The sequence below is a fragment of the Acinetobacter sp. ABJ-A23_2 genome (genome assembly GCF_044538765.1).
GTDB lineage: Bacteria > Pseudomonadota > Gammaproteobacteria > Pseudomonadales > Moraxellaceae > Acinetobacter > Acinetobacter nosocomialis_A.
On record NZ_JBIUCP010000015.1, the window covers coordinates 1 to 57671 of the forward strand.

58 protein-coding genes, 1 other RNA gene, 1 pseudogene and 1 riboswitch (1 of these 61 running past the window's edge) are annotated in these 57671 nt (G+C 38.1%); of the genes and pseudogenes, 23 read left to right on the forward strand and 37 right to left on the reverse strand.

Annotated elements, in window-relative coordinates; translation table 11 throughout:
- Window positions 1-464: 464 nt before the first annotated feature.
- Genes ACH63V_RS07130 through kynU form a run of 3 tightly spaced genes read right to left on the reverse strand, consistent with a single transcriptional unit; the run spans window position 465 to window position 3919 of the window.
- Window positions 465-1214: an alpha/beta hydrolase gene (locus tag ACH63V_RS07130; RefSeq protein ID WP_396463109.1), complete on the reverse strand. Its 750-nt coding sequence runs from the start codon at window positions 1212-1214 to the stop codon at window positions 465-467.
- A gap of 7 nt (window positions 1215-1221) precedes the next feature.
- The gene (locus ACH63V_RS07135) at window positions 1222-2628 is read right to left on the reverse strand and encodes an amino acid permease (protein WP_396463110.1); all 1407 of its coding nucleotides are present in this window, start codon (window positions 2626-2628) and stop codon (window positions 1222-1224) included.
- A gap of 40 nt (window positions 2629-2668) precedes the next feature.
- Window positions 2669-3919: a kynureninase gene (gene kynU, locus ACH63V_RS07140; RefSeq protein ID WP_396463111.1), complete on the reverse strand. Its 1251-nt coding sequence runs from the start codon at window positions 3917-3919 to the stop codon at window positions 2669-2671.
- A gap of 146 nt (window positions 3920-4065) precedes the next feature.
- Here kynU and gigD point away from each other — a divergent pair, with 146 nt between their 5' ends.
- Both gigD and ACH63V_RS07150 read left to right on the forward strand, forming a co-directional pair.
- Window positions 4066-4515, forward strand: a complete 450-nt coding sequence (gigD, locus tag ACH63V_RS07145; protein WP_057066152.1) for an Lrp/AsnC family transcriptional regulator GigD — start codon at window positions 4066-4068, stop codon at window positions 4513-4515.
- A gap of 43 nt (window positions 4516-4558) precedes the next feature.
- On the forward strand, window positions 4559-5095 hold the full coding sequence (locus tag ACH63V_RS07150; protein ID WP_396463112.1) for a GNAT family N-acetyltransferase: 537 nt from the start codon (window positions 4559-4561) through the stop codon (window positions 5093-5095).
- Window positions 5096-5147: 52 nt separating this feature from the next.
- On the opposite strand, the gene ACH63V_RS07155 is transcribed toward ACH63V_RS07150, so the two are convergent.
- Both ACH63V_RS07155 and ACH63V_RS07160 read right to left on the reverse strand, forming a co-directional pair.
- Window positions 5148-5441 (reverse strand): hypothetical protein, encoded by a 294-nt coding sequence (locus tag ACH63V_RS07155; RefSeq protein WP_004708422.1) that lies wholly within the window; start codon window positions 5439-5441, stop codon window positions 5148-5150.
- Window positions 5442-5555: 114 nt separating this feature from the next.
- Entirely contained in the window at window positions 5556-5792 is a 237-nt protein-coding gene (locus tag ACH63V_RS07160; protein WP_057066151.1) for a hypothetical protein, read from the reverse strand.
- Window positions 5793-6246: 454 nt separating this feature from the next.
- Between ACH63V_RS07160 and ACH63V_RS07165 the strand changes: the two genes are divergently transcribed.
- The 4 genes from ACH63V_RS07165 to ACH63V_RS07180 all read left to right on the forward strand — a co-directional run bounded on the left by ACH63V_RS07165 (window position 6247) and on the right by ACH63V_RS07180 (window position 9091).
- Window positions 6247-6933 (forward strand): HAD-IA family hydrolase, encoded by a 687-nt coding sequence (locus ACH63V_RS07165; protein ID WP_263613885.1) that lies wholly within the window; start codon window positions 6247-6249, stop codon window positions 6931-6933.
- On the forward strand, window positions 6917-7357 hold the full coding sequence (locus ACH63V_RS07170; RefSeq protein WP_263614985.1) for an RNA-binding S4 domain-containing protein: 441 nt from the start codon (window positions 6917-6919) through the stop codon (window positions 7355-7357). The genes ACH63V_RS07165 and ACH63V_RS07170 overlap by 17 nt, the downstream gene beginning before the upstream one ends.
- A gap of 145 nt (window positions 7358-7502) precedes the next feature.
- The gene (recA, locus tag ACH63V_RS07175) at window positions 7503-8555 is read left to right on the forward strand and encodes a recombinase RecA (RefSeq protein ID WP_263613886.1); all 1053 of its coding nucleotides are present in this window, start codon (window positions 7503-7505) and stop codon (window positions 8553-8555) included.
- A gap of 53 nt (window positions 8556-8608) precedes the next feature.
- Complete coding sequence (locus tag ACH63V_RS07180; protein WP_311087458.1) at window positions 8609-9091, forward strand: regulatory protein RecX; 483 nt, start codon at window positions 8609-8611, stop codon at window positions 9089-9091.
- Between the two features lie 14 nt (window positions 9092-9105).
- On the opposite strand, the gene ffs is transcribed toward ACH63V_RS07180, so the two are convergent.
- Window positions 9106-9202: signal recognition particle sRNA small type (gene ffs / locus ACH63V_RS07185), an RNA gene on the reverse strand.
- Between the two features lie 316 nt (window positions 9203-9518).
- Here ffs and ACH63V_RS07190 point away from each other — a divergent pair.
- A complete protein-coding gene (locus tag ACH63V_RS07190) occupies window positions 9519-10409 on the forward strand; it encodes a YbgF trimerization domain-containing protein (protein WP_311087457.1) in 891 nt (296 codons plus the stop codon).
- Between the two features lie 59 nt (window positions 10410-10468).
- Here the strand turns inward: ACH63V_RS07190 and lpxA are convergent, their stop codons facing one another.
- The 12 genes from lpxA to rimO form a co-directional block, all read right to left on the reverse strand.
- The gene (lpxA, locus tag ACH63V_RS07195) at window positions 10469-11257 is read right to left on the reverse strand and encodes an acyl-ACP--UDP-N-acetylglucosamine O-acyltransferase (protein ID WP_263613889.1); all 789 of its coding nucleotides are present in this window, start codon (window positions 11255-11257) and stop codon (window positions 10469-10471) included.
- Window positions 11254-11739: a 3-hydroxyacyl-ACP dehydratase FabZ gene (gene fabZ, locus ACH63V_RS07200; protein WP_000140523.1), complete on the reverse strand. Its 486-nt coding sequence runs from the start codon at window positions 11737-11739 to the stop codon at window positions 11254-11256. The genes lpxA and fabZ overlap by 4 nt, the downstream gene beginning before the upstream one ends.
- 6 nt (window positions 11740-11745) lie before the next feature.
- Window positions 11746-12816: a UDP-3-O-(3-hydroxymyristoyl)glucosamine N-acyltransferase gene (gene lpxD / locus ACH63V_RS07205; protein WP_311070722.1), complete on the reverse strand. Its 1071-nt coding sequence runs from the start codon at window positions 12814-12816 to the stop codon at window positions 11746-11748.
- A gap of 4 nt (window positions 12817-12820) precedes the next feature.
- Window positions 12821-13324 carry an OmpH family outer membrane protein gene (locus ACH63V_RS07210; protein WP_311070720.1) on the reverse strand — a complete coding sequence of 168 codons (504 nt, stop codon included), beginning with the start codon at window positions 13322-13324 and terminating at the stop codon, window positions 12821-12823.
- Window positions 13325-13365: 41 nt separating this feature from the next.
- Entirely contained in the window at window positions 13366-15888 is a 2523-nt protein-coding gene (gene bamA / locus ACH63V_RS07215; RefSeq protein ID WP_396463113.1) for an outer membrane protein assembly factor BamA, read from the reverse strand.
- 37 nt (window positions 15889-15925) lie between these two features.
- Window positions 15926-17281 (reverse strand): RIP metalloprotease RseP, encoded by a 1356-nt coding sequence (gene rseP, locus ACH63V_RS07220; protein ID WP_396463114.1) that lies wholly within the window; start codon window positions 17279-17281, stop codon window positions 15926-15928.
- 1 nt (window position 17282) lies between these two features.
- Window positions 17283-18479 carry a 1-deoxy-D-xylulose-5-phosphate reductoisomerase gene (gene ispC / locus ACH63V_RS07225; protein ID WP_396463115.1) on the reverse strand — a complete coding sequence of 399 codons (1197 nt, stop codon included), beginning with the start codon at window positions 18477-18479 and terminating at the stop codon, window positions 17283-17285.
- Window positions 18480-19304 (reverse strand): phosphatidate cytidylyltransferase, encoded by an 825-nt coding sequence (locus ACH63V_RS07230; protein WP_304400411.1) that lies wholly within the window; start codon window positions 19302-19304, stop codon window positions 18480-18482.
- A complete protein-coding gene (uppS, locus tag ACH63V_RS07235) occupies window positions 19304-20056 on the reverse strand; it encodes a polyprenyl diphosphate synthase (RefSeq protein WP_304400410.1) in 753 nt (250 codons plus the stop codon). Before uppS ends, ACH63V_RS07230 begins: the two co-directional genes overlap by 1 nt.
- 4 nt (window positions 20057-20060) lie before the next feature.
- Window positions 20061-20615 carry a ribosome recycling factor gene (gene frr, locus ACH63V_RS07240; protein WP_002049637.1) on the reverse strand — a complete coding sequence of 185 codons (555 nt, stop codon included), beginning with the start codon at window positions 20613-20615 and terminating at the stop codon, window positions 20061-20063.
- 85 nt (window positions 20616-20700) lie between these two features.
- Window positions 20701-21429, reverse strand: a complete 729-nt coding sequence (pyrH, locus tag ACH63V_RS07245; RefSeq protein WP_000852257.1) for a UMP kinase — start codon at window positions 21427-21429, stop codon at window positions 20701-20703.
- 51 nt (window positions 21430-21480) lie between these two features.
- The gene (gene rimO, locus ACH63V_RS07250) at window positions 21481-22824 is read right to left on the reverse strand and encodes a 30S ribosomal protein S12 methylthiotransferase RimO (protein ID WP_000856678.1); all 1344 of its coding nucleotides are present in this window, start codon (window positions 22822-22824) and stop codon (window positions 21481-21483) included.
- A 341-nt stretch (window positions 22825-23165) separates the two neighbouring features.
- Here rimO and glnL point away from each other — a divergent pair, with 341 nt between their 5' ends.
- The 5 genes from glnL (at window position 23166) to ACH63V_RS07275 (ending at window position 28435) form a co-directional block, all read left to right on the forward strand.
- Window positions 23166-24275, forward strand: a complete 1110-nt coding sequence (gene glnL / locus ACH63V_RS07255; protein ID WP_304400409.1) for a nitrogen regulation protein NR(II) — start codon at window positions 23166-23168, stop codon at window positions 24273-24275.
- Entirely contained in the window at window positions 24262-25755 is a 1494-nt protein-coding gene (gene glnG / locus ACH63V_RS07260; RefSeq protein WP_311070706.1) for a nitrogen regulation protein NR(I), read from the forward strand. The genes glnL and glnG overlap by 14 nt, the downstream gene beginning before the upstream one ends.
- Window positions 25756-26032: 277 nt before the next feature.
- Complete coding sequence (locus ACH63V_RS07265; RefSeq protein WP_174735374.1) at window positions 26033-26686, forward strand: TetR/AcrR family transcriptional regulator; 654 nt, start codon at window positions 26033-26035, stop codon at window positions 26684-26686.
- A gap of 113 nt (window positions 26687-26799) precedes the next feature.
- Window positions 26800-27720: an ornithine carbamoyltransferase gene (gene argF / locus ACH63V_RS07270; RefSeq protein WP_396463116.1), complete on the forward strand. Its 921-nt coding sequence runs from the start codon at window positions 26800-26802 to the stop codon at window positions 27718-27720.
- A 190-nt stretch (window positions 27721-27910) separates the two neighbouring features.
- Window positions 27911-28435: a protein tyrosine phosphatase family protein gene (locus ACH63V_RS07275; protein ID WP_396463117.1), complete on the forward strand. Its 525-nt coding sequence runs from the start codon at window positions 27911-27913 to the stop codon at window positions 28433-28435.
- Here ACH63V_RS07275 and ispF read toward each other — a convergent pair.
- On the reverse strand, window positions 28432-28914 hold the full coding sequence (gene ispF, locus ACH63V_RS07280; protein ID WP_004701182.1) for a 2-C-methyl-D-erythritol 2,4-cyclodiphosphate synthase: 483 nt from the start codon (window positions 28912-28914) through the stop codon (window positions 28432-28434). The genes ACH63V_RS07275 and ispF overlap by 4 nt on opposite strands.
- A 100-nt stretch (window positions 28915-29014) precedes the next feature.
- Between ispF and ACH63V_RS07285 the strand changes: the two genes are divergently transcribed.
- The gene (locus tag ACH63V_RS07285) at window positions 29015-29659 is read left to right on the forward strand and encodes a hypothetical protein (protein ID WP_396463118.1); all 645 of its coding nucleotides are present in this window, start codon (window positions 29015-29017) and stop codon (window positions 29657-29659) included.
- A 48-nt stretch (window positions 29660-29707) separates the two neighbouring features.
- On the opposite strand, the gene ACH63V_RS07290 is transcribed toward ACH63V_RS07285, so the two are convergent.
- Complete coding sequence (locus tag ACH63V_RS07290) at window positions 29708-30952, reverse strand: D-amino acid dehydrogenase (RefSeq protein ID WP_396463119.1); 1245 nt, start codon at window positions 30950-30952, stop codon at window positions 29708-29710.
- A gap of 176 nt (window positions 30953-31128) precedes the next feature.
- Window positions 31129-31217: riboswitch (glycine riboswitch) on the reverse strand.
- 146 nt (window positions 31218-31363) lie between these two features.
- The gene (locus ACH63V_RS07295; RefSeq protein WP_263613905.1) at window positions 31364-31855 is read right to left on the reverse strand and encodes a hypothetical protein; all 492 of its coding nucleotides are present in this window, start codon (window positions 31853-31855) and stop codon (window positions 31364-31366) included.
- Window positions 31856-32167: 312 nt separating this feature from the next.
- Here ACH63V_RS07295 and ACH63V_RS07300 point away from each other — a divergent pair, with 312 nt between their 5' ends.
- A complete protein-coding gene (locus ACH63V_RS07300; protein ID WP_396463120.1) occupies window positions 32168-32629 on the forward strand; it encodes a hypothetical protein in 462 nt (153 codons plus the stop codon).
- 180 nt (window positions 32630-32809) lie between these two features.
- Window positions 32810-33106, forward strand: a complete 297-nt coding sequence (locus tag ACH63V_RS07305) for a hypothetical protein (protein ID WP_396463121.1) — start codon at window positions 32810-32812, stop codon at window positions 33104-33106.
- A gap of 127 nt (window positions 33107-33233) precedes the next feature.
- Here ACH63V_RS07305 and fumC read toward each other — a convergent pair whose 3' ends face one another.
- Window positions 33234-34628: a class II fumarate hydratase gene (gene fumC / locus ACH63V_RS07310; protein WP_396463122.1), complete on the reverse strand. Its 1395-nt coding sequence runs from the start codon at window positions 34626-34628 to the stop codon at window positions 33234-33236.
- Between the two features lie 114 nt (window positions 34629-34742).
- Complete coding sequence (gene galE, locus ACH63V_RS07315) at window positions 34743-35750, reverse strand: UDP-glucose 4-epimerase GalE (RefSeq protein ID WP_396463123.1); 1008 nt, start codon at window positions 35748-35750, stop codon at window positions 34743-34745.
- A gap of 65 nt (window positions 35751-35815) precedes the next feature.
- On the opposite strand from galE, the gene tusD reads away from it, so the two are divergent.
- Genes tusD through ACH63V_RS07335 form a run of 4 tightly spaced genes read left to right on the forward strand, consistent with a single transcriptional unit; the run spans window position 35816 to window position 37212 of the window.
- A complete protein-coding gene (tusD, locus tag ACH63V_RS07320; protein WP_000105718.1) occupies window positions 35816-36184 on the forward strand; it encodes a sulfurtransferase complex subunit TusD in 369 nt (122 codons plus the stop codon).
- A 44-nt stretch (window positions 36185-36228) separates the two neighbouring features.
- Window positions 36229-36579, forward strand: coding sequence for a hypothetical protein (locus ACH63V_RS07325; RefSeq protein ID WP_032048183.1), 351 nt, complete (start codon window positions 36229-36231; stop codon window positions 36577-36579).
- 17 nt (window positions 36580-36596) lie between these two features.
- Window positions 36597-36881, forward strand: a complete 285-nt coding sequence (locus ACH63V_RS07330; protein ID WP_174744930.1) for a DsrH like protein — start codon at window positions 36597-36599, stop codon at window positions 36879-36881.
- Window positions 36882-36900: 19 nt separating this feature from the next.
- Window positions 36901-37212, forward strand: a complete 312-nt coding sequence (locus ACH63V_RS07335; protein WP_001047539.1) for a TusE/DsrC/DsvC family sulfur relay protein — start codon at window positions 36901-36903, stop codon at window positions 37210-37212.
- Between the two features lie 4 nt (window positions 37213-37216).
- Here ACH63V_RS07335 and ACH63V_RS07340 read toward each other — a convergent pair whose 3' ends face one another.
- Window positions 37217-38080: a DMT family transporter gene (locus ACH63V_RS07340; protein ID WP_348888121.1), complete on the reverse strand. Its 864-nt coding sequence runs from the start codon at window positions 38078-38080 to the stop codon at window positions 37217-37219.
- Between the two features lie 122 nt (window positions 38081-38202).
- On the opposite strand from ACH63V_RS07340, the gene ACH63V_RS07345 reads away from it, so the two are divergent.
- Window positions 38203-39606 (forward strand): PLP-dependent aminotransferase family protein, encoded by a 1404-nt coding sequence (locus ACH63V_RS07345; RefSeq protein ID WP_396463124.1) that lies wholly within the window; start codon window positions 38203-38205, stop codon window positions 39604-39606.
- Here ACH63V_RS07345 and ACH63V_RS07350 read toward each other — a convergent pair.
- The 12 genes from ACH63V_RS07350 to ACH63V_RS07405 all read right to left on the reverse strand — a co-directional run bounded on the left by ACH63V_RS07350 (window position 39603) and on the right by ACH63V_RS07405 (window position 54801).
- Window positions 39603-40085, reverse strand: a complete 483-nt coding sequence (locus ACH63V_RS07350; protein ID WP_000870671.1) for a helix-turn-helix domain-containing protein — start codon at window positions 40083-40085, stop codon at window positions 39603-39605. The two genes, ACH63V_RS07345 and ACH63V_RS07350, sit on opposite strands and share 4 nt — an antisense overlap.
- Before the next feature lie 208 nt (window positions 40086-40293).
- A complete protein-coding gene (locus ACH63V_RS07355) occupies window positions 40294-41529 on the reverse strand; it encodes a molybdopterin molybdotransferase MoeA (RefSeq protein ID WP_140951339.1) in 1236 nt (411 codons plus the stop codon).
- Window positions 41529-42452 carry a bifunctional molybdenum cofactor biosynthesis protein MoaC/MoaB gene (moaCB, locus tag ACH63V_RS07360; protein WP_000799981.1) on the reverse strand — a complete coding sequence of 308 codons (924 nt, stop codon included), beginning with the start codon at window positions 42450-42452 and terminating at the stop codon, window positions 41529-41531. The genes ACH63V_RS07355 and moaCB overlap by 1 nt, the downstream gene beginning before the upstream one ends.
- Before the next feature lie 23 nt (window positions 42453-42475).
- A complete protein-coding gene (locus ACH63V_RS07365; protein WP_396463125.1) occupies window positions 42476-42964 on the reverse strand; it encodes a molybdenum cofactor biosynthesis protein MoaE in 489 nt (162 codons plus the stop codon).
- Window positions 42965-42967: 3 nt separating this feature from the next.
- Window positions 42968-43222 carry a MoaD/ThiS family protein gene (locus tag ACH63V_RS07370; RefSeq protein WP_001187658.1) on the reverse strand — a complete coding sequence of 85 codons (255 nt, stop codon included), beginning with the start codon at window positions 43220-43222 and terminating at the stop codon, window positions 42968-42970.
- A complete protein-coding gene (moaA, locus tag ACH63V_RS07375; protein ID WP_085941333.1) occupies window positions 43223-44263 on the reverse strand; it encodes a GTP 3',8-cyclase MoaA in 1041 nt (346 codons plus the stop codon). It lies immediately after the preceding gene.
- A 226-nt stretch (window positions 44264-44489) separates the two neighbouring features.
- Window positions 44490-46763: a molybdopterin-dependent oxidoreductase gene (locus ACH63V_RS07380; RefSeq protein WP_396463126.1), complete on the reverse strand. Its 2274-nt coding sequence runs from the start codon at window positions 46761-46763 to the stop codon at window positions 44490-44492.
- A 150-nt stretch (window positions 46764-46913) separates the two neighbouring features.
- Window positions 46914-47543, reverse strand: a complete 630-nt coding sequence (locus tag ACH63V_RS07385) for a molybdenum cofactor guanylyltransferase (protein WP_001032653.1) — start codon at window positions 47541-47543, stop codon at window positions 46914-46916.
- On the reverse strand, window positions 47540-50320 hold the full coding sequence (locus ACH63V_RS07390; RefSeq protein WP_396463127.1) for a molybdopterin-dependent oxidoreductase: 2781 nt from the start codon (window positions 50318-50320) through the stop codon (window positions 47540-47542). The genes ACH63V_RS07385 and ACH63V_RS07390 overlap by 4 nt, the downstream gene beginning before the upstream one ends.
- A gap of 18 nt (window positions 50321-50338) precedes the next feature.
- Window positions 50339-51961: a nitrite reductase small subunit NirD gene (gene nirD / locus ACH63V_RS07395; protein ID WP_396463128.1), complete on the reverse strand. Its 1623-nt coding sequence runs from the start codon at window positions 51959-51961 to the stop codon at window positions 50339-50341.
- A 12-nt stretch (window positions 51962-51973) separates the two neighbouring features.
- A complete protein-coding gene (gene nirB / locus ACH63V_RS07400; protein ID WP_396463129.1) occupies window positions 51974-54520 on the reverse strand; it encodes a nitrite reductase large subunit NirB in 2547 nt (848 codons plus the stop codon).
- 11 nt (window positions 54521-54531) lie between these two features.
- A complete protein-coding gene (locus ACH63V_RS07405) occupies window positions 54532-54801 on the reverse strand; it encodes a hypothetical protein (protein ID WP_396463130.1) in 270 nt (89 codons plus the stop codon).
- 455 nt (window positions 54802-55256) lie between these two features.
- Between ACH63V_RS07405 and ACH63V_RS07410 the strand changes: the two genes are divergently transcribed.
- The gene (locus ACH63V_RS07410) at window positions 55257-55847 is read left to right on the forward strand and encodes an ANTAR domain-containing response regulator (protein WP_263613921.1); all 591 of its coding nucleotides are present in this window, start codon (window positions 55257-55259) and stop codon (window positions 55845-55847) included.
- Window positions 55848-56867 carry an ABC transporter substrate-binding protein gene (locus tag ACH63V_RS07415; RefSeq protein ID WP_396463131.1) on the forward strand — a complete coding sequence of 340 codons (1020 nt, stop codon included), beginning with the start codon at window positions 55848-55850 and terminating at the stop codon, window positions 56865-56867.
- 4 nt (window positions 56868-56871) lie between these two features.
- Here the strand turns inward: ACH63V_RS07415 and ACH63V_RS07420 are convergent.
- Window positions 56872-56972, reverse strand: a pseudogene (locus ACH63V_RS07420) (hypothetical protein).
- 218 nt (window positions 56973-57190) lie between these two features.
- Here ACH63V_RS07420 and ACH63V_RS07425 point away from each other — a divergent pair.
- Window positions 57191-57671: the start of a Y-family DNA polymerase gene (locus ACH63V_RS07425; protein WP_263613923.1), read on the forward strand. The gene runs 848 nt beyond the window's last position; only the first 481 of its 1329 coding nucleotides appear in the window; its start codon is at window positions 57191-57193; its stop codon lies off the right edge, out of view.

Here is a 57671-nt window from a genome sequence, read left to right on the forward strand (position 1 = left end):
CGCAGTATGTGCATGAATAAATATATACTTTTAAAGATATATTTACAATACCTCTTTCATATTTTCATTTAACTCGTTGTGATCAACTTCATCAATTGCTGCTTTAGTACACTAAATATTTATGATCAAGAGACGATACAAAATAAAAAAGTCCGTATCTTGGGAAGCTACGGACTATAAAACTCATCTAAGCAACAGCTAAACAGTTTGTCGATTAGAGAGAAAACACTATCCTTTTAATCTAATTGAGTTATTAATTTAGGTCAACTTGAAATCCAACGTAGTGATAAAAAGCTACTTAAATGTGATACATTTTACATTTCCACTCAAACACAACCTAAAATGAATATATTGTATTAAATTTAATAAAAACATATATCATTCGGCATATCATCATCGAATAAACTTCAAGTTATTGATTCAAAATATTAAAACCAATCACCCACCTTTAAAAGTCGGATTCTCTAGTTCTCAAACCTACATTTAAAATAGTGCTCTAAAATAGAATAATGATTAATCCCAGAAATAGTCTCTAAAGAGAATAACTCCTGATCTTGATCGCCTTTATGCTCAAAATAATTTTGGCTTTGCCATCTCAATTCACTTACCTCCAACTCTCCACACAAAACCATACAAGGAATATCAACACTCTCTTTGTGATAAATAGGGCTATATTTCAAAATATCGTCTTGTGATAAGTTTAATGCATGATTTAAATGAGTCTCTCGTATAGGTGCTAAATCATAGATACCACTTAATAAAACTGCTTCAGATAATAAAGGATGGCTTAAACATAATGCCCCGAGATGCGCACCTGCTGAATGGCCCACTAATAAAACTTCATCCGTTTTCCAATTCTGCTGTGCAATAAAATCTAGAGCTTTTTGAGTTTGAGCCACCATTTGTGAAATATGACTTTGAGGAGCCAAGTCATATTCTAAAAGTATACATTGCGCCCCTTTTGCCAAAATATACGGCGCTATAAAGGCAAAGTCCGATTTATCACACCACTGCCAATAACCTCCATGTATAAAAATCACGGTTTTATTGGCATGTTCTAAAGGGAAAAAATCCATCGTTGATCGGTTCTGTGAACCATACTTTATATCTTTTATATGATGATAGGCTTGATAACTCAGCAAGCTTCTATATTGAAAGCTTGCTAGTATTTCACCTTCATTTGCTACCGTTGTAGCATTATCATATTGTCTCATATGCCGATCACTTCAATGTTTCTTCACTAGAGTTGAGATTTAACTTTACGGTGGAACGTTTTAAGTAGAAGCAAAATATCAGAACAAGCACTAAGGGTACGCCAAACTGCAAAGTAGACTTAAACTCATTGGTAAACCAAGTGGTTACTGTAATACTCAAAATCGCAATAAAACCGAATAGTGAGATGAATCGACTGGCTGGAATTTTAAATTTTAGCTGTATGTTTTGCTGAGCCATATGCTTTCTAAAAAACATATGTGTCACAAAGATACTACCCCAAGTGAACAGTGCACCAAACATTGATAGTGCAATCATGATTGGGAATGCAGAAGCCGGATTAATTGTATAAACAATACTAGCAATACCAATCCCTACCGCGGAAAGTAACAGTGCATTTACTGGTACACCGTTACTACTGATTCGGCCAAAAACTTTTGGTGCATCGCCTGCACGTGACAAGCTAAACAGCATACGAGTTGAAATATAAAGCATGCTATTCATTGCAGATAAGGCAGCTACAATTACAATAAAGTTTAAAATGTTATCGGCATATGGAATACCAACAATCCTCATGACCATAACAAAAGGGCTTGTTGCATCTGCTCCAATCAAAACCGTCCATGGCACCAAAGTAACGATTAGAAATAAGGACAATAAATAAAACAAAATGAGTCGGAGTGCTGTGCTTTTAAATGCCTTTTTTACTGCTTTTTCAGGGTCTTTTGCTTCACCAGCTGCGACGGCGATCATTTCTATACTTAAATAACTAAATATTGAAATAATGACACCAATCCATACCCCACTAAAGCCATTGGGGAAAAAGCCTCCATGCCCTGACAAATTAGTCACAACTTGCTTTGCGCCCTCCTTGCTTTGAGTCAAGATACCAATAGCCAAAAGAATAAACACGATAATGGCAAAAACTTTGATTGTGGAAAACCAGTACTCCACCAAACCAAAGGCTTTAACACTATAGGCATTTACAACAAGTAAGGTCAGTGAAAAAAATCCAATCCAGACCCAAGAGCCTACATTTGGAAACCAAAGCTTCATATAATCAGCTACAGCGGTAATCTCAGTGCCTACAGCCAACACAATACAAGCCCAATAACAGTAACGAACTAAGAAGCCAGCAAGTGGACTCATATAATGTTCTGCATATGCACCAAATGAGCCCGAGGTAGGATGCTGAACCGTCATTTCAGCCAAGCAAGCCATAAGTGCAAATGCAATTAAACCACCAATCGCATAGCTGACGATGACTGCAGGACCAGCAAAGCTAATTGCAAATTTGCTTCCCATAAACAATCCGGTTCCAATTGCTCCACCAATGGCAATCATCCCCATCTGTTTTGCAGATAACTTTTTATGCAGCCCAGCTTCTCTATTTTGTATTTCATCAAAACTACTCATAGGCCCTCCTAGCCATTTGTTTTATTTTGATTCCTTAAAATCAGGTCACTTCACCGCGAACTAAATACTGCTTGTTTTTCCATTCACTATTCAGCATGGTTTCTTTTAAGTGCTGTACTGCATTCCAAATATCTTCAAAGCCCAGATACAAAGGTGTAATACCAAATCGCAACACCGCAGGTTCCCGATAATCACCAATCACACCACGTGCAATAAGCGCCTGAATAATTTCATAACCGAATTCATGGCGATAACTAACATGACTACCACGATATTTATGATCTAAAGGCGTAATTAACTCAAAACCGAATTCAGAGCATTCTTGCTGTACCAGTTGAATAAATAAGTCAGTTAATTTCAGCGATTTTTCACGGATTTTTTGCATATCAGCATGTAAGAAAATATCGACACCGCATTCAATAAGACTCATAGAAATAACCGGCTGAGTCCCACATAAATAACGGCGGATACTATTCGCTGGCTCATAATGCTGTGCCATATCAAATGGTTTTTTGTGACTCCACCAGCCAGATAAAGGTTGCCAAAACTGATCACGGTGCTTTTCATTGACCCAGAGCAATGCTGGTGAACCAGGCCCCCCATTTAAATATTTATAGGTACAACCAATCGCAAAATCACTACCGCTTTGATTCAGGTCCATTGGAACAGCACCAACGGAGTGAGATAAATCCCAAATCACCAAAGCGTCTTTAGAGTGAATCTGCTCATTAATAGATGACATATCGTAGAAATACCCAGTACGGTAATTCACGTGAGAAAGAACTACCACAGCAACATCTTTCTCTAAAGCTCGAGCTAAGTCTTCTAAACCATCAATTAATTCAACTTGATAGCCCTTTTGAATTAAATCAATGAAACCTTCAATAATATAAATATCTGTTGGGAAAGCATCCTTTTCCGCTACGATGATTTTACGTTCAGGATTTTTTTCGGCCTGAATTTTTACCGCTGCTGATAAAACCTTAAATAAGTTCAGCGTGGTTGAATCTGAAATAATAACTTCGCCCTGTTCGGCACCAATCAGTTTAGCGACTTTGTCACCCAGTCTTGTTGGTAACCCCCACCAATCAGCCTTATTCCAGCTATTGATCAAATCTTCTCCCCATTCTTGGGAAATAATATGCTGAGCGACAGCCAAAGATTTCTTTGGTCTAGCACCTAAAGAGTTGCCATCTAAATAAATAACACCTTCTGGCAATGCAAATTCATCTTTAAATTTTTTGAGTTCATCTTCCTGATCCCAATACAAACACTGTTCACGAGTAATCATTTCGTATTGCACCTATTTCAACATTTCCTTTGTATTTGAATTTTATCATGTCAATTCTTTCGATTTGTTCGATAATATTTGATTAAAAACGGCTATTTTCGTATAAAATTCCAATTAAAATTAAAAAACATGGATGGAATTCGAAAATGAATGTAGATGCAATCGATCTAAAAATTTTGAAGTATTTACAAGAGAATGCACGTTTAAGTAACCAAGAACTTGCTGATCTTGTCAATCTCTCAGCATCTGCTTGTCACAGACGCGTCAAGATTTTAGAAGCCAACGGAATCATTGAAAAATATCAAGCGAAAGTTAATTATGAAAAATTAGGTATAAAAATTGAGGCGATAGTTGAAATAAAACTTGCTCAACTCACCGAAAATGACCACAACTTTTTCTTAAGCCAAATCAAGAATTTTGATGAAGTCATTAATGCTTATATCATTACAGGCGAATGTAACTATGTACTGCATGTGGCCACTAAAGATCTAAATTCTTTTTCTCATTTTGTTATTAATACACTCAATAAAATTAAAGGAGTGGTAAGCATTAATTCTAAGATTATCTTACAGAAAATTATACAAAAGCCACTGTAGACTATATGGTTAAATTAAAAATTATATTTAAAGAACTTTTACTATGATCGAAACCGAACGTTTGATCCTAAGACAATGGAAAGAAACTGATGCTGCCCCCTTTATCGAAATGGGATTGGATAAAGATGTTATGCGTTTTTTTCCAAAGCTTTTATCTGCTACTGAAAGTATAAATTTAATTCAAAGAGCATCAGCCCTTATTGATGAAAAAGGTTGGGGATTTTGGGCTGTAGAATTAAAAGAAAGCCATGACTTTATTGGTTTTATTGGCCTACACGACCAACCAGAACAATTTGATTTTTCCCCTTGCATTGAAATTGGCTGGAGAATTGCGACAAAATTTTGGAAAAAAGGTTATGCCACAGAAGGAGCAAAAGCAGCATTAGACTATGCCTTCAATGTGCTTAATAAAGATAAAGTAGTTTCTTTTACAGCAACAGTGAATAAACCATCTCAAGCAGTGATGGAAAGACTAGGAATGCACAAAGTTAAATACTTCAACCATCCCAAGCTTCCAGACGAACATGCCCTACAAGAACATGTTCTTTATGAAATAAATAATCCTAAGTTTAAGTTATGAGTAAATCAAATATTGATATATTTCAAGCATTCCAATGAATTAAAAAATAAGATTATTCATCGAAGTCATAACCGACAGAAGTGGAATGTTCCCAATATTCATTAATTTTATCTGCAATAGCTTCCTTATCCATTGTAGTTAAAACATAGAAAAGTTTTGCTTCTTTGTTTTTTCTCAAAATTAATAGATTGTAATAGTCATATTCAGGGCCATTTAGCCCTAATGATGGCTGTTCTTCACAGTGCTTCTCAGCCTTGTAATGCCATTCAAGTTTATAAGTATCAATACCATTGGCGGCATTGATCACTATGCCGTCATTGGCTCCTCCAATAAATCCAATTTTCATTGCCTGCTCTAAATTGTTATTCGGATAATTTTTAATATAACTTTAAACAAGTACGGTTCAATTTATAAAATGTTTGCCAATACGTATCCTATGTAAATCAAAATAACGAGTTTATTACTTCATGGCACGTAAATATTCATAAGCCTCTTTTTCATTGCTCTCCAGATGAACTCTTGCTTCCGTCTCATCATTTAAAGTTTCATTTATTATTTTGGTACCTTCATAAGAGATTTGATGACCTATTTGAAAATCTGCTCCTAATGCATCAATTACGATAAACTTTCCAGCAGCGTTTGAAGCTATAAAAAAACTGTTGTTACGATAACCATATCTAATTGTATATAAGCCCACTTTTATTCCAACTTTTAATAATATTTAAATAATAATTCCATAGAGTTCATAGAAAAGCAAAAATACTTATCAAAAAATGAACCGAAAAATAAATATAAATCTATATTTCTAAAAGACTTTATTAGTCATTTTCCTCCTATTTTACTTCTATGAATATTTTCAAAAATTTTGTTCAAGCCCTACTATTAAGTAGTTTTATCATAAAGTACACCTTCAAAAAAGTAAGAGCAGATATATAGAAATTACCTTATGAAAAACATTATTTTACTTTTCTCTCAATATTGAGTAGTCCAAGCTTTAGGGGCACTATTGTTATCTACTCGTTTATTCACTACAGACCATTAGAATTTTAAAATGATGAAATAACAACAAATCAGTCCGTTTTCCCGACTTTAATGATTATAATCTTAAGCTGCTTTTCTTCCATGTATATTTTAGTTGGAGCTCTCAAAACATGAATAAAATAGTGCTTTTTGACATGGACGGAACTTTGTTAGATTTGGCTTTTGATGATTTTATATGGAACGAATGCCTACCTGAAAGACATTCTCAAACACATCAAATCTCTTTAACAGAAAGCCAAGAAATATTAAGTCAGTTTTATCGTAGTAATAAGCATACTCTTGCCTGGTATTCTTCAAAGTATTGGACAAAAACTACAGGCGTAGATGTTTTAAAACTTCAGCAAGAATTTCAACATAAAATTAAAACACGCTCAGGATGCATAGAGCTACTCAGTGGTCTAAAAGAACAAGGTTATCAATGCTGGTTAGTCACTAATGCAGACTGTGCAAGTTTACAATTAAAACTTGATAACATTCCTATTCAAGATTTTTTTGATGTGATTGTGTCTAGCGAACAAATTGGTCATGCAAAAGAAGACCTTCAATTTTGGCAAGAGTTACAACGTTTATATTATTTTGTACCAGAAACGACTATTTTTTTAGATGACACTCTTCCAGTTTTAAAAACTGCTGAAAAATTTGGTATAAGACACTTGTTTACTATCTTACAGCCCTCAACTCTTAAGAGTAAAAGGCAGTCACAAGATTTAGAGTATAAAGCTCTAGATCAGCTTACAGAGCTACTGTCTATTTTGAATCAAACTGATAGAAAGGATAATGATGTCAAAATTGCGTGAAAACGATGCTGTAGAAACCATGCGCGTTGACAAATGGTTATGGGCGGCACGTTTTTTTAAAACTCGTTCTATTGCTAAAGCAGCAATTGAAGGGGGAAAAGTACATCACAATAATGAGCGTGTAAAAGTTTCTAAAGAAATTCGTGTTGGGATGGAACTGGTTGTTCAGCAAGGTTTCGATAAAAAGACGATTGTTGTTAAAGCACTTTCCAACGCTAGAGGACCCGCTCCAGTTGCACAACAACTTTATGAAGAAACCGAAGTAAGTATTGCAAGACGGGAGTTGATTGCTTCCCAGCGAAAATTGCATAATCTAGCTCGACCTGACCATAGACCAAGCAAGAAAGATCGGCGACAAATCAATCGGTTTAAACAGGATAATGATCAACATTATGAAGACCATTGGTCTTATGATGATGAATAAAAACGTCGAGTTGTGTCGCACTCACATATACAATATATAGAAGCTAGAGAAAAAATCTGTCACTATTAGCCCTGTGAAACAAGTTGAGATTCAATGCATCCACTTGGGTTAAACGTGATGAACATAGAGTATTGAGGTTTTTGAGATGGATGAGAATAAAAGCAAAGCATTACAAGCCGCTTTGAGCCAAATTGAAAAGCAATTTGGTAAAAACACGGTTATGCGTCTCGGTGACAACACTGTTCAAGCAGTTGAAGCCGTATCTACAGGTTCTTTAACTTTAGACATCGCATTGGGGATTGGTGGTTTACCAAAAGGCCGTATTATCGAAATTTATGGTCCAGAATCTTCTGGTAAAACTACAATGACATTACAAGCAATTGCTCAATGTCAAAAGTCTGGTGGTACATGTGCCTTTATCGATGCCGAACATGCCCTAGATCCTCAGTATGCACGTAAGCTTGGTGTAGATATTGATAACCTACTTGTTTCACAACCCGACAACGGTGAGCAAGCACTTGAAATCGCTGATATGCTTGTTCGTTCAGGTGCGATTGATTTAATCGTTGTGGACTCGGTAGCTGCTCTTACACCTAAGGCAGAGATCGAAGGTGAGATGGGAGACTCTCACATGGGTCTACAAGCACGTCTTATGAGCCAAGCACTTCGTAAAATTACGGGTAACGCTAAACGTTCAAACTGTATGGTTATTTTCATTAACCAAATCCGCATGAAGATTGGTGTTATGTTTGGTAGCCCAGAAACTACGACTGGTGGTAACGCACTTAAATTCTATGCTTCAGTTCGTTTAGATATTCGTCGTATCGGTCAGGTAAAAGAAGGCGACGAAATTGTTGGTTCAGAAACCAAAGTTAAAGTTGTTAAGAACAAAATGGCTCCTCCATTTAGAGAAGCTATTTTCCAAATTCTATATGGTAAAGGTACTAACCAATTAGGTGAACTTGTAGATTTAGCAGTTCAGCAAGATATCGTTCAAAAAGCTGGTGCATGGTATTCATACCAAGGTAATAAAATTGGCCAAGGTAAGAATAACGTAATTCGTTATTTTGAAGAAAATAAGCAAATAGCTGAAGAGATTGAGCGCAATATCCGTGAGCAATTGTTGACTACAGGTACAAATGGCGCAGTGCAAATTGAAGATGATGAAGAAGAACCAGATCTTTTATTAGAGTCTTAATTATACATAAGTCATAAAACGCCCTTCGGGGCGTTTTTTACAAGGAAATTTATATGTTCAAAAGAAACGATGAGCAATCTCAACAGCGCCCTCCTCTTACTGGCCAGCGCTTACGCTCATATGCTTTTGCTTTACTTACTCGTCGAGACTACTCTAAAGCAGAATTGATTGAGAAATTAGCTCGTTATGCACAAAATATAGAAGAAGTGAAACAACTTGTTGAAGAGTTATCTGAACAAAATTACCAAAGTGACCAGCGTGTTGCGGAATTAACATTGGCTAGCCAGATTCGTAAAGGCAAAGGTCCAAAACGCATTCAACAAGCTTTAAAAACAAAACAGATAGAAAATGATTTAATCGCCGATGAAATTCAAGAAATTGATTGGGTAGAACAGGCGTATCAACTTAAAGTTAAAAAGTTTGGAGAAGCCGTAGAGAAAGATCCAAAACTTAAAGCAAAACAGATCAGATTTCTACAATATAGAGGATTTGATTTAGATGTAATTTTAAAAGCGATCCAAAGAAAATTGGATTAAAAGAAAGGTGGCAGCCCCACTAGCAAAACTTCGGCACATCATAGATCTGCTACCGTTGCTACCTTCCGGTCCTGGCGGGGTTCACAGAGTACAATTGCGAAGCCACCAGCGGGGCTACCATTGCAAAACAAAGTATAGAGATTTTTAAAAGAGTTGCAACCCTTCTCTGTCTTTTTCAGCAAGTTTTTGTTTCGATTGATTAATTCATCAGCAAAAACAGCTTAAAACCCTAAAAATGTAATTTTCTGAACTTATGCTCTTTTCGTATTTTGCATAAAATATGCTTGAAGATTGTAAACTATCCTTGCATTTAAACTGTTAACTGCTTTAATTGCATTGATTAATGAAAAACCTTAGATATTTAGAGAATTGTTTTTTATATTCCTGTATCAAGGTGGCTTTTATATAAAATTATGGATTTATACACATGCAAATGAAGAAGCATTCTTTATTATTTATTGCCTTAATGAGTACCACTTCTCTATACGCAAACATTCCTATCGAGTCTCGTGGTTTAAGTCAAAATGATGGTAGTGCATCTAATACTTCTTCAAGCAATATTTCAGTTCCTACAAATTTAAACTGGGAATTGATGCAAAAAAACCAACAATTAGAAAATGATGTCCGTACTTTAAGAGGTCAGTTAGAAGAACAAGCGAATGATATTGAGCAATTAAAGAAAGACCTTGCGAACCGCTATACTGATTTAGATCAACGTCTAGAATTGTTACATCAAAAAGTTGACCCTGACAGTGCTACACAAGAAGATAGCTCAAATACGACTGCTGATAGCACCACTTCTACTAATACATCAGCACCTCAATCTCAGCCTACAGATGGCAACAAAGTAGTTGCAGCTCCACCTACTCCAACCACCTCTGAACAACAACCTAGTGCACCCGTAACAAACGCTCAACCAGTCACCGCGGCCCAAAATCAATCAAATCCACTTGAGCTAGAAAAAGCCGCTTATACAGTAGCTTTAGATGCTTACAAACAAGGTGGAGCAAAAAAAGCAATTGCTCCGATGCAAAACTTTATTAAAAACCATCCTAATAGTATTTATACAGGTAATGCCTATTTCTGGTTAGCAGAGTTTCATTTAGCTACAGACCCAGTGAACTACAATGAAGCGAAGAAAAACTACAATATTGTCGCTAGCCAATATCCAAACTCTAGTAAGGCACCTCGAGCACTGTATCAGCTGTATAGTATTGCGAAAGATGTTGATAAAAATACTGTGTCAGCAAATCAATATAAGAACAAACTACTTACTCAATATCCCAAATCTGAAGAAGTTAAATTCTTTAAGAAATAATTTAAACATATAAAAAAGGCACTGTTTTTAACAGTGCCTTTTTTATATCTTATTAAAAATTAACGCACAATTCCGCGTTCAGATTGTTCAAGAGAGTCAATTAATAATTGAGCTTCTGGAACAGAAGGCAAAATTTCACTTTTAATTTGCTCAACAGCTTGAACAGAGGTCAATCCAGATTTAAATATCAATTTATAAGCTTCTCTTAAGCCCTGAATTGTATTTTTAGACCACCCTTTTCTTCGCATACCTTCAGTATTTATACCAAAAGCATGAGCAGGATTACCAGACGCCATAACATATGCTGGTACATCTTTAAGAATTAGTGAGGCCCCACCAATCATGCTGTAAGAATCAATCTTACAGAATTGATGAATTCCAGAATTACCGCCCACAATAACATGATCACCAATATGTACATGCCCGGCAACACCAACATTATTGGCAAAAATATTGTGATCACCTACGATACAGTCATGTGCGATATGTGTATTGACCATCAATAGGTTATGACTACCTATCTTAGTCAATGAATTATCTTGCACAGTGCCTCTATGTAAGCTGCAATGTTCACGAATTAAATTGTTGTTACCAATTTCAAGCCAAGTTTCTTCACCTTTATATTTGAGGTCTTGGCAAACTTCACCAACACTTGCAAACTGGAAGATCTCATTATTTTGGCCAATTCTGGTAAAACCACCTACTACCACATGAGAATGTAATTTAGTACCAGCACCAATAGTTACTTGAGGACCAATAACACAATAAGGTCCTATTTGAACATCTGCAGCAATCACTGCAGATGGATCAATAATGGCGGTAGAATGGATTAAATCGTGATTACTCATGCCTGCTCTGTTTTTTGGTGTGAAATCATAATCTCAGCGGTTGCTGCTACAATGCCATCAACGCTAGCTGTACAATTGTATTTGTAAATGCCGCGCTTCTGCATTACCAACTCAGATTTTAATACAAGTTGGTCACCTGCAACTACTTGTTTTTTAAATCTAACTCTTTCTGCACCAGCAAACAGGAACAAAGAACCCGGTTTTGGTGTTTCATTGTTCATAATAAAACCTAGAACGCCTGAAACTTGAGCTAGTGCTTCAACAATTAGAACACCAGGCATAATTGGATATTCTGGGAAATGTCCTTGTAGAAACTCTTCATTGATAGAAACATTTTTATAACCAACAATACTATTGTCAGTAACTTCAGTCACACGATCAACCAATAAGAATGGATAACGATGCGGCAAATATTGACGAATCGTTTGAATCTGCATTGGTAATTCAGGGATGGCAAATTTAGGTGTAGTTGACTCGGTCATAATATTCTATTTACGCAAATTAAAAGTTGATTCAAGAGACTCTATTTGAGCTTGTATATGATCAAGTCGTTTAGTGATTTGGGTCAATGGCACATCTGCTAATTGTCGCAAGCGTACAATTGTCTTTTTCCAATGACTATTTTCAAACAACCCAATTCCTGAAGAATAAGTTCCAGCTTCAGAAATATTTTTTGTGACCATTGACATTCCAGTTAAAGTCACATTATCAGCAATTGTAAGGTGACCTGAGACTCCACATGCTCCAGCTAGAATACAGTTTTTGCCAATTTTTGTACTTCCTGCAATGCCACACGTAGCTGCAATAGCAGTATTTGAACCAATATGAACGTTATGTGCAATTTGCACAAGATTATCAATAATTACTCCATCTTCCAAAATTGTATTATCAAGAGCCCCCCTATCAATACTACAATTTGATCCAATGCGAACATCATTACCAATGATAACTGAACCTAATTGAGCAATACGATGCCATTTTCCTTGATATGGAGCAAAGCCAAAACCTTCACTACCAATTACAGTATTTGAATGAACACGTACACGATCATGTAATTTAGAACTGCCTGTAATAGTGACATGAGAATCAATAAAACAGTCTTTTCCAACTTCTACATAGTCATCAAGTTTAGTATGCGACTGAATGACTGTATTATCACCCACTACGCAATTTTCACCAATAACTACATAGTGTCCTATATATGCGGTTTCGGAAATAACAGCAGATGGATGAATTTGAGCAGTGCTTTCTATACCTGTTGAAGTAAGCTTTCTATCAAATACGTGAGTAAGGATTGCAAAAGCAAGATAAGGATTATCAACAATAATGAAATTATCTTTTTCAGGAAGATGTTCTTTTAAAGCAGCGGTAACAATAAAAGCTCCCGCGCGGCTTGCTTTAGCTTGTTCGAGATATTTATCACCATTTACAAAAGTAAGATGGTTAACATCCGCATTTTCTAAACTTGCTAGGTTTGAAAATTGAAGGCTACCTTCACCAATTAGCTCACCTTTAACGAGGTGAGCTAATTCATCTAAACGATATTGTTGCACTTTCATTAATTTATTTCATTGAATTAACCTTTTGTATCATTTTATCAGTTAAATCATACTTAGCGTCATAGGCAACAGTTGAATTTTTATTCAAAATAAAGTCAAGATTATTTTCTTTTCGTAACTGCTCAGCAGCTTGTTTAACTCTAGTCTCAAAAGTTGTGTTCATACTTTGCAAGCTAGTTTGAACTCTAGACTGTAAACCTTGCTGTGTTGAATTAAATTCATTTAACTTTGATTGATACTGAGATTGTAATTTTTTAATCTCATCTTCTTTCATTTTTTGGCCTTGGGTTTGAGCTTGACGTTGAAGTCCTTCTAACTCTTTACCCAATTGCTCAAGTTTAGTCGTTGTAGGTTTCACAGACTGGTTTAAGCTTGCATTTTGTTGCTTTAAATAAGTACTATTTTCAACAACTTTAGCGAGATCAATCACACCATAACCAGCTGCATTAGCTGCTACTGAAGCCACCGTCAAGCCTAACCCTAACATTAATGTATTTAATTTTTTCATGTAAATTTCTTTCCTTATTTCATTTTTCAATGAAGTCGTACTTAGAAAGTACGACCAATTTCAAACTGGATTTCTTTAGTTTCATCACCTGGTTTATCATTTAACGGGAATGCATAGCTAAGTGACAATGGTCCAATCATAGTAATCCAGGTTACACCCACACCCACGCTATAACGTAAGTTACCTAAATCAAAGCCGTAGTTATCTTCACAATATTTTTTAACATCTGAAATTGACTGACCATTAATGGTCATGCCTTTAGTGCCATACACAGAGTTATCAATATTACATTTGGTATCGAAGACCTGACCACCTTCAGCAAACAGTACAGGGCGTACCTGACGAGTCCAATCACCCTTAAATGGCATAGGCAATGCCAACTCAGTACCAAATTGAACTAGAGCATTACCACCAACATTTTCAGGTGAAGGATCATTTTGTTTTGTTTCTTGTAAATTTACACTGGCATATTTAGGTCCCAAAGTACTGTTGTCATATCCTCGAACAGAACCGTAACCACCCGCATAAAAGTTCTTATAGAATGGTAAATCGTTACCATAACCAAGCTTACCATAACCACGAAGAACAAAGCCTGATTTACCAATCGGCAAGAATGCTTGCGTATCATAAGTTAATTTTTGATAGTCAACATCACTACCCGGTAAACCAATTTCAAGACCTACACGGTGAGACATACCAGACGTTGGGAAAATTGGTCTATTTAACGTGTTATATGACCAACCTAGGTTTAAGTTATAAGTAAAGAACTCGCCTTCAAAAGCATTATTATAGAATTCTGGAGCTGTACACTCTCCAGTTTTACTATCAATTTGTGATTTTCCATTAGCATCTAAGGGACAGTACGATCCTTTGCCTGTTGCCTTACCACCATTTGCCAATAAATAGTCACGCACATAGGTAGAAACATAAGGACCAGTCGTCACTTTAGTATTATCAATACCTACAGATGCACTTAAGCTTTGGTTTTCATCAATTGGATAACCAAAACTTAAACTACCACCAAAACTATCTGTTACATAGTTGTTAACGTTATAGTTATCATTTAACTTAGTTTTACGATAATAAACGTTATAACCACGGCTGACCCCATCAATGGTAAAGTAAGGGTCAGTAACACTTAAGTTGTAATAGTCTTGAGTTTCTGAACGAGACAAATCAATTGCAACTCGGTTACCAGTACCCATAAAGTTAGTTTGACTAAGTCCTGCTTGGAACGTGATACCGCCATTTTGCGAGTAACCTACAGCTAATGTGGTAGTACCTGAATGTTGTTCTTCAACATTTACATTCAAATCGACCTGGTCTGGTGAATTTGGGATACGAGCTGGTTTAATATCAACTGTTTTAAAGAAGCCTGTACGCTCTAAACGAACTTTAGACAAGTCAATTTTTTCATTACTTGCTAAAGCACCTTCCATTTGGCGCATTTCACGACGTAATACTTCATCGGAAGTTTTGCTATTACCAGTAAAGTTAATACGACGCACAGTCACTTGCTGGCCTGGGTTTACATAGTAATTTAAGTCAACAACACCAGTTTCGTTATTAATTTGCGGAACAATATTTACATCAGCAAAATAATAACCAGCGTTACCATACTTACGTAAAAGCAATTGTTTAACCGCATTTACCTTTTCTTGTGAATAGGTATCGCCATCTTTATAAATTTTTAGGGCTTGTAATTCTTCAGGTTTATAAAGCGCATCACCTAAGAATTTAGTTTGACCAAATTTAAACTGGTTACCTTCCTCAACAGCAACCTCAATAAAGATATGTTTTTTATCTTCACTGATATTAAGCTGGGAATTATTAATATTGAAATTAATATAACCCTTGTTAAGGTACATTGCGCGTAATGCTTCAAGGCTGGCAGCCATTTTTTCACGCGCATAACGGTCATTACGCGTAACTATTGAAGCCCAACCACTTTCTTTAACAGCAAATGCTTGTTTGATTTCACTGTCTTTAAAAACAGTATTACCAATCACATTGATATCAAAAACTTTTGCTGGTGTCCCTTCGTTAAAATTAAGTTTTAATTCAACGCGGTTATTTGGTCGTGCAACGGTATCAACAGTAACGCTAGCATCATAACGACCTTGTTGAGTGTATTGCTGCTCTAATTCTGTTTGAATGGTTTGCAAAGCAGATTTCTTAAAAACCTCACCCTCTGCAACGCCCATTTTTTTAAGGCCTTGTTCTAATGCCTCTTTAGGAATAAGTTTATTACCCTTAAATTCAAGTTTTGAAATAATTGGGCGTTCAATAACATTAAAAACCAAAGTATCGTTATCTTTTGATGCTTTAATATCATCAAAAAGACCCGTGGCATACAAAGTTCGAATTGCTTCGGCGATCATCGGTTCATTAACGCGATCGCCACTGTTGATTGGCAACATGGTATAAACATTTGCAGGAGTAAGACGGACTAACCCGTTTACACGAATATCTCTAACAACGAAATCATCAGCTGCATATGCTTGTTGTACCGCTGCCATAGCGCTAACAAGTGCCAAAGGCATTAAAAAATGTGTGTGCCGCATGCCAGTTTTTTCCAGTAAGTTATAAATCCATATACGTTTACAAACGCATAAAGTCATTAAATAAAGCTAAAAGCATCATACTACCGAGCAGTACCATACCAATTTTTAGACCAAACATTTGTATTTGTTCAGAAACAGGTTTCCCTCGAATAGCTTCAATAATGTAATACACTAGATGGCCACCATCTAACATTGGAATTGGTAATAAGTTTAAAATTCCAAGACTTACACTCATTAAAGCCATAAAGGAGATAAAAGTTTCCCATCCCATTTCTGCACTTTGTCCAGCTACTTTTGCAATGGTAATTGGCCCAGAAAGATTTTCTAATCCAATTAATCCTTTAACCATTTTCACTATCGAATTCAAAATCATGCTAGAGATTTGGCCAGTTTTATCAAGTGCCATTTCAAAAGCTTGTATTGGAGTATATTGAATTGTTTGCTTATATTCGTCAGGAATTGTAATTTTTCCAGCATCACTTTTTACACCAAGGACACCATTGACCTGTCCCATATTATCCCGCTTTCCTTGCGGCATAACTTGTAAATGTACCAACTGCTCATGACGTAATACATCAATATTAAGTAGTTTTTCTGGAGAACGCTGAACGACTTCAACTACATCAAACCAATCTTTCATAGGTTGACCATCAATCGCAACAATACGATCACCTACTTTCATGCCTTGACGAATTGCTGCACCATCTTCTGTTAAGTCTGTTACAACAGCGGGAATGATAGGACGATAAGGCAAGAAACCTAATAATTCCAGTGCAGAATCATTCTGGTTTTTTAAAAAATCTTTAATTGGTAATACAAAATTTTTCTCGGTACCTGCACGATCAACATCGATATTTACAGTGCCTGTTTCACCCACACGATCAATTAAAGCAAAATTTAGCTTTTCCCAAGTTGCAGTCTCTTTTCCATCAACTGCAATAATCTTATCGCCTACATGTAACTGGGCAGCAGCAGCTGGAGAGTTTGGAATAATTTTGCCAATTTTAGTATTTAATTGCTGTTGTGCTGGTAAAAACAAAACCCAAAAAAGAAGCACAGCAAAAATTAAGTTAATTAATGGCCCTGCAGCAACAATAGCTATGCGCTTCCATGGTTTTTGACGGTTAAAAGCATATGGTAGATCTTGTTCTGCCACATTACCTTCTCGCTCGTCTAACATTTTAACGTAGCCACCTAAAGGTAAAGCAGAAAGCTGATACTGAATACCTGACTTTTTAGAAGTCCATTTCAGTAGAGTTGGTCCAAAACCAATTGAATAAATTAAAACTTTAACCCCAAGTTTTCGCGCGACCCAATAATGACCGAACTCATGAATTGCGATTAAAGGACCAAGTAAAAGAGCTGCTGCTGCAATCATAAAAAGCGCATTCATTTCAGCCTCCAATACTTGATATATATTTCTGAGCTATAGACCGAGCCACTTTATCTTTATCTAAAATGCACTCAATGCTCTCAGCCGCTGCATTCTCTAAATCTTGCAAAGTATGCTCTACCACTTGCGGAATATGTGTAAATCCAATCCTTTCCTTTAAGAATGCTTCAACAGCAATTTCATTTGCCGCATTCAAAATGGTAGGTGCCAAACCACCTGCACGCATTGCTTGTCTTGCCAAATTCAATGCAGGAAATTTTTGGGTATCTGGCGCCTGAAAATTAAGTTGAGAATACTCAAATAAATCTAAAGCAGGAACGCTTGTTTGTAAACGCTCAGGCCATGCTAATGCATGTGCAATCGGCGTACACATGTCAGGATTACCCATTTGTGCTAATGTTGAACCATCAACATACTGCACCATAGAGTGAATAATACTTTGTGGATGAACAACAACTGTAACAAAATGTTCAGATATTGAAAATAAATGACACGCTTCTATCAACTCCAACCCTTTATTCATAAGAGTAGCTGAGTCAACTGAAATTTTTTGCCCCATTGACCAGTTTGGATGTTTACATGCTTGTTGAGGTGTTACATGTTCCAACTGTTCTAGAGAATGATTTAAAAAGGGACCACCAGATGCAGTTAGCAGTATTTTGGATACGCCTAATTGCGGTTGTCCAGTTCTATCGACTTGTAAATAGTTATGAGGTAATGACTGAAAAATAGCATTATGTTCTGAGTCTACTGGTAATAATAATGCCTGATGATCAAGAGCAGCTTGCATCATGATTTCACCAGACATAACTAATGCTTCTTTATTTGCAAGCAATACTCGTTTACCTGCTTTAACAGCTGCCAAAGTAGGTAATAAACCAGCCGCACCTACAATTGCCGCCATCACAACATCAACATCTGCATGTGATGCAATATCAACCAAACCATCTTGCCCAACTAAAATATCAATACCCTGTATATTTTGTTGAACAAATGATGTTTTTAGTTCAGCTATTTTGTGTTCAGGAACAACAACAACTTTAGGACGGAACTGTTTGCAGATTTCAACAAGTTCAGAAATTCGACTATGCGCCGAAACTGCAAAGACTGAATACTTATCTGGATGTTGACTTAAAATTTTTAAGGTACTTTGCCCAATAGAACCGGTTACACCCAATATGCAAACAGATTGTGTCATCTATAAATCTACACCAATAAGCTTTAATATATACATTCCCGTTGCAAAAATCGGGGCTGCTGCGAGTAAAGAATCAATACGGTCCAGTACACCACCATGACCTGGCAAAACACGGCCAGAATCTTTAATACCAGCACGGCGTTTAATCATTGATTCAAACAAATCACCTAATACTGAACCAAATACTGTGATTAAAGACAAGATCAGGAATAAAAGTTGTTGAACCCAAGTTAGATTTAAATATTGATATTGCACTACAAGCATGACAATAACTGTAGTGAGGATACCACCATATAAACCTTCTACTGATTTATTAGGACTTACTGTAGGTGCCAATTTTCTTTTACCGAATTTACGACCTACAAAGTAAGCTCCACTATCTGCACCCCATACAAGCAAGAACAAATACATCAACCACCATGGTGAGCTTTGCCATACTACAAATATCGCAGTCACTGCTGCACAGATAAGAATTAAACCAATTACATAAAGGGTCGCGTTATACCACCCATCAAATTCAGGAAAAGACTTGACCCAATAAACACTAACGAGCCAAGTTAAAATTGAAGCAGACCATAGCAGTAATGCAATGTCATGAAAGAATAAGGCAACGCCTGAAACAAAGGCAACTAGTAGACCATAACCCCATGCTTTAGGCTTTACTACAGCACCAGCTTCATGAGGCATTAACTTATACCACTCATACCCCGCCACCGCTGCTGCTACAATCATAAGTACCAACATTGGATAATGTGATTGCGTAGCAAACATACAGCCTAAAACAACTGCAACAAGTACCAATGCGGTAACAATCCGCTCTAACATTATAAATTCTCGATTTTCTCTTGCTGAATTTGTTCAGATGTTTTACCGAAACGACGTTCACGCCCTGAAAATACATTCAATGCATGATCGAATTCCTCAACTGTAAATTCCGGCCACAAAGTATCCGTAAAATACAGTTCCGCATAAGCTGCTTGCCATAACAAGAAGTTAGATATACGGAAATCTCCACCTGTACGGATCAACAAGTCCACAGCTGGCAGATCGTTTAGACTGACATATTTTTCGAACAAATCAACATTTATTTGATCAGCGTCAATTTCACCACGTGAAACTGCTTGGGCAACTTGTTTAGCTGCATTTGCAATATCCCACATACCACCATAGCTAATCGCAATGGTTAATGTCATGGCGTCATGATGTACTGTTTGTTGCTCTGCATCTTCCATTAAGGCAACTAAATGTGAAGGTAATCTAGAACGATCCCCTATAAAACGCAAAGCAATATTGAATTTCTTCATGCGAGGTATTTGCTCATGAATGGTTTCTTCAAGAAGTTTCATAAGCAGATCGACTTCATATTGTGGTCGATTCCAATTTTCACTCGAAAATGCAAAAACAGTTAAAGCACGGACGCTAGTTTTTATACAATGTTCAACAATAGGGTCAAGAATATTTTTACCCTCTCGATGCCCATCACCTTTTTGCATTTGGTTTTTCTTTGCAAAGCGGTTGTTGCCATCCATGATGATGGCAACATGCTTAGGAAGATGATACTCTTCTGATTCGGTCATAAAATTAGACCTTCATCAATTCTGCTTCTTTCGCTGCAAGACGTTTATCTACTTCCGCAACATATTTATCAGTGATTTTCTGGATATCATCACCTGCACGACGCTCATCATCTTCAGAGATTTCTTTCTCTTTCAATAATGCTTTGATATCACCTAAAACATCACGACGAATATTACGAATAGCAACTTTTGCATTTTCAGCTTCGCTGCGTGCAACTTTCTGCATATCACGACGTGTTTCTTCAGTTAAAGCTGGTAAAGGCACACGAATTGAATCAGCAGTAATCGGGTTTAAACCTAAATCACTTTCACGAATTGCTTTATCAATTGCAGATACCATTGTACGTTCAAATGGTTGAACGATAAGCGTACGAGAATCTTCAACACCAACGTTCGCTACTTGGTTTAAAGGCACATCAGAACCATAGTAAGGAACCATTACCCCATTTAAAATTGATGGGTGTGCACGGCCGGTACGAACTTTAGCAAACCCTTGTTCCAAAGACTCAAGAGTTTTCATCATACGCTGTTCGCTGTCTTTTTTCAGATCGTTAATCATATGATCTTCCTTACTTATTTATTCAAGGATGTATATAACAAATTTAATTTAGCGCTAGTATAAAGAGCTTTGCAGCACACGTACATTACTTAGTAACGCGTGTACCCTCTTTTTCACCCATTACAACTGATAAAAGCGCACCAGATTTATTCATATCAAATACTTGCAATGGCACATTATGGTCACGGCATAAACAAATTGCTGTTAAATCCATAACACCTAACTTCTCATCCAACACCTGATCAAATGTTAAATGATCGTATTTCACCGCATCTTCGTATTTGCTTGGATCTTTATTATAAACACCGTCTACTTTGGTTGCTTTCAAAATTAAATTTGCTTCAATTTCAATACCACGTAAACATGCTGCTGTATCAGTTGTAAAGAATGGATTTCCTGTTCCCGCAACGAAAACACATACTTCGCCTTGGCTTAAATGGCGAATTGCATCACGACTTGAATATGACTCTACAACAGTACCAATTGGTAGTGCAGACATAAGACGAGTTCTGATGTTACGGCGCACCAATGCATCACGCATTGCCAAACCATTCATGACAGTTGCAAGCATCCCCATTTGGTCACCTGTTACACGGCCAACCAAACCATCTTTTTGTAACTGGCTACCACGATATAAGTTACCGCCACCCACAACGATACCTACTTGCACACCCAAGCCCACCAAATGCGCAATAGAAAGTGACATTTGATCTAAAACTTGAGCATCAATACCCATATCTTTATTACCTGATAAAGCTTCACCAGATAATTTTAATAAAATTCGTGAATAACGGGGGCTGATTGTTTCCGCCATGATTTTGCTCCAAGACCTCTTAAACTGAATGCTTTTTGAATCGTGATTCGATTAGACCGATTTAATTTTAATTAACTTTGCAAATAAGTCGTATTCATCCGCATCGGTAATTTCGACTTCCAACATATCGCCTGGTTGAATCGTGCTCTTATCGATATCTTCTACAAAGACATTACCGTCAATTTCCGGAGCATCGGCATAAGAACGTGCAACAGCAACAGGATATTCATCTTCCAAACTATCGACTAATACAGTCATCGTTTGACCAATACGTTTTTGTAATTTGGCAGCAGATATTTGCTGCTGCACTTGCATAAAGCGCTCGTAACGCTCTTGCTTAATTTCTTCTGGCACATGATCTGGTAAATCATTTGCCGTAGCGCCTTCTACTGGTGAATAGGTAAAGCAGCCTACACGATCAAGTTGAGCTTCAACTAACCAATCTAGCAAAATCTGGAAGTCTTCTTCAGTTTCACCTGGAAAACCAACCACAAAAGTAGAACGGATTACAAGATCCGGGCATTTTTCACGCCATAATTTAATTTTTTCTAAAGTATTTTCACTATGTGCCGGACGTTTCATTAATTTAAGAACACGCGGGCTTGCATGTTGGAATGGAATATCGAGATATGGCAAGATTTTACCTTGAGCCATCAAATCGATTACTGCATCAACATGTGGGTATGGATATACATAATGTAGACGGACCCAAATACCAAGCTGACCAAGTGCTTCACACATATCAAAGAATTTGGTTTTTACAGGTTGGCCATTCCAAAAGTCCAGCTTATATTTAGTATCTACACCATAAGCTGAAGTATCTTGTGAAATAACCAAAATTTCTTTCACACCTGCGCGTTTTAATGCAGCCGCTTCTTCTAATACGCTACCAACTGGACGTGATACTAAATCACCACGCATGCTTGGGATAATACAGAAGGTACAACGGTGGTTACAGCCTTCAGATATTTTTAAATAAGCATAATGTTTAGGTGTTAAACGGATACCTTGCTCAGGAACAAGATCAATAAATGGATTATGTTTAGGCGGTGCTGGCACATATTCATGTACAGCTTCCATAACGTCCTGGTAAGCTGCTGCACCAGTGACTTTTAAAACATTAGGGTGCATTTGACGAATTTTATCTTCGTCTTTACCCAAACAACCTGTAACAATAACTCGGCCATTTTCACTCATGGCTTCGCCAATTGCATCTAACGATTCTTGTACTGCAGATTCAATAAAACCACAGGTATTAACAACAACTAAATCAGCACCATCATAATCTGATGCAACTTGATAACCTTCAGTCTTTAACTGAGTTAAAATTCGTTCAGAATCTACCAATGCCTTAGGACAACCTAAAGAAACAAAACCGACTTTGGGGGTCTTCATGAATCTGCGCTCCACTTGAATGCGCGTATTGTATGTCTTTTCTCGTCTCAAGCATAGGTGGAAACCCCACTCTTTGTGTAATGCACCAAAATACAACCAATATTTGCACCAAAACTCAATATTGCACCAAGTTGGATCATGGTATTATTGGTATATACATTCATATTTTTGACCAAAAGATATTAAGAACGATTTTAGAGCGCTTTAACTACGCTTGAAACCTTAAAATAATCCACAAACAAAGTTGGCGTACATTTTGCATCATGCATGTTCTATAACGGTGAAAACCGATAACTAATGAAGATGCCATTGCGCCATTTTAAGACAGGAACGATTCGCTAATGGATCAACACACACCTATCGACTATCGCCTTTTGGTAGACAACTTAACTACTGCGATTTTACTAATCGATAGTAACTTTAATATTTTTTATTTAAATTCTGCTTGTGAAGCACTTTTTGACATTAGTTTGCTTCGCGCTTCTGGACAACCGGTTTTAAATTTACTTCATGCCCCTGATGATACTTTTAATACACATGAAGCGTTACTCAATACTCTAAAAACAGGACAGCCTTATACACGTCGTGAAGCTGTAATTAATGTTAACTTTAAAGACTTACATGTTGATTATACGGTTTCACAGTTAAATGCAGGTAAAAGCTACCACCCGCTCTTACTTATTGAGCTAAATCCAATTGATCGCATGTTGAAAATTTCTAAAGAAGAAAACTTGATTCAACAGCATCAAGTGGCTCGACAGTTAGTTCGAGGAGTTGCTCATGAAATTAAAAACCCTCTTGCTGGGATACGTGGTGCAACCCAGCTACTTGCTCGGAGCTTAAACGACGAGAGTTATGCGGAATTTACAGATGTCATTATTAACGAGGTAGACCGTCTTACCAATTTGGCTGACACCATGTTGGGTTCAAGACAACTGCCAAGTTATGAGAACGTAAATGTACATGAACCTTTAGAACGTGTACGTTCTTTAATCGCAAATCAAACCAAGAAAAAAATTAAAATTACGCGTGACTATGATTTGTCTTTGCCAGATGTAAAAGCCGATCGAGATCAACTCATCCAAGTCATGCTCAATATTAGTGTGAATGCAATTCAAGCGATTACAGAGAATAAATCATTTTTTACAGATCAAGAGCCAGAATTAATTTTACGTACCCGAATTCAACGTCTAGTCACCATTAACGGTGTGCTCAACCGCTCTGCTGTACGAGTCGATATTGAAGACAATGGACCGGGTATTCCCGAAAGCATTTTAGAGTCTGTGTTTTACCCTTTGGTTACAGGACGAGCAAAAGGCACAGGGCTTGGCCTGAGTATTGCACAGAACATCATGCATCAACATAACGGAATGATTGAATGCCAATCAGTTCCTGGAAAAACAATGTTTAGCTTATATTTACCTTGGGAGTCAGACCGTGTCGCGAAATAAAATATGGGTTATTGATGACGATCGCGCCATGCGATGGGTACTTGAAAAGACCTTTAAAGAAGAAGGATTTGACGTCACCAATTTTGAAGAAGCTCAAACAGCACTTGAACGTTTACATCATGATGCGCCTGATGTCATCTTAACTGACATCCGTATGCCAGGTATTGATGGATTAACTTTCTTATCTAAAGTCAAAAACTCTCATCCCGACTTGCCTGTGATCATTATGACAGCGCATTCGGACTTAGAGTCTGCTGTATCTAGCTATCAAACTGGTGCATTTGAGTATTTACCAAAACCGTTTGATATTGATGAAGCTTTAGCTTTAGTCAATCGAGCGATTTTACATATCAATAAATTGCAGCAGCAAGAGGCTACTAAGACTGCTTCTCCACTACAATCGACAGAAATTATTGGGGAATCTCCTGCTATGCAAGAGGTTTTCCGAGCAATTGGCCGCTTATCGCAATCGCACATTACCGTTTTAATTAATGGTGAGTCAGGAACAGGTAAAGAACTAGTTGCGCATGCGTTACATAAGCATTCACCACGCCGCGCTAAGCCTTTTATTGCATTAAACATGGCAGCAATTCCTAAAGATTTAATCGAAACGGAATTATTTGGTCATGAAAAAGGTGCTTTTACCGGCGCTAACACTCAACATCAAGGTCGTTTTGAACAAGCAAATGGCGGAACTCTCTTCCTTGATGAAATTGGTGATATGCCTTTTGAAACACAGACTCGTTTACTACGTGTACTTGCCGATGGTGAGTTTTACCGAGTTGGTGGACATATCCCTGTTAAAGTTGATGTCCGAATTGTGGCTGCAACACACCAAGATTTAGAAAAATTGGTGAATGAAGGGCGCTTCCGTGAAGACTTATATCATCGATTAAATGTAATTCGCATTCATATTCCTAAGCTTGCACATCGCAGTGAAGATATACCGATGTTGGCTCAACACTTCTTGGCTCGTGCTGGTAAAGAGTTAGGCGTAAGTCCAAAGATTTTACGCACCGAAACGACTGACTATATGCAGCAACTACCATGGCCCGGTAATGTTCGTCAGCTTGAAAATACTTGTCGTTGGCTAACCGTCATGATCACTGGTCGCGAAGTTTATCCTGAAGATTTACCTTCTGAACTCAAACAAGTTCCACTCCAAAAAAATAGTGAAACTAGCCAACCAGCACCTTCATTTGAGCGTATTTCGCTACATCATTGGGATGAATTGCTAAACCAATGGGCGATTCAAAAGCTTAAGAATGGTGAAATGAAGATTTTGGATATTGCTACGCCGATGTTTGAGCGTACTTTAATTAACGCAGCACTACAGCAAACTCGTGGACGCAAACGTCATGCAGCCGAGCTATTAGGTTGGGGACGTAACACCCTAACCCGAAAGTTAAAAGAACTAGGAATGGATTCTGCTGATGACGATGATGAGGACGAACACAAAGCGACTTTGTCAGAAGCCTAACAGCAAAACAATAATCAAAAAGCGGCTAATTTATTTTAGCCGCTTTTTCTTTATCTCGATTTATATCAAAAAGATATGGTTAAACTAAAATGTGAACATACAGTTACATCATTAGAAATCTCAAAAATCGAACTTAACCAATTATATTTTAATACATTTTTTCATTCTTACATTTACTTTACTGTTTACCCGATGACCTAAAAATATAGCGATGACCATCGTTAAAGATAGTTTTGCTATACTAGATAAGCAGTCTTAATCGCCGTTATTAAATTTTATGCATGATCCAGTCCTCGAATCACATCATCCTATATGTGATAAACCTCAAACACGCCGTGGTATCGAACGTCGTTTAGCACTATTGTTAAGCGCAACCGAGCTGTTTTTGGAAAAAGGATATGATGCTGTTTCTTTAGATGACATCGTCAACCATGCAGGTGGTTCAAAGGCCTCTATTTATAAATATTTTGGAAATAAAGAAGGACTTTTTACCGCTATTTGTGACTATAAGCGTGAAATGTTTTTTAAAGATGTGTGTATTCCATTTCAGCCAGAGAAAAGCACTTTAAGAGAGTACCTAGTTCAAACACTTAATCGTGTTTATGTTCACATTATTCAACCTGAACATATTGCGTTTTTACGACTTATTATCGAACAGACCGAATGTAATACGGTCCTCATACAATACCTATATGACAAATGGGTACATAATCTACAAAACACACTTACTCAAGCATTAGAATTTGCGGATAAATCAGGAGAAATTACATGTCCTTCTCCTTATCATTCTTCACTCATGTATTTTGGGATTTTACGCGATATTGAATGGCGTATGATTATGGGCATGCCTGCCCTACCAAATGAGAAAGAAGCTTTTGATTATATTGAATATTGTGTAGATATTTTTTTAAAAGGCCACCATAAAGTCTAATTCTTTTGCATTTTGAAATGCTTATAGTATAGTAGACTTCTTTTTTCCCACATCCACCCAGCCAACAACAGATAATTGTTGTATTTAAAAGACAATTATTATGGAGTAGCTACATGGCTTTAAGACATTTCCTGACTTTACGTGATCTATCTACATTAGAACTCAACCGCGTCTTACAGCGCGCAAGCGAACTAAAAAAAATGCAACAGAGCAATAAGGTATATCAACCTTTTGTTGGTAAAGTATTAGGAATGATTTTTGAAAAATCGAGCACACGTACTCGTATTTCTTTTGAAGCCGGTATTAATCAATTTGGTGGTAGTGCTATCTTTTTATCGCCTCGTGATACACAGCTAGGCCGTGGTGAACCAATTGAAGACTCAGCACGCGTTATTTCAAGTATGCTTGATATTGTGATGATTCGTACTTTTGGTCATGACATTGTTGAACGTTTTGCATCTTATTCAAAAGTTCCTGTCATTAACGGTCTGACCGATGACCACCACCCTTGTCAATTACTTGCAGATTTGCAAACTTATATTGAACATCGTGGCAGCATTGAAGGTAAAACCGTAGCCTGGATTGGTGATGGCAATAATATGTGTAATTCATATATTGAAGCTGCACATTTAATGGGTTTTAAATTAAAAATTGCTTCGCCAAAGGGTTTTGAGCCTAAATCTGAATTTTTAGCAGAGTTTGGACATTGTGTTGAGCTTTTTGATAATGCTGAAGATGCGGCTGTAAATGCTGACCTTATCGTTACAGACGTATGGGCAAGCATGGGACAAGAAGAAGAACAAAAATTACGTAAGAATGCATTTGCAGCTTTTCAAGTCAATGAAAAACTGATGAGTCTTGCACATCCTGATTGTTTGTTTATGCATTGTTTGCCAGCACATCGCGGTGAAGAAATTTCAGAAACCATGCTTGATCATAAAAACTCAGTTGTATGGGATGAAGCTGAAAACCGTCTACATGCGCAAAAAGCTTTAATGGAATTTTTATTGAATGAAAATTTGAAAAAAGCTTAATCTCGATATAAAAACAGCATCTTCAAGGTGCTGTTTTTTTATTTCTATAAAACTCTTATTTTTCTTGTTTATTTTTTAAAATTTTTCACGATGTTGCTGAATATATAAACAGTCTATATTTCAACTACACTCTAGAATCGTGTATAACATTCTACACAATAAGCCAAGCCTACTCTTGTAGAGTGCGATTATGACAACCCTTGAAGAATCACTATCTCAGATCCCTGCATTTTCAATTATTCATGAACATTTATTTAGTTCAGCACAACCCTCCGTTGAACAGCTCAAACTTATTAAAGAGTATGGCTGTAGTACCATTATCAATTTAGCTTTGACAAACTCACCGAATTGTATTGAAAATGAAGATCAGGTTTGTCTTGAGCATGGTTTAAATTACATCCATATTCCAATTGACTGGGAAACACCATCTTCTGACCAATGCTTATTGGTTTTAGATTTAATTGATCATTTAGTTCAAAATGAAATTGTTTGGGTACATTGTGCCAAAAATAAACGTGTAAGTTGTCTTATGTATGTCTACAGACAATTTTATATGAATATGGACATGCCAACTTCTCAAGATTTACTGCACGAAATATGGGAACCCAATGAAACTTGGACAGGATTGATCCACAGTATTACCTTACAGCTACAAGGCCGTAAGGCTACCTTAGAACTTCAGCAGTCTTTGCAACAAACTGATGATTTAGTTTAATTAGAGATTAATACCGTTGCTGTTGCTAAAATTCCTTCTTGGCGACCAGTAAACCCGAGTTTTTCGGTAGTGGTCGCTTTGATGCTAATTTGATTTAAATCTACATTCAAAACATCTGCAATGCTTTGTCGCATCTCTAAATTATGTTTCGCTAGTTTAGGACGTTCACAAGCTACCGTAATATCGGCATTATTCAAACGATAACCACGATCTAAGATTAACTGATAAACGTGTTTTAGCAGTACACGGCTATCCGCTCCTTTAAACTCTGGATCGGTATCTGGAAAATGCTGACCAATATCGCCAAGCGCCAGTGCACCGAGTAAAGCATCACATAACGCATGTAACACGACATCACCATCAGAATGTGCTTTCAAGCCATGCGTATGTGGAATCTGAACGCCAGCTAAAGTTACGAAGTTACCCTCTTCAAAGGCATGCACATCCATTCCTTGTCCAATACGAATTTGAGCAACCATATCAACTCTTCCCTTCTATAAAAACTTAAGAAATCTTGTATTCAGCTGTTGTGTTTCGCTATAGTACACTTAGCAAAGTAGACTGAAAGTATAAGCGATCATGCCGTCGAATACTGATATGAATCAATTGAAAAGATTAAGTTTTGTCGTGACATTGAGTTGTTTATGCTCATCGCTTGTTTTTGCGGAATCTATCGACTGCTCTAAATCCAAAACAGAGCTCAAAATCTGTTCAAAAACCTTTAGTGAAGCACGTAAGCAACTCAACAATAAATATCTGTCTGCATACCTAGTCACAGATGCACCATTAAAACTTTTACAAGATACACAGACTTTGTGGTTTAGACATACACAACAATGTAAAACCAATTCATGTTTTCAACAGCAGTTTGATGTACGTGGAGATGATTTAAATTTTTATGCATCACTTAAACAAACCCTAACGCAGCATTATCTTAAATTTGAAAATGGACATATTGCTTCCCAACCTGTTCATTTACAAATACATCAACTTGCTAAAGATAAAATCAAAATTGAAGGCTTAGCATACCGTAATCCAAATAACCGAAAAGATGCTCAAACTATTTCATTAATGGCTTACAGCTCTCCTGAGCAAAAAAGTGAAATTTTAGATAATGAGCATCACTGTAAATACAAGTTTGATTTTCAAAAGGCCTTACTTGTTGTAAAAACCCAGCAAAAAGGCTGCGAACGATTTACGGGTGTTTATCGCCTATATGATTAATTGATATGAAACAAAAAAAGCCAGTGCATCTACACTGGCTTTTCTTTTCTAAGCTGGATATTTTTGCAGAATATCTTGACTCACCAAAACAGCTGTCGCTGCTGACAAAGTCCAGCCTAAATGTCCATGTCCCGTATTATAAAAAACTCGTGGCTGCTTAGACTGTTTTACGACTGGTAACATATTAGGCATCATTGGTCTTAAACCTGCCCAAGGCACAACATGCTCAGTTGAAATGTCAAAATTACGGTTCACCCAATTCACTAGAGGTTGAATCCGATCCGCTCGAATGTCTCGATTATAGCCGTTAAACTCAGCTGTACCTGCGATACGTAAACGATCTTGACCCAAACGAGACGTTACAATTTTGGCGCTTTCATCAAGTAAACTGACCCATGGTGCATTTTTAATACTTTTCTCGTCTTTCAATTGGACAGTAATTGAATAGCCTTTAACTGGATAAACATTTACACGCTCACCGACCATATCAGCCAACTGATAACTTCCAACACCACCACAAACAACCAAAACATCACCTTCTAATTGAAAGCTATCTGATTGAGAAAGATGAGGATGTTCAGCACTTGGCTGACAATTCAGCACTACTTTATCTGTATGACACTTAATATCAGTAACTTCCAGACCAAATTTATACTGAACCCCATATTGTTTAGTCTTCTCAGCTAAAGAAGTCGAATACTTATGAATGTCTCCAGTTGCATCACTTGGGGTGTAATAACCACCAAAGTAATCACCAGTTAAAGATGGCTCGATTGACTTCATTTCTTCAGGTGAAACTGAATAACGCTCCAAAGTACCTTTGTTTAAGACATCATTCACTTGTTTAGCAATGTCATAATCAGCCTTGCTGTGGTACATATGAAGAATACCGCGTTTCTCCAAATCAAATTGAAGCTGCTCTTTTTCAGCGACTTCAAACAAGCGCTTACGCGCGAGCAATGCTAAGCGAACAGTTTCTATGGTATTGGCCTCATAGTTTTTAATATGAGATAGAAACTCAACTAACCAGCTATATTTGTGCAAACTAAAAGAAGGGTTAAGTAATAGAGGAGCATCTTTTTGCCTCATCCATTTAAAACCTTTTATAACGGTCGCTTTCTGGTTCCAGACTTCTGCATTACAAGCAGATAATTGCCCTCCATTTGCAAATGATGTTTCCATAGCTGGATAAAGATGGCGATCAATCACTGTGACTTGGTAACCTAATTGAGATAATTCATAGGCTGAAGTAACCCCGGTGATTCCTGCACCAATCACAATAACATGTGGCATAACAGACTCCTCTGAAATGCAAAAACATTTCATCAGTACAGCCCATCTGTCATTTGTACCTGAGAGTTTCGACCTAAATACTACCTTTTAGTATTTCGATCTTCCCCTTCGGTGAGTTTATGACTTATAAGTTTTTATTCTTCATCTTATAAATCTTAAGCTTCTCTCCAGATTTTTTAATTATTACAGTCCCTTTTGCCTGAGAGTTTCCGGGCTTGTTGCTCCTTCGGCGGGTTCCTAAGAACCTCTCTCCCGCAATAATTTTGTATTTATATAAGCAATGTATCTGCCACTTTTAAAAAAACGCATTCTTTTCTTGTAAACTTTTGTACAGCAATCTAATTAAATAGAAATGTATTTGATTTAATTATAAAAAAAGGTGAATTATTTAAATTCACCTTTTGCAATTTATTAAAGCTTTCCTTCAAGCACTTGGTCAGAAACTAGACCTTTCCATTGCTCTCGCAAGGTTGGTAAATAAAACTTCTCACCAATTGTGACCAATTCAGCATCAATCAATGCATGAATTTCGTGCATAAAAATATAATCCAACGCAACTAAAGAAAGCTGATGATTTTTTTGTGCTACTTTTTTACGTTTCACTTGAGCTTGTTTAATGAGCTCATTTGCAAAATTTTTATCTTTATATGTAGTGATTGCATTTAAACGAAGCTCAATAACACCCCAACCCGCCAACAATTTTTTGAAAATTTCAAAGTCTTTTGTTGTTGACTCCCAAGTTACGTTTTCCAGATCATTATCTTCTGGCAAAACAGGTAACAGTAAATCACCAGTACTTGGAAAAATCTTTTTAAGATTTAACAGAAATTTAACAGGCTGATCACTTGGGTAATCATTAAACTGCACATGTTGTTGAGTATCTGTTAAATAAATCGAGAGCATTCAAAAAATCCTTAGCTAAACAACTGTTTATTATGTGTTTAATTTCAATATCGCAAAATAAATGCAAATTAAAAACAATACAAAAACAGGATAAGGTGGGCATTTTAACAATTATGACAGCTTATTCAACTCTAAGTTGGTTTGATTAAGATATATAAGAAAAATTAAATTCAAGTAGCTTTGCAAACAACGCTTATATAAATCAATTGCTCAAAAAGTGAGTGAGTATTAAATATACTAAAACTCAGCCTCTTATTAAGATTTAATGTTACAATACAGTGATTTACTCAATTTCATCTGGCTCTCAAAGAAATGAATAGATCACAGTTAATTTTATTATTTTTAAGTATTACTACTTTTTCTTCTTCTGTATTTTCTGAAACGATGACTCCCCCAATTAAGCAAGAATTTTATGAACAAGAATCAAATCGCCATAGAAGTATGCTTGAAGTAAATAATAATTCAAATCATAAGTTTAGCGAATCACAACACAATCCTTTTCACTCCGATTCACGCAAGCAAAAAGTAGATTTTTTTGAAATTGCCAAGCAATACCAAGAAGATAGACCTCAAAATACCTATTCCCACTCTCCTGACCCGACAGTAAATATGAGCGATCATGATCGAAGTCTCTACTATATTAGAAATCATGATGATATAGGTCTTAAAAGGGATATTCGTATTCAACAATATAGATCATTAAAACAACAATACGATAAAGGGGTTATTTCCAATGATGAATACAAAGAGAAAGTTTACAAAATTTTAAAATAAGCTTTTATATATTTTGAAGCCTTCTTTTAGTCGAGGGCTTCTATAATAGTTTTGATATAGATTGTTAAAAATCTTTAAATAACAAAGATTCATAGTAAATAAGCAATAAAAATTAAACAGTTTTAACTGCTAAAAGAAGCCAGACTATTCAAATCTTCTCTACACATAAAGGAGAGATCAATGAAGATCCGCGCTTCACGTACCTATTCAACGTATTCAAATCATTACTTTATTTCGAAAGAATATGAATGCAGCGTTATTCCACTAAAAGGAATGTGCTTTACCGATCTTGGTTTGACCGAAAATGGTGTAATCGCACCTATAGAAATTACAGAGGTGACCATAGATCCAGCCTCTAATTCATATCATGTTCTTTTAGCAAAAGACGCGCACGAATATATGAAAGAAGAACTAAAAAGAAAATTTGAAGAAATGAAAGCAAATGGTTGGGAATATATAGAAGATCTACTAGTGTAGTTTTTATTTTCAACCTATACGTTAGAGCACATATAAAAAGCTCTAGATTTAATGTGTAAACATAATAGCCATCAGTAGTACTGTACATTCAATACAAAATGATACTGCTGATGGCTATATAGACCGCTTATTTACTATTTGGCGAAACCATTTTTTCAGGTTTAACGACTTCATCAAATTGTTCTGCTGTTACTAAACCAAGCTCAACAGCCACTTGTTTTAAAGTCTTATTCTCTTTATAAGCAGTTTTCGCTACTTTTGCAGAGTTTTCATAACCAATAACTGGATTCAATGCAGTAACTAACATGAGAGAGTTATGCAAGAAGTGGTCAATTTTATCGCGATTAGGTTCAATTCCAACCGCACAGTGATCATTAAAACTATTACATGCATCGCCAAGAAGCTGAATAGATTGCAATAAATTATAAGCAATCACTGGCATAAATACGTTTAATTCGAAGTTACCCGAAGCACCAGCGATATTAATAGTGGTATCGTTACCAAGCACTTGTGCAACCACCATAGTCATTGCTTCACTTTGAGTTGGGTTCACTTTACCAGGCATAATGCTTGAGCCTGGTTCATTTTCAGGAATGCGAATTTCACCAAAACCACAGCGTGGGCCACTTGCTAACCAACGAATATCGTTAGCAATCTTATTTAAGCTTACTGCTAAAGTTTTTAATGCGCCTGATGCAAAAACAGCAGCATCACGCCCTGCAAGTGCTTCAAATTTATTAGGAGCAGTAACAAATGGCAGACCCGTTAAAGCGGCAAGCTGAGCTGCGGCCTTAACAGCATAGTCAGGATGAGCATTTAAACCAGTTCCTACTGCTGTACCACCCAATGGCAACTCATACAAACCAGTTAAGGCTTGTTGTAAGCGTACTAAACCATGCTCAAGCTGAGAAACATAACCGCTAAATTCTTGGCCTAAGGTTAATGGCGTGGCATCTTGTAAATGAGTACGGCCAATTTTAACAATATCTTGAAATTCATCGGACTTCTTCTGCAAAGTCGCTTTAAGCTGCTCTACGGCTGGAATTAGTAATTCATTAATTTGCAAACTTGCCGCAACGTGAATAGCCGTTGGAAATGAGTCATTGGTAGACTGTGCACGATTGACATGATCATTTGGATGTACTGGTTTTTGTGCACCCAGCGCTTCGCCTAATTTTTGGTTGGCAATATTGGCAATCACTTCATTACAGTTCATGTTGCTTTGCGTACCAGAACCTGTTTGCCAAACTACAAGTGGGAACTGTGAATCCCATTTCCCTGCAATCACTTCTTCGGCAGCTCCCACAATGTATTGACTTAAATCTTGTGGTAACTGTCCTAACTCGGCATTGGTTATTGCTGCTGCTTTTTTTACCAATCCCATCGCTCGAATCATGGCACGGGGTAAACGCTCCTGCCCGATTTTGAAGTTCTGTAAGCTACGTTGGGTTTGTGCTCCCCACAGTGCTTCATTTGGAACTTCAATCTCACCCATAGTGTCATGTTCAATTCGTGTTTGCATAGAAACCTCGGTTATCTGGTTAAAGAACTCACGGGCTGAAGCAATTTTTGCTTTGGCTAGTTAATTTTAGTATCGTACTCAAGCATTCCATTATTGTAAATAAGAATCATTATCCTATCTTCCATTTAATGTATTTTGATAGAATCTCCACTCATCTTCAATCATTTGCTTCAAAGTTCGTTTCGGATCCCATTGTAATAAAGTTTTTGCTTTTCCTATATTTGCACCAAGTTGAGCTAACTCTTCGTGCTTATAAATTGCCGATTGTGTCGGAATTTCAGCTTGGGTCACTTGTGAAATTTCATCTAATAATTGACGAATTGAATGTACTTTGTCATGTGCAATATTAAAAGCTTCACAGCAGTGAGTTTGGTCACGCAACCAATGTAGAGTTGCTCTTACCGCATCACATACATCTAATACATGTAAAAAGCTACGTTCTACTGTATGGTCTTCGGTCGAAACCTGATCTTGTAATTCAATTAAATCACGCTGCACCGCTGCAACTTGTAATGCAAGCGGTACAATATTTTTAGGGAGCTGTGCAACATATTCACCTAATACACCATGCTCAAAAGCACCTACAATATTTGATAGGCGTAGGATTGCAATTTTCCATTCATGATCAATTTTATGAGTATCTCTAATGATTTCTTCAATCATCTGTTGAGATTTGATATATGGATTAGGATAACCGTAGTTGAAATCTTCTGTTTCGCTTAACTGCAAACCAGATTTTCCATAAACTGCCAAACTAGATAAATGGATGAAATGACGAACACCTGTACGTTGCATCGCACGCAATAGGCTCATAATGCAACTGACATTATCGTTGTAATATTCGAGCGGTTTTAAATTAGACTCTTCAATAGATTTAAAACCAGCTGTGTGAATGACTGCATCGATTGAGTACTGTTCAAATACTTTGTTCAATGCAGGTGTATTACGTACATCAAGTTTAACAAACGGAACGTACATACCAGAGATGTATTCTAACCGCTCAAGCGTTTGCAAGGTCGAGTTAGCCAAATTATCGACAATAACCACTTCTTGGCCTTGAGCCAACAGACTCAATGCAATGTGTGAACCGATAAAGCCTAAACCACCTGTCACTAAAATCATTGTATACTTACCTTTCTCTTAATGTATCTACGCCCATTTAGACGTATGACCATAGTGAATTCTCAATGAGTACATTACTACTAATAACCTCTGCTCCTACTTCAATCCATGCTTGGCATGCACTGGGCCTTGCTCAGGCACTCAAAAGTAAAAATGAAGACTTTCGTGTATTCTTTTACCAAGATGGCGTTCAAGTTGCGAATGACTTTCAGTGGGTTCCTGACGACCAGCGTAATTTAACGCATGAATGGCAAAAGCTCGCGATCCGACTTCCTGTTTGCGTTAGCGCTGCTCTTGCACGCGGGATTACCGATGCAGAAAATGCGAGTCGCCATCAACTTAGTCATCACAACCTAGCGAACAACTTTGAGTTGGTTGGACTAGGTGAACTTGCTGATGCAGTACAGTCAGCCTCTCGTCTTCTTCAATTCTAAGTTACTTTGTTAACTTAGATTGTTGCTTTTAAAAGGTATATTGTGTGAAAACTGTACTCGTTATTTTGACCCAAGCCAATCTAACCAGCCTACAAGTCAATGAAAGCCTCGCCGCTACTATGGTTTTAGCAACCTTTGGCTCACCAGTCAAAGTATTATTGAAAGATGCAGCTCTTAGCCTCTTACAAAATGAACATAACTTTGACCAGTTGCAGCATGCTTTTAAAATTGCTTCAAACATGGTGGATAGCTTTGAGTTTTATGACTTAAGTCCAATTCTTGTTGAGATCAAAAATAAACAGCATCCTTTTGTTCAAAACAGTGAGCAGGAGCTAGAGTTTGTTCAGTTAGATACTGAACTCATCCAATCTTTCGATCATGTCTTATATTGGTAGATAAAGGTGTAAATTTAATGACGCAATCAACACTTTATCTGGTGCAAGCTTCTTATCACCATACCCCTCGTATTATTGAAGAACTTGAAAAGCTTTTTCATCAAGACGATCAGATTGTTTTTATGGGCGATTCAACCGCACAGCTTTCCGTAGACATTTGTCAGCAGTTTGGCTCAGTTTCTTGTTTAGCTCATGAAAAAGATTTAATTGATGCAGAAACCTTGGCTCACGTTAAGGTATTAAACTATGACCAGTTTGCAGATCTGGTTTTACAATTTAATCGATGCATTTCTTTGAAGTAATATTGTTAGGCTCATTTTTATGAATTTAGAATTAGATCAAGATGGTCATTTAGTCGACTATACGATTTGGAATCCCGAAGTCGCACAGGAACTCGCCAAATCTCTCGATCTTGAATTAACAGATTGGCATTTTGAAGTTTTAGCTGCGGTTCGCCAATTTTATCAACAATTTGGGCACTCTCCTGCAACACGCCCTCTGATTAAGTTTTTAATGAAAACCGTCAGTCCTGATATTAATAATGCTGTTTTACAGCAAAAATTTAATACTGGTTTAGTTGCGCGCCATCTCAGTCGTTTGGCAGGCATTCCTAAACCAGCAAATTGTTTATAAATTTTTATGCAAACTTTTTAGCGGCAGCGACACACAAAATTGTTACTGCCGTTACCATTAACATCGACCAACTTACATGTTCATGTAATAACAGTGCGGCAATCGCGAGTCCCATTAATGGTTGTAAAAGTTGTAGCTGGCTAATTGCAGCAATACCGCCTTGAGCAAGACCTTTGTACCAGAAAAAGAACCCGATAAGCATACTAAATAAAGATACGTAAACCAGTCCTGCTATCGCTGATGTAGATACATGTTGGAAGGAAACAGGCATGTAAAAAATAGTAGCAAACAGCATAATCGGTAAAGCTAAAATAAGCGCCCAACAGATCACCTGCCATCCACCTATTTTTTTCGAAAGTACTCCACCTTCTGCATAGCCAAATCCACATAGAATAATTGCAATCAACATATATAAATCGCCGATGCCAAAAGATGCTTCACCCGACAAAAAGAACATGTAGGTAAAGACAACCAAACTGCCTAAAATTGCAAATATCCAAAAAAATAGATTTGGCTTTTCTCCACCTCTTACAACAGCGAATATAGCAGTAGCGAGCGGCAAAAGACTCACAAAGACAATTGAATGTGCTGCATTCATATATTGCAAAGCAAGCGCCGTAAATAATGGAAAACCCACCACAACACCTAAAGCAACTATTGCGAGTGGCCACCAATCTTGCTTAGCTGGTCTTTTTTCTTTAAGCAAAAAGATAAGAGTTAAACCTAAAACGCCCGCAATAACTGCTCTTGCCGCCGTCAGAAAACCAGGATCAAAACCGGTGACCGCAACACGGGTAGCAGGCAGTGAACCTGCAAAAATTGCAACCCCTATAAAACCGTTCACCCAACCATTCATAAACTTTTGCATATTATTCTCCGCAACTATACGAAGAATTTAAGCTGTGATATGGTGTTGATACCAGATACAAAGCAGTACAATTTTAAAAAACTGTTATGTATAAATAAGCAGTACAGTTAGAGATAATTAACGTGAACCAGTCAAAAACAAAAATCGAGTTTGTTATTTCACAGATTGAACAACAAATTAAAAATCGTTCTTTAACACCAGGCTCCCGTTTACCTTCTGTACGCAAGCTAGCAAAAGATTTAGGTTTTTCAGTTTCTACGATTGTCGAAGCTTATGAGCGATTAATTGCCGTAGGTAAAATTGAATCTCGTAGTGGCTCCGGTTTTTATGTTGTGGGACCGCTTGCCCCTTTAGCTTTGAGTGAATTAGGCCCTAAATTAGATCGCTCTATCGATCCATTATGGATTTCACGTCAGTCCTTAGAAGCAAAACCTGATGCGTTTAAACCCGGTTGCGGCTGGTTACCAAATGACTGGATGCCACTTGAGAGTATTCGCAAAGCTTTAAGATCTGCTACACGTAACGAAGATGATAACTTAATGGGCTATTCGTCACCTTTAGGACTGCCAGCATTACGAGATTTGCTTGCTAGACGAGCACAAAGTAAAGGTATAGAAGCAAACTTGAACCAAGTTCTTTTAACCGATTCTGGCACTCAAGCAATTGATTTGGTTTGTCGTTTTTTACTTAAACCAGATGATGTAGTTCTAATTGATGACCCTTGCTACTTTAATTTTCATGCTCTACTTAAAGTTCATCAAGTTAAAGTTATTGGCATTCCCTATACACCAAACGGACCAGACATAGAGGCATTTAAAGAAGCGATTGAGACCTATAATCCGCGGCTTTATATTACAAACTCTGGAATACACAACCCAACTGGTGCAACACTCTCACTTTCGATCGCTCATCAATTATTAAAACTCATTGAGCAGTCTAATTTAATTGTGATTGAAGACGATATATTTTCAGATTTTGAACATACTTCAGCGCCACGGCTTGCAGCCCTAGACAACCTTTCACGCGTGATTTTTATTGGAAGTTTCTCTAAAACGCTCTCTGCTTCTATTCGCTGCGGCTATATTATTGCGAAACCAGAATGGATTGATCAAATTACCGATTTAAAAATAGCCACCAGCTTTTCTCACAATGGACTCTCAGCCAAGATTTTACACACAGCTTTAACCGATGGTTCATACCGTAAGCATCTAGATTTATTAAAAGTTCGTTTAGCTCAAGCCATGCAAGAAACAATCGCGAAGCTTAAATCGATTGGGATAGAACCGTGGATTGAGCCCAAGGCCGGAATTTTTGTGTGGTGTCGTCTACCGGAAGGTGTAGATGCAGCGAAGATTGCCCGTTTTTGCCTGAATCGGCAAGTGATACTCGCCCCGGGTAATGCCTTTAGCCAAGCACAATCGGCAGGTCAATTTATCCGTTTTAATATTACACAATCAAATCATGATTATATTTATAAGACCCTTGCAGAAGCACTTCTACAAGAGTCAGTAGAGAAACAAGTTTAAGCCTGTTTTTGCTTTTGTTCCATATAAGCAAAATAGCCTGGCCCAGCCGAAACCTGAACTTGTTTTGCATGTAATGGTTCACGACATACTGAACACACCATAACAGGTTCAAACTTATGTCCACATGCTTTGTGACGATATTCCAAAGGTTTACCTAAACCTTGGTCCATCCATTTATCTGCCCAATTCGCCATAGATAAGATAATTGGATAAAGCTCAAAGCCTTTATCCGTGAGACGATATTCAAAGCGTTCCTGACGGTCAAAATAAGGCGCTTTCACTAAAATTTCGTATTCAACCAACCGTTTTAAGCGATCGGAAAGGACATGACGAGTGACACCTAATGATTTTTGAAAATCATCAAAACGACGAATTCCCATAAAAGCATTACGTAATATTAGCATCGTCCATCGATCACCAATCACTGATAGCATACGGGCAACAGAACAAGGCTGATCACCGATGTCATCCCATTTCATCTTTATGCTTTCCTCAATATAAAACTGGCCTACTTGCCTTATTATTTATACCCTAAACCACTTAATATGTTATATGCAATATTCAGCTTAGAAATAAGTTTTTAGTATATTTATAAAGGTTATTTTTTAAAATAACAGTCACTAAAAATAGTTATAAAATATAATTAATCCATCAGTATGGATTAATTATATACAGCTTATTTATAAGTTAATTTGAAATAAAGAGTCCCTTTAGCACCGTTCCTGATGCTAGTTTTGTATTCGCAGGAATACGGACTAAACTATTGGCTTGCATAAGGTTACTCAGCATATGGGACTGCTGCTTGGCCAAACTTTTTACTTTAAGTTGCCCTGCATCAAAATAAGCATACATTCGTAAAAAACGCTCACGTGCATCTTCTTTTAAATCATGCTCTAAAATTGCGGTAAACCATTCTGGTCCCTGTCTATTGCCCTGCAATGCATCAAGCAAAGATTTGCCGTAAACTTGCATTGCGACATATACCGCAGCCGGATTGCCCGGTAAGCCTAACAAATAACAGGAATGGCTAGCTTGTGAATTATAGTATTCGGCAAAGAATAAAGGTTTACCCGGTTTTTGTTTAACTTTCCAAAAGATTTGTTCAAATCCAACTTCGAAAGCACAGGGCCGAACAAAGTCGTAGTCTCCTACCGAAACTCCGCCAGTCGTTATAACAACATCATAGCTGTCTTTTAGCTGGTTAAAGTAATGGGTGACCTGATCTGCTTCATCTGCCACATGAATGAGTTCAACATCTAAACCATAATCTTCAAACCAAGCTTTTAGTAATGGGCCATTTGCATCAAAGACTTTTCCATCGATTAAATCTTCTGCCGTTTGAGCAACTTCATCACCCGTGATCAAAACAGCGACTTTCGGTGCACGATAGACTTCAAGGGTTTGCACACCTGCCATACTTAAAGCAGCCAAGCTTCCAATATTTAGAAACTGACCTACTTGAGCAAGTAACTGCCCTTGCTGGATTTCTTCTCCGGTAAAGCGGATATCGGCTTGAGGGCGTATATGTTCCGTTAAACAAATTTCTTGAGCCGAAATAACCGATACGATTTCTTGCCGTGCTACATGCGTTGTCCCTTCAGGAATTTTGCCGCCCGTAAATATACGAATCGCCTGACCTTCACCGAGTATGTCATGACTCTCGCTTCCGGCACGAATCTCACCTGTGACTTGGAACTTTTGATTATTTAAATCTTCTGTATGGCTACAAAGTGCATAACCGTCTACCGCACTTTGAGAAAAGCTAGGTAGATTAATTTCAGAGTAAATCTCTTTGGCAAGATAACTACTTAGGCTATTTGTTAGAGTCTTTTGAATAGAGCTTAAGTTTTTAGGCTTATTAATAACTAAATCTAGCGCTTCATCTATACTGATTAATCCACGCTCAGCACCACAACCTGACATTATTCATAGCCTCCTGGATGCGGTAAATCACGGCAAACATCAAAAATATGGACTAATGCGGGTAAAATAGCGGCCATTGATTCGCTTGCTCCACCACGGCTTCCCGGTAACGTCACTACTAACGAACGGTCAATAAACCCTGCTACTCCGCGTGACATAGCAGCGTATGGCGTGCGTTTTTGTCCAAATGAGCGAGCAGCTTCCATTAAGCCATCTAATTTACGTTCTAAAAGAGGCTCTAGCGTATCAACCGTAATATCACGCTTACCAATTCCTGTTCCACCCACGGTCATAATACAAGCATACGATTTGGTGAGTTCTAGAACCAATTCTTTGAGATCATCTGCTTCATCAGGCAAAATTTGGTAATGGATCGGATCAAATCCAGCTTCAGTTAAAGTTTCAACTACAGATTTTCCGGCCGTATCCGGCTTTCTACCCGCTGCTACGGTATCTGACAATACAATAACCGCAGCCGAAACAGGCTGACGCAATACCCGTTTAAAATGGGATTTTCCGCCTTTTTTCTTAAGTAATTTACATTGATCCATCCAGAGTTCTTCTGGTTCACAATGAGGCTTTAACATATCGTAAATAGTTAAGCCTGCAAGGCTTGCCGCCGTCAAAGCTTCCATTTCTACACCAGTTGGTCCAATGGTCTCAACGACAGCAATAATTTTTACAAAGTCATGTTCCAATTCATATTCTACATCTGCCCGATAAATCGGTAGCGGATGACATAGTGGAATCAGCTCATCAGTTCGTTTTGCTGCCAAAATTCCTGCAACACGTGCTGTTTTTAATGCATCACCTTTTTCCGTGTTTCCTTGTCTTAATAGTTCAATACAGTGCGGTGGTGCATATAAAATCGCTTGTGCTTCGGCAACACGATAACTTTCCGGCTTCATTCCTACGTTTTTCATTATTTATCCTAATATTACATATTTCAGTGTGAGTGCTCATGGCCGGCATGATGATGGTGATGTTTGTGCTCGTGCGGTGCATCCTTACGAATACAACAGCCCTCTACATAATGACTTGTGCCATCTATAAAAAACTCTTCTTTAAAGACAGGTACTTCATGCTTTACCCGTTCGACCGCTTCCTCACATGCCTGAAAAGCTTCACGGCGATGGGCTGCATACGCAATCGCAATAATGGCTGTTTCGCCCACATCTAAATATCCAATCCGATGAACCACTCGCACATAAGATACCTGATACTTTTTCTCAATTTCTAGTTCAATTTCACGTATCATTTTTTCTGCAAGCGGTTTATACGATGTATATTTCAGCGCCTTTACCGCTTTACCTTCGTGGTGATTACGAACCGTACCCATAAAAATATCGATACCGCCACATTCAGGAAAAGACTGAATCGGATCAAAAGTATCCAAGCTTAAAGCCTGCTCTTGTATTCTTGCGAACTCTTTCATGACTCATCCTCCGGCAACGGGTGATAATAAAACCAAAGTGCATGGCTCACTTAAGACAGTTTGTCTGGTTATGACATTATCACCAATCGCACATGCACATTTTTCCATGGCTTTTGTAGATTCCGGATGCAATAAAACAATTTCATCCAATACATCTTTAACTAGACTATGGCTAGGACAAACTAACAAAAGATTTTCAGGAAGCAATTTTTCAATTGCACCAAATGCTTCGACTTTAATTTGGATAGATTGTTGCATTTATCCCCCAAGCATATGCATGCTGATTTTACGGGTTTGTTGATGTTGTAAGGCATGGAAACCTTTGGCTTTATGCCAGATATAAGGATGAACCAAATTCTTTAAATTTTGGATATACACACCATATTCTGGAGTATGTTGTTTGCTTACCAGCGTTTGAAGCTGAGGCTTAATATTTAAGCCTTGCGGCGCAAATAAACAGTTATATAGTTCGCCTTTTGCGGTAAGCCGTATACGGTCACATTGGTGGCAAAATGAATGTGTAATTGTGGAAATAATTCCTAAATGGTAGCTACCGTTAATTAGATATTGACGCGCTGGCTCATGTTGCTGCTCGATGACTTGTACCGAATAATACGGTTGCAATACCTGTAAAATTTCAGCCTCACTTACCACATCTTTATTTGACCAAAGTGCATCACCATCAAGCGGCATAAACTCGATAAAACGCAAAGGAATATGATGAGCAATTGACCATTTCACCATAGGTAAAATTTGATCATCATTTCTATCTTTCATTAACACGCAGTTAATTTTAAAAGGTAATCCTACTTCTTTTGCAGCTTGTATCCCCTCTAAAACAGGCTCCAATTTTTTCTTGGTCAACTCTTTAAACTGAACAGGATCCAAACTATCTAAACTAATATTTAAATCATCTAATCCAGCATCTTTTAGCTGCTTAGCATGTTTAGCAAGGTAATGACCATTGGTAGTCATCGATATACGTTTTAAACCTAAACTTTTTAAAGACTGTAGATCTCGAATGAAATGAACAATACCTTGACGCATTAATGGTTCACCACCCGTAATGCGAATACTTTCGATACCTTGCTGCACCATAAAATGACAAAATTGGAAGAGCGCTTCAAAACTAAGCAAATCTTGTTTATTTAACCATTCTGGATGCTCAGGCATGCAATATACACACTTAAAATTACAGCGATCAGTTACAGAAATTCGTAACTTACGCTTGATACGCCCATATTGATCTTGCAGAAGGCTTGGCGCAGTTTCAGAGTGATATTGTTTCATCATTTGCACTCATATCGAGAACAGTTCAAATATTGCGAGCACCGATTATGAACAATCAAATAGAAAAAATTGCGCCTAAATAGTGCTTTGCTTTTTATGCAAAATTTGTTCCAGCTCTACTTATCTTCCATAATATTTAACTTTTTATCGGTTTTTCACCGCGCCTTCTCAAGAACAATTTAAAAATAAATCTCGAGTTAGCGCGGTAAAATGTATGTTTTACTTGATTCTATTTCTAACACTTTTCTAAACGGATGGGTACATATTTATGGTACGGCGTTTTCGACAATGGATCACAATGTTCAGCAGAAATAAGTAAGTTTAATTGTGGTCCAATCGGTTCTCCATTTTGAAATCGCATACCATAGCCGTGTGGAAGTGATACGACACCTCTTCTCATCCCATCATCCAACTCAATAGCTACCTGAATTTCTCCATGCGCTGAGATACATTTAAGCTGCCCTCCTGCATCTACATTTAAGTGTCTTGCATCTTCAGGATGAATACGCAGTGCACCTTCTGCATCTACTTTTCGCCAAGCAGGGTCACGGTAAATTTGGTTGGCGTTGTAGCTACGGCGTTCACCTGACAAAAGGATGAAAGGAAACTCTTCAACATTAACGTTATGGCTTTTCAATCTTGCGAGTTCACTTAACATCTCGGGAATTACAAGACGTATTTTCTTATCTTTATAAGCTACCAGTTTCCAGACTTCGTCATATTCATGTTGCGATAAAACCATACCTGAACGTTGCTTTAATATCTGCTCAAATAGTTTGACACCTTGTGTTAAGGGATTACCTTTATAACCTGCACGGCGTACCGCTTTGGTATGTAAAACAGCATATTGAATAGATAGCGGCAATAAAAAAGCAACTGAATCTGCAGAATTGCCAAGTCGTTTACCAAGAGTTCGATAAATAATAGAGGCAGCAAAAGGGATATATTTTTTATGTCGTGCTAAGGTAAGTCCTAGCGCCGACAAGTAGGGTAAGTAGGCTGTTTTTTTCGAGTCGACCGCAGCTATTTTTTCTAAAATTGGAAAATTCTTCGGAATAGCATTCATAGCTTCCAGTAATCGAGTATAAATTTCGGCTTCCGGTAAAGTGTTTGCTTGAGCAGCCAATACGGGATGACGCAGGTGAAAACCATTCTTAGGAAATTCCAAGTTAAAACCAGTAAATTCCCATTTTTCAAACTGAGTATGAGCAGGCAAAATATAGTCGGCGAGTCTCGCGGTTTCTGTCATCGCAACATCAACTACCACCAGCAAATCTAAGGTTTTAAAGGCTTCCTCAAAGGCAGGTGTGTCAGGGTAAGTTAATAGTGGATTACAACTATCTACAAACACAGCACGAATTCGCTTTTCCCCTGCTTTAAGGATTTCATCGGGTAAAATATTAGGTGGGAAAAACCCGGAAATCGGGAACATTTTATGATAAACGCTACGTCGATATTTTGGTTTTCTTTCATCCGTATCGGTCAAAATTGGAATAAACATGGTATGCAAATTATTGGTACCCTGTTTTCCAAAGTTCCCTGTCAGTAAGTATAAAAGCTTTTCTAAATAACCATTTAATGTTGTATTCAAAGTATGTTGAATACCTAAATCGATACGTACACAGCCTCTTTTTGCCTTTGAAAAATCTCGAACAAGCTGATAAATCAAATCGACAGATACATCAGCTTTAGCAATATAGTCTTCAATCGGGACATGGTTAAATGCAGCTTTTACTTCTTCAAACCCATGTGTATGCTGCTCAATAAACGCTACATCATAAAGCTTTTCTTTAATAATGATCGCAATCATGGCCGACATTAAAAAAGCATCTGTTCCCGGTTTTAGCTGCACGTGAATGTCTGCTTGTTTTGCCGTTTCAGTAACACGCGGGTCGAACACCACCATGGTTCGGTTCGGATCTTTCTTAATATGTTTTAGCGTGTCTCGTGCGTTGGGAATACCATGTGCCTGAAACGGGTTCGTTCCAATAAAAAGTACGTAATCTGCATGTTCAACATCTTCTGTAGTATGGCAAGCCTGACTACCGAACAGGCGGCCATTGAGCCAGAAATCACCTGTTTTTTCTTGGGCAAGTGAGTTATATGCATAATAACTTTTCATAGCCAATAAAAGTTGTCGGCCATAAGCTGCACCGAGGTGGTTACCCTGTCCACCGCCCCCAACCGAAGCAAAAGCAGTGCCGCCAAATTTATCTCTAATCTGAACCAATTGATTGGCAATTTCTTGTATCGCCACATCCCAACTAATTTCTTGAAACGAGCCATCTGGTTGGCGTTTTAAAGGTGCGGTCAAACGGTCTGCATGTTTCTGATAATGCTGTAATCTTGCGGCTTTTTGGCAAATGTAACCTTGAGAAAATGGATGCTCAGGATTACCTTTAATTTTGACAAATTGGTTATCTTTAATTTCTACGCTCAAACCGCAGTTTCTTGAACATAAAATACATGCGGTCACATCTGTTTTACTTTGCTGAGCTGCGTCCATCATTTTTCTGGCTCCGTTTATTTTTATACATCTGGCTAGAATGAAAATAACAAGTTCCAAAATAGAACTTAAATTCTAAACAGTCAATAACTCAAAATTTAAAAAATGATTTCAGATTATCAATGTAAATTTTAAATCGATATGATTGAAGTTCTAATTTGTCGAAAAAATCTCTTTAAATGCTTTAATTTGTTTGTATTGTTGAAGTTCATCTAAAGAATTAATGCTATGGAAAAATAAGTTCTGCTTTTGAAAAATGGCTACTTGTGCATGTAAAAGTTTAAAGCAATTTTTTAAACTCAATTGTTGCTTATCAATTTGCTGCTCTAGAACCTCTAAACTTTCACGTTTTAACAAACAAAATGGGTATAAAGCATCTCCGTTAATCGAAACGTAAGCTGCCTGAGCCTGTTTATTTTTGCGAAGTGCGCTGTGTAATTTCGCAACGACTTGCGTAGGTATGTAGGTCACATCACAAGGAATAAACAAAACATAATCTGCCTTTACATGTGACCATGCACTTTTCATCCCCATAAGCGGGCCGAAAAAACCGGAAGCATCATCTTGAAAACATTTAATATCTGGCACAATACTTTGATAGATTGAATAGTCTCGATGACTATTCACCCAAATTTCAGATACTGAAGATTTTAGCTTTTGGTGAATCTTAAGAAGTTGCGTATCGCCATCGAATTGCTGCAACAGCTTATTTAAACCATTCATACGGCGGGCTTGCCCACCCGCCAGAATGACCAGATCAGTTATGGGATATCCCTTATTCACACTTCTACCTCTTGCTGGCAAGCTTTAATTAAGCCACGGATTTCAGGTAAACATGATCCACAATTGCCACCAGCTTTTAAACAAGCAGTGACCTGTTTTTCATGAGTAATGTTTTGTGTTTTTATTGCTTCGATAATTTTATTCTTACCTACTTTAAAACAACTACACACCAAAGGCCCATCATTATTGGTAGCCGACATTGGCATACCTGCTAGTAAAGCTTTACGGTGCAAGGCGCTCAAACGTTCTCGTTTAAACAGACTTGCTACCCAGTCACGGTCTGGCAATAAATCTGGCGGTGCAATATATAGACTTGCAATTACAATGCCATCTTTCAAAATAACGCTATGGCTCAGCTGTGAAGAAATATCTTCTATGCTTAACCATTCAAAGGTTTCATCAGCAAATGGCAAAAAGCTTTTCAGATTCTTTTGAGTATCATTAAAAGTTTGGCGGTCTGCAAGTTCATAGCGATTGGTTTTCACCATTTTGACTTTGGTCCACCATGCACAGTGATGTAGCGATTCTTGAATGTGCGAATCGTATCCTTCACGAATATAGAGCACGCCTTGCCAAGTGGTATAGAACGGCTGAATGGTTACAGGCGTATGTTTGAACTCGGGCTCACCTGAAATTGCATCAACTTCTGGATTAACGACTTTACCAATACGGGCGTCGGATGCGACCTGTTCAGTCCAGTGAATCGGTGCAAAAATTTGCCCACGACGGTCACCTGATGAGAATGTCACGCGTAGTACACAACTGCCCCATTTCGAACGAACTTCTACCAAGCCTTGATCACGTACACCAAACTTCAATGCATCACTCGGATGAATCTCACAGAATGGTTCAGCACGATGACTGGTTAAATTTGGCGACAAACCAGTACGGGTCATGGTATGCCATTGATCACGAATACGTCCCGTATTCAAAATGAGCGGATAATCTTCTGAAATTGCATGTACCGGATTAATTGCAACAATCGGAATCAATTTTGCCTTGGTATTTTTGTGACTAAACTGGCCCTTGCCAAACAGTTGTTGAACAGCTTTAGCGTCCTGGTTTTTACTCCAGACTGGCCATTGCACTGGTTGTAGAGCGTCATACTCAGCAGTACTTAGGCTCATTAAACCTTTTAAATTGAAATAACGAAACGTATCAGTTTGCTCACGTGTATTGATGTCCGCATTATCTTGTGCTGACAAAGCCGCATGTTCATTAAAAATATCAACAGCACTATTAAAATCAAAACCTTTAAAGCCTAATTTTTTCGCAACTTGACTCACTGACCACCAATCCGCTTTTGCTTCACCCGGCGCAGGTAAAAAAGCACGTTGACGTGAAATACGGCGTTCGGAGTTGGTTACTGTACCGTCCTTTTCACCCCAACCTAAAGCTGGAAGTAACACATCAGCGTAAGCCGTAGTATCGGTATCCGCACAGATATCTGACACCACAACCAATTCGCATTTCTCTAAAGCACGTTTCACCTGATCGGCATCTGGTAAACTTACCACCGGATTGGTTGCCATAATCCAGATGGCTTTAATTTTTCCAGCTTCAACAGCACGGAACAAATCAACAGCTTTTAAGCCAGCTTGAGTTGCAATAAATGGGCTGTCCCAAAAGGTTTGCACTACTTTTTGATGTAAAGGGCTATCTAAGTCCATGTGTGCCGCTAGCATGTTGGCTAAGCCACCCACTTCTCGACCACCCATAGCATTGGGCTGGCCTGTCATTGAAAATGGTGCAGCGCCGAGCTTTCCAATTTTGCCTGTTAGTAAGTGACAGTTAATAATGCTGTTGGCTTTATTCACGCCCTGACTTGATTGATTCACACCCATTGAAAATAGCGTGATTACCTTCTCAGTCTGCGCAAATTTCTCAAAGAATTGCTGTAATTTATCGAGTGCAATTCCTGTACGCTTTGCCACATATTCCACATTAGCTTCTGGCTCGCTGCTTATCAAAACCTCTTGCAAACCTTCAGTATAGGCATCCACAAAGGCCTGATCGGCATGACCATTTTGATATAGATATTGGAATAGTCCGTTAAACAATGCGACATCTTGGCCCGGTAAAATCGGTAAATGTAAATCCGCTTGTTCACAAGTACTGGTAAAACGTGGATCAATAACCACCACAAACATATCTGGATTGTGGCTTTTAGCCTGCATAATCCGCTGATATAGCACAGGATGGCACCATGCAGTATTAGAACCAACCAAAACCACCATGTCTGCATGTTCAAAATCTTCATAACTTGCAGGGACAATATCCTCACCGAAACTACGTTTGTGACCTGCCACCGCAGATGACATACAAAGACGTGAGTTGGTATCGATATTTGCAGTGCCCAAATAACCTTTTACAAACTTGTTCACCACATAATAGTCTTCAGTCAAAAGCTGACCTGAAACATAAAATGCAATGCTGTCACGACCATATTGATCGATACAAGATTGGAATTTATCAGCAATTTTATTGATTGCCGCATCCCATGTCGTTACCACCCGATCAGCTTTGCGCCCCATCATTGGTTGTAAAACACGTGTTTCTAATCCCAATGTATCCGCGAGTCGGCTACCTTTAATACATAAGCGTCCAAAGTTGGAAGGATGCTCAGCATCCCCCTCAACTTGTACCAGAGGTCCTTGAGGTTTTTGTTGGACGTTTACACTAACACCACAACCTACACCGCAATATGGACATGTTGTTTTAGTTGTTTTTGCAACATGGTCGGAGCTATCGATTTCAACGCTTGGAATACTATTCATAACTGCTCCTTTCCCTATTTAGCCTGCATTTTTTAATGCAAAATCTCGACCAAATAGCAGCTTATTTCTAAATGAAGAAACAGGAGTTTGATCTGCAATTAACTCTGCATACCACATGCCATCTTCAGTATCACCGAACAGTACTGCACCGATTACCCGATCGCTTTGAATGATAATACGCTTATAAATCTGGCGTTTTTCATCGTTCAGAATAATGTCTTCATAATCATCTTTCGGTTCAAAATTACCAGCAGAGAATACATCGACACCACTGACTTTTAACTGAGTCGGCACAGTTGGTGCTTTAAAAGTTAAGCTGCCGTGTTCAGCCAAATGGGTCGCGCAAATAAAAGCTTGCCCCCATAGTGGCTCAACTAAACCAAAGGTCTGTCCACGGTGTTCAATACACTCACCCACCGCGTAAATACTTGGGTCAAATGTTTGCATGGTGTCATTCACTAATACACCACGATTGCAACGTAATCCTGCACTTTGCGCCAAAGCAATATTTGGACGAATGCCTACTGCAAATACCACAAGGTCAGCATCTAAGACCGTGCCATCTTTCAAACGGATTTGTTTGACATGACCATTTTCATCACCAATTAACGCCTCTGTATTGGCTTCGGTAATAATATGAATGCCTTTTTGCTCAATACTATGACGAAGTAATTGACTTGCACGCCCATCAAGTTGACGTTCCATAATACGGTTCATCAAATGTAGAACTGTGACATTCATACCGCGTTGTTTTAAACCGTACGCTGCTTCTAAACCAAGTAAACCACCGCCAATCACCACGGCGTTGGTTTTTGAACCGCAGTATTCAATCATGGTGTTGACGTCATAAATATCGCGGAAAGTTAACACGCCTTTTAGGTCAACACCTTGAACTGGTGGAATAAATGGTGCCGAGCCTGTTGCCAGAATCAAACGATCATAATCAACTGTCTGACCTTTTTCGGTGTAAACCACTTTACGCGGGCGATCAATTTTTACGGCTTTATCACCGGCAATAAATTTAATGCCTTTATCGTCGTACCACTTCGGTGGATGCAACATAATATCTTCAATGGTTTTCTCACCCGATAAAACCGGAGACAACATAATACGGTTATAGTTACCCCATGGTTCTTCACCAATCACCGTAACTTCATAACGGTCTGGTGCCATATCGAGTAAATCTTCCAGACAACGCATCCCTGCCAAACCATTTCCGATCAGCACCAGTTTAAGTTTGTCTTGTGATACACCTGTATTGGTAATATAAGTTTTTTGCGGCACCGCGTTGACCCAAACACGGCCATCAACAATTTTGCTCGGATAAACTGCCAATTTTTGGTCTTTATCTTCTAAACAACGGCCCGTAGCTAAACTGAAATGTTGTTTATAAATTGGTGATGCAACGACGCGTTCGCCTTGTAAATCACCAATAATCCCGCGGCTCATCACATTCGCTTGGCTAAACGGATCTTTATTGCTCAGTACATAAACACGTTTTTCATGCCCCACACGGAAGATTGCAACCGCTTGGCCGCCCACTAGCGCTCCCGCACCCGTGTTTGGGGTTAAATCATCGAGTGCACAAACGTCAATCCATTGATCATCAGGAAGCATATTTTTGTCTTGTACAATATTCATAGAAACTCTCCTTTATGCTTCAACCATTGGAATACGGTCTTCTGAACGTTCAGCTTCAGTTAATGGGCGGATTTGACCACGTTCAGCTGTAAATTGAATGTGCGGATCAGCTTGTTCATTTGCTCCTGCATTGATATAAGTCTGGAAGCGTTTACGAACTTCTGGGTTTTCGACAGCTGTACGCCACTCGTCTTGATATGTACCAATAATGTGTTCCATACGGCGCTCAAGCTCGGCCGCTAAACCAAGAGAGTCATCAACGATCACAGATTTAAGGTAGTCTAGACCGCCTTCCATGTTGTCACGCCATACACTGGTACGTTGTAAACGGTCTGCCGTTTGAATGTAGAACATAAAGAAACGGTCGATATAACGAATAAGTGTTTCTTTATCGAGGTCAGATGCGAGTAATTCTGCATGACGCGGTTTCATACCACCGTTACCACACACATAAAGGTTCCAACCCTTTTCAGTGGCAATCACGCCTACATCTTTACCTTGCGCTTCCGCACACTCACGTGTACAGCCAGACACTGCCATTTTCAATTTATGCGGTGAACGCAAACCTTTGTAGCGGTTTTCAAGTTCAATCGCCAAACCAACCGAATTGTCTACTCCGTAACGACACCAAGTGCTACCCACACAAGATTTCACTGTACGCAACGACTTACCATAGGCATGACCAGACTCGAAGCCCGCAGCATTCAGCTCCTCCCAAATGAATGGAAGCTCATGAACTTGCGCTCCGAACATGTCAACACGTTGACCGCCAGTAATTTTGGTGTACAAGTTATATTTCTTCGCAATTTGACCAATCGCGATTAAACCATCTGGAGTCACCTCACCACCTGCCATACGCGGTACAACCGAGTAAGAACCGTCTTTTTGGATATTACCCAAATAGTAGTCATTACTGTCTTGTAAGCCTGCATGACTTGGCTTAAGTACGAAATCATTCCAGCAAGATGCCAAAATATTTGCTGCTGCCGGTTTACAAATATCACAACCTAAACCATGACCATGTTGATGAATCAAATCATCAAATGTCTTGATTTCATTGACACGAACCAAGTGATACAACTCTTGACGCGAGTAAGGAAAGTGTTCGCAAATGTGATTATTAACAGTCACACCTTGACGTTGTAACTCTGACTTCAATACTTGAGTCACTAATGGTGCACAACCACCACATGCTGTTGCTGCTTTGGTGCATTTCTTTAATGCACCTAAAGAGGTCGAACCATCACTAATTGCTTGGCAGATGTCCGCTTTTGATACGTTGTTACATGAACAGATTGTTGCGCTGTCTGGCAGCAAATCGACTCCGCTACCACCAGATTTTGCTGCTGATTGCTCAAAACCCGGCATGATTAAACTTTCAGGCACTTCCGGTAAAGCCAGACCATTTAACATCATTTGTAAAAGGTCGTTGTATTCTTTGGCATCGCCCACTAAAACCGCGCCAAGCAACTTGGTTTTGTCGGCATTTACAACAATCTTTTTATAAACCAGCGCATGTTCATCTGCATAGAAATAGCTTAATGCACCTGGGGTCATAGCATGTGCATCACCAACAGAAGCAACATCAACGCCCATCAACTTCAACTTGGTGCTCATGTCTGCGCCAGCGAAGCAGTGACACTCTTCATCTAAAATGTGTTTTGCTGCAATACGCGCCATGTCATAGCCCGGTGCAACCAAGCCATAAATTTTATTTTGCCAAAGCGCACATTCACCAATGGCATAAATGTTTTGATCCGATGTTTGGCAATAATCATTAATTACAATACCGCCACGCTCACCAATCGCAAGCCCACTGTTGCGCGCTAATTCATCCCGTGGGCGGATCCCCGCAGAGAATAAGATCACATCAGTTTCGAGTTCACTACCGTCGGCAAACTTCATCACATGAGTGGTATTTACCCCAGACTCAATAGACTGAGTCGCTTTTTGTGTATGGACTTTTACACCTAAATCTTCAATTTTACGGCGTAAAACCTTGCCCCCTAAGTCATCAATTTGAACTGCCATCAAACGTGGTGCAAACTCAACAACGTGTGTTTCTAAATCTAAATCACGTAATGCTTTGGCTGCCTCAAGTCCAAGTAAACCACCACCAATCACTACGCCTGTTTTTGCATTAAGACTCGCTGCACGAATCGCGTCTAGGTCTTCAATGGTACGGTAAACAAAGCAGTTCTCGCGGTCATTACCCGGAATTGGCGGAACAAATGCATATGAACCAGTCGCCAGCACCAACTTGTCATAGCTAATGACATCACCATGACTGGTTGTTACGGTTTGTGCAGTCGTATCAATCGCCACTGCTTTAGTATTTAAACGCAGGTCAATGCCATACGCATCGGCAAAATCAAAACGTGCTAAAGATAAATCTTTTGCCGATTTCCCAGAGAAGTATTCAGTCAAATGTACGCGGTCATAGGCGATACGAGGTTCTTCCGCGAGAATCGTGATTTCCAGTTCATCATCTGCTTTTTCTAAAATGGTTTCGATGAATTTGTGGCCCACCATACCATGACCAATCATTACCAATTTCATAGTGTTTCTCCTCAAATCACGTTGCTTTTAAGCTGCGTTATTCCGTTCTCAAATAGACATTGTTCTTTTGCTTTGTGCTCTATCGAGAAATGAATCAAGCCCACAAGGCGTATAGCTGCTTGAAACCAATTTTTTTCACTCGTTGACGACACCCAATGCACAGCAAAATCAAAAAAAGAAATAAAAAAAGCGAGCCCCCTCATAGAGAAGGCTCGCATCGCTGGAACTGAAAAATTAGTTAATTCAGATGTAACTTTTTTATGCAATAAAAATAAAGACATGACCTTCACTCCGACTGAACGTAACTTCTTTGTGTGCACGGTTGTACTCACAAAATCGATCAGAACGGACATCGTTGGCCGTCTTTAAACCTTATGGTCGTCTTCGACCTGTAATTAACTAAGCATTTTGCATGCCAATTGTTATAAAATTCGAAAATCAATTTTTTTATAATTATTTTCAATAAGATAGAATTTTCCTATCTTTCTTCCTCAAATAATAACCTATTCTCTTTGCACCAAAGCTCTACACTTAAATGGTTTAAATAAAAATAAGTCTTGTCACAAAATGAATCACTTTTTTGCACCAAGATTGATCAAACTAACTTTTTGGCCTCCTAGAATGTCAATTAATCCTAATTTTTGGTTTAATTTTGGATGGCACTAATCTTGCTTAAAACTTCCTAACAAAAAACGCGTCGAATTGGCGCATTTTCTTAGCCTGATTTTCTGAACTTATGCCAAAACTCAAAATAGCTCTTATCGATGATGATCATGCGCGAGCCGACTATATAAAAAATAGTCTGCTTGAAAATGAATTTGAAGTGGTGGCCTGCCTTACTTTGGACCACTTAAATATTTTTCGTCTTGAAGATTTACAAGCCGATGTCATCTTGCTCGATATGGATCATCCCCATCGAGATATTATTGAAAGTTGTGTCAGTAGTTATGACCTACCCACTGTCCTGTTCACCAAAAATTCAGATAAAGACACCATCAAACAAGCCATAGATGCAGGCGTGACCGCTTATATTGTAGATGGCATAGACCCTGCTCGCTTACATACCATTTTAGAGATCTCAATTGAGCAATATAAAAAACATAAAAAGCTCGAAGGTGACTTAAAAGAAGCCCAAACCAAACTGGCAGACCGTAAAGATGTTGAAAAGGCTAAAGTACTACTCATGCAACTGCATGGCTTACCTGAAGACACAGCTTTTCAGCTTCTCAGAAAAAATGCCATGAGCCACCGTATAACCATTGGGGAAATGGCACGGCGTTTACTTGACGCTCAAAAACTACTAAATGATCAACTAAAGGACGAATAAATGAGCACATTAGAAAAGACTCAATTGCAACTCGGCTATATTCCTTTACTTGATTGTCTTGCATTGCTTTGGGCAAAACAGCAAGGTTTTTTCGAAGAAGTCGGTTTAGATGTTACTTTAGTTAAAGAAGCATCATGGGCAAGTCTACGCGACCGTTTGGCTTTTGGGCTATTAGATGCCGCACATTGTTTATCAGCCATGCTGCCTGCAGCAGCCGTGGGTGCAGACCAAATTGGTATTGCACTACAAACCCCTCTCATTTTAAGTAAAAACCGTGCCTTTATAAGCTTAAGCCAGAAATTAACTCATCAACTGGCTATTAATAACAATGATGATGCACAAACTACCGCCCAAAAAGTGACGAGCTACATTAAAGAAGATAATGCTCTATCCTTAGCCCACGTATTTAAACATTCAATCCATCATTATTGTTTAAGAGAATGGCTTGCTTTGGCAGACTCTAGAATAGCTCAAACGCTCAAACTCAAAGCACTTCCGCCACCGTATATGGTCGAAGCTTTAGATAACCATGTGATTGATGGTTTTTGTGTAGGGGAACCGTGGAATACTCAAGGCGAACTTTTAGGCTTAAGTAAAATCGTATGCTCAAGTCAGGACATTATTCCCAATGTGGCAGATAAAGTTCTCGCGGTAACTCAAGAGTGGGCTGAACAACATCCTCAAACTTTAATTGCACTCACCACAGCAATTATGAAAGCTCAAAAGGAATTGAGTAATTTAAAAGATTTTGCACCTGTCTTAAAGTTGTTGGTCGATTTTGGAATTGTCCGCTTTCACTGTTCTGAAGAAGTACATGTCGATAAATACTATATGATTCAAAATATTGTAAAGCACTTGGTTAAAGAAAATGCTGCCCCACAACCTGAAGATTTCCATTGGCTATTTGAACAAATGCAAAAATGGGAGAAACTTCATTTATCCCCTGCTCAAATCATAGAACTGAGTGCTCAATGCATTAATCTCGATTGCTACAATCAAGCCAAGCTAAGAAATACTTAAATCATCATAAAAAAAAGCTGTCTTTTATAACAAAGACAGCTTGAAAGACCCATAAGACAAATGCGTTATACGCATTACTATATTTAAAGGACTCAACCCATCCATTAAATATAGCTCTTATGGTTTCGATCATAACTAATTAAAACTTATCATTTTCAGACATTTCCATATCAATAACTGATAATTCATTCCTTTTACAGCCTTTTCATAATTTCGACGAACAACCAGAACTCCCCTAGATATCTGTCCATAATTTTGTTAACTTGATTATGTTACAAATTCAAAATATGTATTTTGAGTTGATGAATTTGGGGGATGAAAGAATGAGAGAAATCTCACACCGCGAAGTTTATGCACTGGTTGATATCAATAATTGCTATGTCAGCTGCGAACGACTTTTCAACCCTAAACTCATTGATAAACCTGTAGTTGTTTTATCTAACAACGATGGCTGTGTGGTTTCACGTAGCGAAGAAGCAAAACTTTTAGGTATTAAGATGGGAGTACCGTGGTTTCAAATTGAGAAAGATGCTTTAGAAGCTGGTGTTGAAGTTTATTCAAGCAATTACACTTTATATGCCGAGATGTCCCGTCGTTTTTTTGCTGTCCTGGGACAATTTTTTTCTCCAGATGATATAGAAGCTTACTCTATAGATGAATGCTTTATCCATCTCACCCCTTACCTTCAATCTATCGATACCTCAGATTACTGCAGTGAGGTGAGAAAGACTCTCCTCCAATGGCTAGGTCTACCTTGTTGTATTGGAATTGGATATTCAAAAACACAAGCAAAACTAGCCAACC

What these genes read in the sequence shown, in the direction of transcription:
- ACH63V_RS07130 (WP_396463109.1), bottom strand. Translation starts at nt 1,214, where the DNA reads ATGAGACAATATGATAATGCTACAACGGTAGCAAATGAAGGTGAAATA.
- ACH63V_RS07135 (WP_396463110.1), bottom strand. Translation starts at nt 2,628, where the DNA reads ATGAGTAGTTTTGATGAAATACAAAATAGAGAAGCTGGGCTGCATAAA.
- kynU (WP_396463111.1), bottom strand. Translation starts at nt 3,919, where the DNA reads ATGATTACTCGTGAACAGTGTTTGTATTGGGATCAGGAAGATGAACTC.
- gigD (WP_057066152.1), top strand. Translation starts at nt 4,066, where the DNA reads ATGAATGTAGATGCAATCGATCTAAAAATTTTGAAGTATTTACAAGAG.
- ACH63V_RS07150 (WP_396463112.1), top strand. Translation starts at nt 4,559, where the DNA reads ATGATCGAAACCGAACGTTTGATCCTAAGACAATGGAAAGAAACTGAT.
- ACH63V_RS07155 (WP_004708422.1), bottom strand. Translation starts at nt 5,441, where the DNA reads ATGAAAATTGGATTTATTGGAGGAGCCAATGACGGCATAGTGATCAAT.
- ACH63V_RS07165 (WP_263613885.1), top strand. Translation starts at nt 6,247, where the DNA reads ATGAATAAAATAGTGCTTTTTGACATGGACGGAACTTTGTTAGATTTG.
- ACH63V_RS07170 (WP_263614985.1), top strand. Translation starts at nt 6,917, where the DNA reads ATGTCAAAATTGCGTGAAAACGATGCTGTAGAAACCATGCGCGTTGAC.
- recA (WP_263613886.1), top strand. Translation starts at nt 7,503, where the DNA reads ATGGATGAGAATAAAAGCAAAGCATTACAAGCCGCTTTGAGCCAAATT.
- ACH63V_RS07180 (WP_311087458.1), top strand. Translation starts at nt 8,609, where the DNA reads ATGTTCAAAAGAAACGATGAGCAATCTCAACAGCGCCCTCCTCTTACT.
- ACH63V_RS07190 (WP_311087457.1), top strand. Translation starts at nt 9,519, where the DNA reads ATGCAAATGAAGAAGCATTCTTTATTATTTATTGCCTTAATGAGTACC.
- lpxA (WP_263613889.1), bottom strand. Translation starts at nt 11,257, where the DNA reads ATGAGTAATCACGATTTAATCCATTCTACCGCCATTATTGATCCATCT.
- fabZ (WP_000140523.1), bottom strand. Translation starts at nt 11,739, where the DNA reads ATGACCGAGTCAACTACACCTAAATTTGCCATCCCTGAATTACCAATG.
- lpxD (WP_311070722.1), bottom strand. Translation starts at nt 12,816, where the DNA reads ATGAAAGTGCAACAATATCGTTTAGATGAATTAGCTCACCTCGTTAAA.
- ACH63V_RS07210 (WP_311070720.1), bottom strand. Translation starts at nt 13,324, where the DNA reads ATGAAAAAATTAAATACATTAATGTTAGGGTTAGGCTTGACGGTGGCT.
- bamA (WP_396463113.1), bottom strand. Translation starts at nt 15,888, where the DNA reads ATGCGGCACACACATTTTTTAATGCCTTTGGCACTTGTTAGCGCTATG.
- rseP (WP_396463114.1), bottom strand. Translation starts at nt 17,281, where the DNA reads ATGAATGCGCTTTTTATGATTGCAGCAGCAGCTCTTTTACTTGGTCCT.
- ispC (WP_396463115.1), bottom strand. Translation starts at nt 18,479, where the DNA reads ATGACACAATCTGTTTGCATATTGGGTGTAACCGGTTCTATTGGGCAA.
- ACH63V_RS07230 (WP_304400411.1), bottom strand. Translation starts at nt 19,304, where the DNA reads ATGTTAGAGCGGATTGTTACCGCATTGGTACTTGTTGCAGTTGTTTTA.
- uppS (WP_304400410.1), bottom strand. Translation starts at nt 20,056, where the DNA reads ATGACCGAATCAGAAGAGTATCATCTTCCTAAGCATGTTGCCATCATC.
- frr (WP_002049637.1), bottom strand. Translation starts at nt 20,615, where the DNA reads ATGATTAACGATCTGAAAAAAGACAGCGAACAGCGTATGATGAAAACT.
- pyrH (WP_000852257.1), bottom strand. Translation starts at nt 21,429, where the DNA reads ATGGCGGAAACAATCAGCCCCCGTTATTCACGAATTTTATTAAAATTA.
- rimO (WP_000856678.1), bottom strand. Translation starts at nt 22,824, where the DNA reads ATGAAGACCCCCAAAGTCGGTTTTGTTTCTTTAGGTTGTCCTAAGGCA.
- glnL (WP_304400409.1), top strand. Translation starts at nt 23,166, where the DNA reads ATGGATCAACACACACCTATCGACTATCGCCTTTTGGTAGACAACTTA.
- ACH63V_RS07265 (WP_174735374.1), top strand. Translation starts at nt 26,033, where the DNA reads ATGCATGATCCAGTCCTCGAATCACATCATCCTATATGTGATAAACCT.
- argF (WP_396463116.1), top strand. Translation starts at nt 26,800, where the DNA reads ATGGCTTTAAGACATTTCCTGACTTTACGTGATCTATCTACATTAGAA.
- ACH63V_RS07275 (WP_396463117.1), top strand. Translation starts at nt 27,911, where the DNA reads ATGACAACCCTTGAAGAATCACTATCTCAGATCCCTGCATTTTCAATT.
- ispF (WP_004701182.1), bottom strand. Translation starts at nt 28,914, where the DNA reads ATGGTTGCTCAAATTCGTATTGGACAAGGAATGGATGTGCATGCCTTT.
- ACH63V_RS07285 (WP_396463118.1), top strand. Translation starts at nt 29,015, where the DNA reads ATGCCGTCGAATACTGATATGAATCAATTGAAAAGATTAAGTTTTGTC.
- ACH63V_RS07290 (WP_396463119.1), bottom strand. Translation starts at nt 30,952, where the DNA reads ATGCCACATGTTATTGTGATTGGTGCAGGAATCACCGGGGTTACTTCA.
- ACH63V_RS07295 (WP_263613905.1), bottom strand. Translation starts at nt 31,855, where the DNA reads ATGCTCTCGATTTATTTAACAGATACTCAACAACATGTGCAGTTTAAT.
- ACH63V_RS07300 (WP_396463120.1), top strand. Translation starts at nt 32,168, where the DNA reads ATGAATAGATCACAGTTAATTTTATTATTTTTAAGTATTACTACTTTT.
- ACH63V_RS07305 (WP_396463121.1), top strand. Translation starts at nt 32,810, where the DNA reads ATGAAGATCCGCGCTTCACGTACCTATTCAACGTATTCAAATCATTAC.
- fumC (WP_396463122.1), bottom strand. Translation starts at nt 34,628, where the DNA reads ATGCAAACACGAATTGAACATGACACTATGGGTGAGATTGAAGTTCCA.
- galE (WP_396463123.1), bottom strand. Translation starts at nt 35,750, where the DNA reads ATGATTTTAGTGACAGGTGGTTTAGGCTTTATCGGTTCACACATTGCA.
- tusD (WP_000105718.1), top strand. Translation starts at nt 35,816, where the DNA reads ATGAGTACATTACTACTAATAACCTCTGCTCCTACTTCAATCCATGCT.
- ACH63V_RS07330 (WP_174744930.1), top strand. Translation starts at nt 36,597, where the DNA reads ATGACGCAATCAACACTTTATCTGGTGCAAGCTTCTTATCACCATACC.
- ACH63V_RS07335 (WP_001047539.1), top strand. Translation starts at nt 36,901, where the DNA reads ATGAATTTAGAATTAGATCAAGATGGTCATTTAGTCGACTATACGATT.
- ACH63V_RS07340 (WP_348888121.1), bottom strand. Translation starts at nt 38,080, where the DNA reads ATGCAAAAGTTTATGAATGGTTGGGTGAACGGTTTTATAGGGGTTGCA.
- ACH63V_RS07350 (WP_000870671.1), bottom strand. Translation starts at nt 40,085, where the DNA reads ATGAAATGGGATGACATCGGTGATCAGCCTTGTTCTGTTGCCCGTATG.
- ACH63V_RS07355 (WP_140951339.1), bottom strand. Translation starts at nt 41,529, where the DNA reads ATGTCAGGTTGTGGTGCTGAGCGTGGATTAATCAGTATAGATGAAGCG.
- moaCB (WP_000799981.1), bottom strand. Translation starts at nt 42,452, where the DNA reads ATGAAAAACGTAGGAATGAAGCCGGAAAGTTATCGTGTTGCCGAAGCA.
- ACH63V_RS07365 (WP_396463125.1), bottom strand. Translation starts at nt 42,964, where the DNA reads ATGAAAGAGTTCGCAAGAATACAAGAGCAGGCTTTAAGCTTGGATACT.
- ACH63V_RS07370 (WP_001187658.1), bottom strand. Translation starts at nt 43,222, where the DNA reads ATGCAACAATCTATCCAAATTAAAGTCGAAGCATTTGGTGCAATTGAA.
- ACH63V_RS07380 (WP_396463126.1), bottom strand. Translation starts at nt 46,763, where the DNA reads ATGATGGACGCAGCTCAGCAAAGTAAAACAGATGTGACCGCATGTATT.
- ACH63V_RS07390 (WP_396463127.1), bottom strand. Translation starts at nt 50,320, where the DNA reads ATGAATAGTATTCCAAGCGTTGAAATCGATAGCTCCGACCATGTTGCA.
- nirD (WP_396463128.1), bottom strand. Translation starts at nt 51,961, where the DNA reads ATGAATATTGTACAAGACAAAAATATGCTTCCTGATGATCAATGGATT.
- nirB (WP_396463129.1), bottom strand. Translation starts at nt 54,520, where the DNA reads ATGAAATTGGTAATGATTGGTCATGGTATGGTGGGCCACAAATTCATC.
- ACH63V_RS07405 (WP_396463130.1), bottom strand. Translation starts at nt 54,801, where the DNA reads ATGTCTTTATTTTTATTGCATAAAAAAGTTACATCTGAATTAACTAAT.
- ACH63V_RS07410 (WP_263613921.1), top strand. Translation starts at nt 55,257, where the DNA reads ATGCCAAAACTCAAAATAGCTCTTATCGATGATGATCATGCGCGAGCC.
- ACH63V_RS07415 (WP_396463131.1), top strand. Translation starts at nt 55,848, where the DNA reads ATGAGCACATTAGAAAAGACTCAATTGCAACTCGGCTATATTCCTTTA.